At 62.3% G+C, this 57,048-nt stretch carries 51 protein-coding genes and 2 tRNA genes (2 of these 53 cut by a window edge); 14 read left to right on the top strand and 39 right to left on the bottom strand.

Features of this window, described 5'->3' with window-relative positions; genetic code table 11:
• The 13 genes from KI610_RS02235 to KI610_RS02175 form a co-directional block, all read right to left on the bottom strand.
• Nucleotides 1-236: the 5' portion of a hypothetical protein gene (locus tag KI610_RS02235; RefSeq protein WP_226497069.1), read on the bottom strand. It extends 34 nt beyond the left edge of the window; the window shows 236 of its 270 coding nt (coding positions 1-236); its start codon is at nucleotides 234-236; the stop codon falls past the left edge of the window.
• A 71-nt stretch (nucleotides 237-307) separates the two neighbouring features.
• Complete coding sequence (locus tag KI610_RS02230; protein WP_226497068.1) at nucleotides 308-2,779, bottom strand: ATP-binding protein; 2,472 nt, start codon at nucleotides 2,777-2,779, stop codon at nucleotides 308-310.
• Between the two features lie 172 nt (nucleotides 2,780-2,951).
• The gene (locus KI610_RS02225) at nucleotides 2,952-3,620 is read right to left on the bottom strand and encodes a hypothetical protein (RefSeq protein ID WP_226497067.1); all 669 of its coding nucleotides are present in this window, start codon (nucleotides 3,618-3,620) and stop codon (nucleotides 2,952-2,954) included.
• 45 nt (nucleotides 3,621-3,665) lie between these two features.
• Nucleotides 3,666-6,731, bottom strand: a complete 3,066-nt coding sequence (locus tag KI610_RS02220; RefSeq protein WP_404827456.1) for an efflux RND transporter permease subunit — start codon at nucleotides 6,729-6,731, stop codon at nucleotides 3,666-3,668.
• Nucleotides 6,732-6,777: 46 nt separating this feature from the next.
• The gene (locus KI610_RS02215) at nucleotides 6,778-7,917 is read right to left on the bottom strand and encodes an efflux RND transporter periplasmic adaptor subunit (protein ID WP_226497066.1); all 1,140 of its coding nucleotides are present in this window, start codon (nucleotides 7,915-7,917) and stop codon (nucleotides 6,778-6,780) included.
• Nucleotides 7,918-8,000: 83 nt separating this feature from the next.
• Complete coding sequence (locus KI610_RS02210) at nucleotides 8,001-9,983, bottom strand: acyl CoA:acetate/3-ketoacid CoA transferase (RefSeq protein WP_226498496.1); 1,983 nt, start codon at nucleotides 9,981-9,983, stop codon at nucleotides 8,001-8,003.
• Nucleotides 9,984-10,005: 22 nt separating this feature from the next.
• Nucleotides 10,006-10,590: a CBS domain-containing protein gene (locus KI610_RS02205; RefSeq protein WP_226497065.1), complete on the bottom strand. Its 585-nt coding sequence runs from the start codon at nucleotides 10,588-10,590 to the stop codon at nucleotides 10,006-10,008.
• Between the two features lie 173 nt (nucleotides 10,591-10,763).
• Nucleotides 10,764-10,839, bottom strand: a tRNA-Ala gene (locus KI610_RS02200).
• Nucleotides 10,840-10,960: 121 nt separating this feature from the next.
• Nucleotides 10,961-11,947, bottom strand: a complete 987-nt coding sequence (locus KI610_RS02195) for an L-threonylcarbamoyladenylate synthase (RefSeq protein WP_226497064.1) — start codon at nucleotides 11,945-11,947, stop codon at nucleotides 10,961-10,963.
• A gap of 25 nt (nucleotides 11,948-11,972) precedes the next feature.
• On the bottom strand, nucleotides 11,973-12,470 hold the full coding sequence (purE, locus tag KI610_RS02190; protein ID WP_226497063.1) for a 5-(carboxyamino)imidazole ribonucleotide mutase: 498 nt from the start codon (nucleotides 12,468-12,470) through the stop codon (nucleotides 11,973-11,975).
• Between the two features lie 35 nt (nucleotides 12,471-12,505).
• Complete coding sequence (folD, locus tag KI610_RS02185) at nucleotides 12,506-13,366, bottom strand: bifunctional methylenetetrahydrofolate dehydrogenase/methenyltetrahydrofolate cyclohydrolase FolD (protein WP_226497062.1); 861 nt, start codon at nucleotides 13,364-13,366, stop codon at nucleotides 12,506-12,508.
• A gap of 74 nt (nucleotides 13,367-13,440) precedes the next feature.
• Nucleotides 13,441-14,052, bottom strand: a complete 612-nt coding sequence (locus KI610_RS02180) for an indolepyruvate oxidoreductase subunit beta (protein WP_226497061.1) — start codon at nucleotides 14,050-14,052, stop codon at nucleotides 13,441-13,443.
• Nucleotides 14,049-15,926, bottom strand: coding sequence for a thiamine pyrophosphate-dependent enzyme (locus KI610_RS02175; RefSeq protein ID WP_226497060.1), 1,878 nt, complete (start codon nucleotides 15,924-15,926; stop codon nucleotides 14,049-14,051). Before KI610_RS02175 ends, KI610_RS02180 begins: the two co-directional genes overlap by 4 nt.
• Before the next feature lie 179 nt (nucleotides 15,927-16,105).
• Here KI610_RS02175 and KI610_RS02170 point away from each other — a divergent pair, with 179 nt between their 5' ends.
• The 5 genes from KI610_RS02170 (at nucleotide 16,106) to lpdA (ending at nucleotide 23,323) form a co-directional block, all read left to right on the top strand.
• The gene (locus tag KI610_RS02170; RefSeq protein ID WP_226498495.1) at nucleotides 16,106-16,708 is read left to right on the top strand and encodes a cytochrome c oxidase subunit 3 family protein; all 603 of its coding nucleotides are present in this window, start codon (nucleotides 16,106-16,108) and stop codon (nucleotides 16,706-16,708) included.
• Nucleotides 16,709-17,008, top strand: coding sequence for a hypothetical protein (locus KI610_RS02165; RefSeq protein WP_319004200.1), 300 nt, complete (start codon nucleotides 16,709-16,711; stop codon nucleotides 17,006-17,008).
• A gap of 195 nt (nucleotides 17,009-17,203) precedes the next feature.
• Nucleotides 17,204-19,879 (top strand): pyruvate dehydrogenase (acetyl-transferring), homodimeric type, encoded by a 2,676-nt coding sequence (aceE, locus tag KI610_RS02160; protein ID WP_226497059.1) that lies wholly within the window; start codon nucleotides 17,204-17,206, stop codon nucleotides 19,877-19,879.
• Between the two features lie 15 nt (nucleotides 19,880-19,894).
• Nucleotides 19,895-21,526, top strand: coding sequence for a dihydrolipoyllysine-residue acetyltransferase (gene aceF / locus KI610_RS02155; protein WP_226497058.1), 1,632 nt, complete (start codon nucleotides 19,895-19,897; stop codon nucleotides 21,524-21,526).
• Between the two features lie 12 nt (nucleotides 21,527-21,538).
• Nucleotides 21,539-23,323: a dihydrolipoyl dehydrogenase gene (gene lpdA, locus KI610_RS02150; protein WP_226497057.1), complete on the top strand. Its 1,785-nt coding sequence runs from the start codon at nucleotides 21,539-21,541 to the stop codon at nucleotides 23,321-23,323.
• Between the two features lie 103 nt (nucleotides 23,324-23,426).
• On the opposite strand, the gene KI610_RS02145 is transcribed toward lpdA, so the two are convergent.
• Nucleotides 23,427-24,224, bottom strand: a complete 798-nt coding sequence (locus KI610_RS02145; protein ID WP_226497056.1) for a PEP-CTERM sorting domain-containing protein — start codon at nucleotides 24,222-24,224, stop codon at nucleotides 23,427-23,429.
• Nucleotides 24,225-24,431: 207 nt separating this feature from the next.
• Between KI610_RS02145 and KI610_RS02140 the strand changes: the two genes are divergently transcribed.
• The 3 genes from KI610_RS02140 to KI610_RS02130 all read left to right on the top strand — a co-directional run bounded on the left by KI610_RS02140 (nucleotide 24,432) and on the right by KI610_RS02130 (nucleotide 27,238).
• A complete protein-coding gene (locus tag KI610_RS02140) occupies nucleotides 24,432-24,641 on the top strand; it encodes a hypothetical protein (protein WP_226497055.1) in 210 nt (69 codons plus the stop codon).
• A 199-nt stretch (nucleotides 24,642-24,840) separates the two neighbouring features.
• A complete protein-coding gene (locus KI610_RS02135) occupies nucleotides 24,841-26,682 on the top strand; it encodes a putative bifunctional diguanylate cyclase/phosphodiesterase (protein WP_226497054.1) in 1,842 nt (613 codons plus the stop codon).
• Nucleotides 26,683-26,752: 70 nt separating this feature from the next.
• A complete protein-coding gene (locus KI610_RS02130; protein WP_226497053.1) occupies nucleotides 26,753-27,238 on the top strand; it encodes a thioesterase family protein in 486 nt (161 codons plus the stop codon).
• A 192-nt stretch (nucleotides 27,239-27,430) separates the two neighbouring features.
• Here the strand turns inward: KI610_RS02130 and KI610_RS02125 are convergent, their stop codons facing one another.
• Both KI610_RS02125 and KI610_RS02120 read right to left on the bottom strand, forming a co-directional pair.
• On the bottom strand, nucleotides 27,431-28,081 hold the full coding sequence (locus KI610_RS02125) for a PEP-CTERM sorting domain-containing protein (RefSeq protein WP_226497052.1): 651 nt from the start codon (nucleotides 28,079-28,081) through the stop codon (nucleotides 27,431-27,433).
• A gap of 53 nt (nucleotides 28,082-28,134) precedes the next feature.
• The gene (locus tag KI610_RS02120; RefSeq protein WP_226497051.1) at nucleotides 28,135-30,294 is read right to left on the bottom strand and encodes a PhoX family protein; all 2,160 of its coding nucleotides are present in this window, start codon (nucleotides 30,292-30,294) and stop codon (nucleotides 28,135-28,137) included.
• A gap of 59 nt (nucleotides 30,295-30,353) precedes the next feature.
• Between KI610_RS02120 and KI610_RS02115 the strand changes: the two genes are divergently transcribed.
• Complete coding sequence (locus KI610_RS02115) at nucleotides 30,354-30,725, top strand: hypothetical protein (protein ID WP_226497050.1); 372 nt, start codon at nucleotides 30,354-30,356, stop codon at nucleotides 30,723-30,725.
• On the opposite strand, the gene ppk2 is transcribed toward KI610_RS02115, so the two are convergent.
• The 11 genes from ppk2 to KI610_RS02060 all read right to left on the bottom strand — a co-directional run bounded on the left by ppk2 (nucleotide 30,722) and on the right by KI610_RS02060 (nucleotide 40,427).
• A complete protein-coding gene (ppk2, locus tag KI610_RS02110; protein ID WP_226497049.1) occupies nucleotides 30,722-31,846 on the bottom strand; it encodes a polyphosphate kinase 2 in 1,125 nt (374 codons plus the stop codon). The two genes, KI610_RS02115 and ppk2, sit on opposite strands and share 4 nt — an antisense overlap.
• Before the next feature lie 57 nt (nucleotides 31,847-31,903).
• The gene (locus tag KI610_RS02105; protein WP_226497048.1) at nucleotides 31,904-32,359 is read right to left on the bottom strand and encodes a SixA phosphatase family protein; all 456 of its coding nucleotides are present in this window, start codon (nucleotides 32,357-32,359) and stop codon (nucleotides 31,904-31,906) included.
• A 113-nt stretch (nucleotides 32,360-32,472) separates the two neighbouring features.
• Nucleotides 32,473-33,246 (bottom strand): class I SAM-dependent methyltransferase, encoded by a 774-nt coding sequence (locus KI610_RS02100; RefSeq protein WP_226497047.1) that lies wholly within the window; start codon nucleotides 33,244-33,246, stop codon nucleotides 32,473-32,475.
• A 7-nt stretch (nucleotides 33,247-33,253) separates the two neighbouring features.
• Entirely contained in the window at nucleotides 33,254-33,436 is a 183-nt protein-coding gene (locus KI610_RS02095) for a hypothetical protein (RefSeq protein ID WP_226497046.1), read from the bottom strand.
• A gap of 163 nt (nucleotides 33,437-33,599) precedes the next feature.
• A tRNA-Phe gene (locus tag KI610_RS02090) sits at nucleotides 33,600-33,675 on the bottom strand.
• Nucleotides 33,676-33,739: 64 nt separating this feature from the next.
• Nucleotides 33,740-35,221: a sensor histidine kinase gene (locus tag KI610_RS02085; protein WP_226497045.1), complete on the bottom strand. Its 1,482-nt coding sequence runs from the start codon at nucleotides 35,219-35,221 to the stop codon at nucleotides 33,740-33,742.
• Between the two features lies 1 nt (nucleotide 35,222).
• Nucleotides 35,223-35,894 (bottom strand): response regulator transcription factor, encoded by a 672-nt coding sequence (locus KI610_RS02080; protein ID WP_226497044.1) that lies wholly within the window; start codon nucleotides 35,892-35,894, stop codon nucleotides 35,223-35,225.
• Nucleotides 35,895-36,252: 358 nt separating this feature from the next.
• Entirely contained in the window at nucleotides 36,253-37,932 is a 1,680-nt protein-coding gene (locus KI610_RS02075; RefSeq protein WP_226497043.1) for a cation acetate symporter, read from the bottom strand.
• Nucleotide 37,933: 1 nt separating this feature from the next.
• Complete coding sequence (locus KI610_RS02070; RefSeq protein ID WP_226497042.1) at nucleotides 37,934-38,242, bottom strand: DUF485 domain-containing protein; 309 nt, start codon at nucleotides 38,240-38,242, stop codon at nucleotides 37,934-37,936.
• A 201-nt stretch (nucleotides 38,243-38,443) separates the two neighbouring features.
• Nucleotides 38,444-40,096, bottom strand: coding sequence for a chaperonin GroEL (gene groL / locus KI610_RS02065; protein WP_226403592.1), 1,653 nt, complete (start codon nucleotides 40,094-40,096; stop codon nucleotides 38,444-38,446).
• Nucleotides 40,097-40,136: 40 nt separating this feature from the next.
• On the bottom strand, nucleotides 40,137-40,427 hold the full coding sequence (locus KI610_RS02060) for a co-chaperone GroES (RefSeq protein ID WP_226403591.1): 291 nt from the start codon (nucleotides 40,425-40,427) through the stop codon (nucleotides 40,137-40,139).
• Nucleotides 40,428-40,711: 284 nt separating this feature from the next.
• Here KI610_RS02060 and dacB point away from each other — a divergent pair, with 284 nt between their 5' ends.
• From dacB to KI610_RS02045, 3 genes are read left to right on the top strand one after another with little or no spacing between them, the layout of a single operon-like run.
• Nucleotides 40,712-42,151 (top strand): D-alanyl-D-alanine carboxypeptidase/D-alanyl-D-alanine endopeptidase, encoded by a 1,440-nt coding sequence (gene dacB, locus KI610_RS02055; protein ID WP_226497041.1) that lies wholly within the window; start codon nucleotides 40,712-40,714, stop codon nucleotides 42,149-42,151.
• Nucleotides 42,144-42,845 carry a hypothetical protein gene (locus tag KI610_RS02050; protein ID WP_226497040.1) on the top strand — a complete coding sequence of 234 codons (702 nt, stop codon included), beginning with the start codon at nucleotides 42,144-42,146 and terminating at the stop codon, nucleotides 42,843-42,845. The genes dacB and KI610_RS02050 overlap by 8 nt, the downstream gene beginning before the upstream one ends.
• A 20-nt stretch (nucleotides 42,846-42,865) precedes the next feature.
• On the top strand, nucleotides 42,866-43,318 hold the full coding sequence (locus KI610_RS02045) for a CopD family protein (RefSeq protein WP_226497039.1): 453 nt from the start codon (nucleotides 42,866-42,868) through the stop codon (nucleotides 43,316-43,318).
• Nucleotides 43,319-43,321: 3 nt separating this feature from the next.
• On the opposite strand, the gene KI610_RS02040 is transcribed toward KI610_RS02045, so the two are convergent.
• The 9 genes from KI610_RS02040 to KI610_RS20000 all read right to left on the bottom strand — a co-directional run bounded on the left by KI610_RS02040 (nucleotide 43,322) and on the right by KI610_RS20000 (nucleotide 50,398).
• Entirely contained in the window at nucleotides 43,322-43,729 is a 408-nt protein-coding gene (locus KI610_RS02040) for a DUF4870 family protein (protein WP_226497038.1), read from the bottom strand.
• A gap of 3 nt (nucleotides 43,730-43,732) precedes the next feature.
• Entirely contained in the window at nucleotides 43,733-44,224 is a 492-nt protein-coding gene (locus KI610_RS02035) for a GNAT family N-acetyltransferase (RefSeq protein ID WP_226497037.1), read from the bottom strand.
• Nucleotides 44,221-45,684: a 4-hydroxy-3-polyprenylbenzoate decarboxylase gene (gene ubiD, locus KI610_RS02030; RefSeq protein WP_226497036.1), complete on the bottom strand. Its 1,464-nt coding sequence runs from the start codon at nucleotides 45,682-45,684 to the stop codon at nucleotides 44,221-44,223. Before ubiD ends, KI610_RS02035 begins: the two co-directional genes overlap by 4 nt.
• Nucleotides 45,681-46,271 (bottom strand): cytochrome c, encoded by a 591-nt coding sequence (locus tag KI610_RS02025; protein ID WP_226497035.1) that lies wholly within the window; start codon nucleotides 46,269-46,271, stop codon nucleotides 45,681-45,683. Before KI610_RS02025 ends, ubiD begins: the two co-directional genes overlap by 4 nt.
• Nucleotides 46,268-46,690 (bottom strand): cytochrome c, encoded by a 423-nt coding sequence (locus KI610_RS02020; protein ID WP_226497034.1) that lies wholly within the window; start codon nucleotides 46,688-46,690, stop codon nucleotides 46,268-46,270. Before KI610_RS02020 ends, KI610_RS02025 begins: the two co-directional genes overlap by 4 nt.
• Complete coding sequence (gene ubiA / locus KI610_RS02015; protein WP_226497033.1) at nucleotides 46,687-47,577, bottom strand: 4-hydroxybenzoate octaprenyltransferase; 891 nt, start codon at nucleotides 47,575-47,577, stop codon at nucleotides 46,687-46,689. Before ubiA ends, KI610_RS02020 begins: the two co-directional genes overlap by 4 nt.
• A gap of 131 nt (nucleotides 47,578-47,708) precedes the next feature.
• Nucleotides 47,709-48,668, bottom strand: coding sequence for a PEP-CTERM sorting domain-containing protein (locus tag KI610_RS02010; protein ID WP_226497032.1), 960 nt, complete (start codon nucleotides 48,666-48,668; stop codon nucleotides 47,709-47,711).
• 166 nt (nucleotides 48,669-48,834) lie between these two features.
• Nucleotides 48,835-49,608, bottom strand: coding sequence for a hypothetical protein (locus KI610_RS02005; RefSeq protein WP_226497031.1), 774 nt, complete (start codon nucleotides 49,606-49,608; stop codon nucleotides 48,835-48,837).
• Nucleotides 49,609-50,266: 658 nt separating this feature from the next.
• A complete protein-coding gene (locus KI610_RS20000; RefSeq protein ID WP_264179171.1) occupies nucleotides 50,267-50,398 on the bottom strand; it encodes a hypothetical protein in 132 nt (43 codons plus the stop codon).
• A 65-nt stretch (nucleotides 50,399-50,463) separates the two neighbouring features.
• Here KI610_RS20000 and KI610_RS02000 point away from each other — a divergent pair, with 65 nt between their 5' ends.
• The gene (locus tag KI610_RS02000; RefSeq protein WP_226497030.1) at nucleotides 50,464-51,927 is read left to right on the top strand and encodes a hypothetical protein; all 1,464 of its coding nucleotides are present in this window, start codon (nucleotides 50,464-50,466) and stop codon (nucleotides 51,925-51,927) included.
• Between the two features lie 199 nt (nucleotides 51,928-52,126).
• Here the strand turns inward: KI610_RS02000 and KI610_RS01995 are convergent, their stop codons facing one another.
• The 3 genes from KI610_RS01995 to KI610_RS01985 form a co-directional block, all read right to left on the bottom strand.
• Entirely contained in the window at nucleotides 52,127-54,007 is a 1,881-nt protein-coding gene (locus KI610_RS01995; RefSeq protein ID WP_226497029.1) for an MFS transporter, read from the bottom strand.
• A 106-nt stretch (nucleotides 54,008-54,113) separates the two neighbouring features.
• Nucleotides 54,114-56,255: a bifunctional acyl-ACP--phospholipid O-acyltransferase/long-chain-fatty-acid--ACP ligase gene (gene aas, locus KI610_RS01990; protein WP_226497028.1), complete on the bottom strand. Its 2,142-nt coding sequence runs from the start codon at nucleotides 56,253-56,255 to the stop codon at nucleotides 54,114-54,116.
• Nucleotides 56,255-56,566, bottom strand: a complete 312-nt coding sequence (locus KI610_RS01985; RefSeq protein ID WP_226497027.1) for an ArsR/SmtB family transcription factor — start codon at nucleotides 56,564-56,566, stop codon at nucleotides 56,255-56,257. The genes aas and KI610_RS01985 overlap by 1 nt, the downstream gene beginning before the upstream one ends.
• Before the next feature lie 192 nt (nucleotides 56,567-56,758).
• Here KI610_RS01985 and KI610_RS01980 point away from each other — a divergent pair, with 192 nt between their 5' ends.
• On the top strand, nucleotides 56,759-57,048 hold the 5' portion of the coding sequence (locus tag KI610_RS01980; RefSeq protein ID WP_226497026.1) for a hypothetical protein. The gene runs 1,480 nt beyond the window's last position; the window shows 290 of its 1,770 coding nt (coding positions 1-290); the start codon lies at nucleotides 56,759-56,761; its stop codon lies beyond the right edge, outside the window.

Raw genomic sequence — 57,048 nt, 5'->3', positions numbered from 1 at the left:
GCCTTGGCGGCAAGTTGCGTCAGGCGATTGATCTCGGCCTTCAGGGCCACCTGCTGACCGGCCGTGATCATGCGCTGGCCGTTATGCCACTCGTACGCCACATCGTTGCTGGCGATGCCCAGTTCGTGGAGCGCCTTGGCCATTTCGCGCCAGTCATGGCGCTCGACATGTCGCCCATCGCTCAGTTCGGCGACAAATTCACTTTTGAAAAACGCTACGTTTGCAGTAATTGCCATGACTGAATCCTCCATGGCTCCAAGTTAACGCCCTCCCTTTTTTGGGCCAGTGACATATTTCACGCTCGGTATCAATGAGCCCGAAGATGCCCCGTCCACTTGCCGATCATGCCCAGCAATTCGGGATGATTGATCGGCTTGGCGAGGAAATCGTCCATCCCGGACAGCGTGCAGCGTTGCTGATCTTCGGCAAATGCCGCGGCGCTCAACGCGACGATGGGCCGGTGCGGCAAACCCCTTTCACTCTCCCACTCACGAATCAGGCGGGTCGCCTCCAGACCGTCCATGATCGGCATCTGGACGTCCATCAGAATCAGATCCGGACGCAGGCCGCTGGTAATGGCGTTGAGTGCTTCCAGGCCATTCTCGGCGTTGTCGACAGCGAAGCCCTGTTTCTGGAGCATGGCGCTGACCACTTTCCGGTTCACCAGGTTGTCCTCGGCGACCAGCACCCGACACAGCGGGCTGGATGCCGGCTCGGCCAGCGCCTCCGGGCTCTGGCCGCGAGGCGACTGACGGCGCTCCTCGCCGGCCCCGACGATCCCGGCGCGAATCCGGAACCAGAAGCGTGCCCCCAGCCCGGCCTGGCTCTCGACGCCGACTTCGCCGCCCATCATTTCGGCCAACCGGCGGACGATGGACAGGCCGAGGCCGGTGCCGCCAAATTCGCGGGTGGTCGAACTGTCGGCCTGCATAAAGGGCTGGAATAGCTGTGACTGCTGGCCGGACGTAATACCGATGCCGCTGTCACGAACGGAAAATTCGAGGATCGCCCCGCGCTCGTCACGACTGATCTCGGCCGCCTCGACATCGACAAAACCCTGCGCCGTGAATTTGACGGCGTTGCTGACCAGATTCGACAACATCTGGCGCAGCCGGATCGGGTCAGCCCGGTAGCGCGCGCCAGCATCGCCCCGCCAGCTGGCACGAACCTCGAGCGCCTTGTCATGGACCGGCCCGGAAAAAAGCATGACGGTTTCGTCGACGAGCTGTTTCGGGTCGAAGACGGCATCGGACAACGCCAGCTTGCCGGCCTCGATCTTGGAAAGGTCGAGCACATCGTTGAGCAGGGCCATCAGGGTCTGGCCGGAATTGAGGATGGTGCGCGCATAATCATTGCGCTCTTCAATCGCCACCCCAGGCATCAACAGCAGTTGCGCCATGCCCAGGATGCCGTTCATCGGTGTGCGGATTTCATGCGACATCATGGCCAGGAAGCTGCTCTTGGCCTGGTTGGCCGCCTCGGCCGCCTCCTTGGCGGCGTAAAGCTCGGTCACGTCGATACGAAAACCGACCGTGAAACCTTCCGGCGTCCGCCGCTCGAGAATCCGCAGCCAGCGGCCGTCATCAAGCTGCTGAATGATCTCCGTATTGCCGCTGCGATGCGCCGCCAGACGTTCGGCGACCCATTCGTCAACCCGGCCGATGGCTTCCTGGTACTGCCCACGTTCAGCACCTTTCCGGATAATCTCCTCAAACGCTTTGCCGCGAACGAGCAGATCAGCCGAGCTCAGGTAGTACTGGCGATACTGCTCGTTGAAATAGGCCAGACGGTCGTCCTGGTCGTAAATGACGAAGGCCTCGCCGATGGTATCGACGGCCGAAGCGAGCATGGCCTGGCTATCGTGCAGGCGCCTGCCCATGTCAGCCCGCAGAGCCAGCGAACGGAAAAGAAACAGCATGAAGGCGACGAATACGATGCTGACCCCGGCCGCCGAACTCAAGACGACCCGGCGATGGCTGAAGAAGGGTGTCAGCACCTGTTCGACAGCATGCCCGATGACAAAACTCAGGCCGTAGGCCGGCAGCCGGTAAAAGCCGTAGATCCGCTCGACGCCGTCCACCTGGGCCACTCGCTTGAAGCTTCCCGAAAGTGGGGCATCGGCCTGGAGATAGGGCGCCCCGACAATCTTCAAACCCATGGCGCCTGAGAAATCCGGTTCGCGCGCGATGACTTCGCCGCTATCGGCGACGACGGTACTGGTCGCGTCCCGGGCAATTTTTTCGCTATAGGCGGCGACCGAACCGGGACTGACCGAAGCGACCAGAACCCCGCGCAAGCGTCCGTCAATGATGATCGGCCGGGTGAACTGGATCGACCATTTGCCGGATACCTTGCCCTTGACCGGCTTGCTGATGAAAAGCCGGTCGCGGCCATCCAGATGCACGCGAAAATGCTCGCGCTCGCCAAGAAAGACGCGATCCGTGGCGACCGCCAGATTGGAGTACGCCATCCAGCCATCGGCGTCGATGACGGCAACCTGAAAGGCAATGTCGTCCATGTATTGCTGGCGACGTTTTATCTGCTCGGCAAAGCGCTCGGGGTGTCCGTCCCAATGGGTGCGCAGGTCAAGCAGCATCTGATCGAGGCGCTTGATGGCAGAAAACACACTCTCGGCAAAGGCCTGGGACTGAAAGCGGGTCGAATTCTCGACCTCGCGCAGATAACCGGCCCGGCTACGGTCCAGTTCATACCAGACCATCGCCCACACCAGCCCCAGGCCGAACACCAGCATCAGCCAGAGTTGCGGCCGGAGTGACAAAGCAGAGTATTTTTTTCCAGGAATTTCGCTCACCACCGGGTGCAGTCCGTCGCTCTATCTGACCAGGCAGGCAAACCGCGCCGCGCCGGCAGATAAATAAGGAGCGCGATGCTCGCCTCGACCATGACCAAAGTCAATAGTCGACTAGCTCAATCGGCACTGAACAACAGGCTTAGCGATCATCTCCAGGCTGGCGACGCTTGCCGCGCGAATCATCCTTGCGTTCGCCATGTGGGCGCTCCTCGCGCCGCATCTGGCCGGGCTGTGCTGCCGGGGCCGCGGCCGGCGCCATGGCCGGAGCGGGCCGGCTTTCCTGACGCTGGACACTGCCCTGCTCGTGACGGATGCCCGGGTTGACCTCGGGTTGGTGCCCGCCCTCGCGCTGTTCGTAGCGGGAACGATGTTCGCGCTCAGGAGGCGGAGTTGGCCGGGAATCGCCGCCCCACTCGCGACGCGGTGGCGTGTTGTCGCGCTCGTAGCGCGGCGCGGGCTGCACATCGATGCGCGGCGCCGGGCGCGGGCGGTGGTCCTGCTCCCAGCGGCCACCCGACTGGCGCCAGTGATCGCCGTTGCGTTCCCAGCGATGCGGCACCCACACATGGCCGTGGCGTGGTGCTTCCCAACGCCCGGGGAACCACTCATAGCGGGCGCCGCCCCAGCCCCAGTAGCCGGATATCCAGACGTAGTCGGCGTAAGGTGCGTAGCCCGGGTATTCGTGGCGGGGTGGCGGTGGCGCAACGCGCACCGGGCGGTCGTAATAGGGGTCGGGCGTCACGACACAGCCCGTGGTCAATACCGTGGCGGCCAGCAGCGCGGCTGGCAGAAATCTGTTTTTGCTCATCTTTTTACTCCTTGCTGGTTGGGACCCCGCCCGGCGCCGTCCGGTTCAATGCGGCTTGAGGCCGAGGCGCGCCCGCACCAGCACGATGAGGTCGTCGACGTAGGTAAACACCACGGGGATGACGAGCAGGCTCAGGAAGGTCGAGGTGATCAGGCCGCCGATGACGACGATGGCCATCGGGGCGCGGAAGCTCGGGTCGGTGCCGATGCCCAGGGCAATGGGCATCATGCCGGCGCCCATGGCGACGGTGGTCATGACGATGGGCCGGGCCCGCTTGCGGCAGGCGTCGAGCAGCGCATGCCAGCGATCCAGCCCATGCTCGCGACGGGCCAGCACGACGTAATCGATGAGCAGGATGGAGTTCTTGGTGGCGATGCCCATGAGCATGATGAGGCCGATCATCGACGGCATCGACAACGCCGTGTGCGTCACGAACAGGGCCAGGAAAGCGCCCGGCACGGAGAGCACGAGGGCAGCGAGGATGGTCACCGGCTGGACGAAATCCTTGAAGAGCAAAACCAGCACGATGTAGATGCAGAGCACGCCGGTGGCCATGGCCAGGGCGAAGCTGGCGAACAGTTCGCCCATCGCCTCGGCATCGCCGACCGTGGTCTGGATGACGCCGGGCGGCAGCTTGGTCAGGCTCGGCAGCTTGAGCGCATTGGCCTCGACTTCGCCGAGCGGCTGGCCGTTGAGCTCGATTTCGAAATTGATGTTGCGCAGGCGGTCATAGCGGTCGATCTCGGCCGGACCGCCGGCAATGCTCAGCGTGGCCACGTTGGCGAGCATGACCGGGCCGTGCTTGCCGGGCACGGTCAGGCGTTCGAGCAGGGCGAGGTCGGTGCGCGCTTCAGGCGGCAGCTTGACGACGATGGGCACCTGGCGCTGGGTCAGGTTGAGCTTGGCCAGGCCCTGGTCGTAGTCGCCGGCCGTGGCGATGCGCAGCGTGTCGGCGATGGCGGCCGAGGTCACGCCGAGGTCGGCCATGCGGGCGAAATCGGGGCGGATGACCAGTTCCGGACGGACCAGGCTGGCCGTCGTCGTGATGTTGCCGATGCCGGGGATGGTGCGCAGGTCGCGCTCGACGAGGCGGGCGTGTTCGGACAGCAACGGGCCGTTTTCGCTGGCCAGGACGAGGACGTACTTGGCGTTGCCGGAGGCCAGGCCGACCTTGATCTGGGCGCCGGGGATGACTGTCAGCGCCTCGCGCAACTGGTCCTCGATGACCAGTTTACTGGTCCCCGAACGCTCGCTGCGCGGGGTCAGGTTGAGGGTCAGCGTGGACTTGCGGACCTCGGCGGCACCGGCCGCGGCGAACGGATCGCTGCCGGCCTTGCCTCCGCCAACCGCGGTGTAGACGAGCTTGACGTGCTGGTTGGCCTCGGCAATGTGGCGCGCCTGTTCGGCAACGGCGACCGATTCCTTGAGCGTCGCGCCGGGCGGCAGGGAGAGGTAGATCTGCGTTTGCGACACGTCGTCGGCCGGGACGAAGCCGGTCGGCAACAGGGGGACGAGCATGAAGGAGCCGACGAAGAAGACCGCAGTCGCGAGCAGGGTCATGATGCGGTGCTTGAGGCACCACGTCGCCCAGCCTTCGTAGTATTTCAACCAGCGCGGCATCGGTTCGTCGTGCGTGACTGGGCGCAGGATGTAGGCGGCCATCATCGGCGTCAGCATGCGGGCGACGACGAGCGAGAAGAAGACGGCAACGGCAGCGGTCCACCCGAATTGCACAAAAAATTTGCCGGCGATGCCGCCCATGAAGGCGGTCGGCAGGAAGACGGCGATCAGCGTGAAGGTGGTGGCGATGACGGCCAGACCGATTTCGTCAGCCGCTTCCATGGCCGCCTGGTAGGGCGTTTTGCCCATGCGCAGGTGGCGCATGATGTTTTCGATTTCGACGATGGCGTCATCGACCAGGATACCGACCACCAGCGACATCGAGAGCAGGGTCACGACATTGAGCGTGAAGCCCATGAGGTACATCACGGCGAAGGTCGGGATGGCCGACAGCGGCAAGGCCGCGGCCGAAACGAAGGTGGCCCGGCCATCGCGCAGGAAGAGCCAGACGACGAGCACGGCGAGCAGCGCACCTTCGACCAGCAGCTTCATCGAGCCTTCATAGTTTTCGATGACGGGATCGACGAAATTGAAGGCTTCGGTAATTTCGATGTCGGGATGCGCGGCCTTGAGCTTGTCGAGGACGACCTTGACGCTGTCGGCCACCTCGACCTCGCCGGCGCCCTTGCTGCGCGTGATCTCGAAGCCGACGACCGGTTTGCCGTTGAGCAAAGCGGCGGTGCGCTGTTCACCGACGGTATCGCTGATCGTCGCCACCTGGTCGAGGCGTATGCGCCGGCCGTCGGAGAGCACGATATCCATGGCGCCCAGTTCATCGGCGCGCTGCACGGTGGCGATGGTGCGCACCGATTGTTCGATGCCGCCGACGTCGGCCCGGCCGCCCGAGGCGTCCTGCTGGATCTGCTTGAGCTGGCGCGAAATGTCGGCGGCCGTCACGTTGAGCGCCAGCATTTTTGCCGGATCGAGTTCGATGCGGATTTCGCGCGCCACACCGCCGACCCGCGACACGGCACCAACGCCGCGCGCCGAGAGGATGGCCTTGCTGACGGTGTTATCGACGAACCACGACAGCGCCTCGTCGTCCATCCGGCTCGACGCCACGGTGTAGGTCAGGATCGGTGCGCCGGAGACGTTCATCTTGCTGATCACCGGGTCGCGCAGGTCACCCGGCAGGTCGGAGCGGATGCGCGAGACGGCATCGCGCACGTCGTCGACCGCTTCCTGCAGCGGCTTTTCGAGGCGGAACTCGACCGTCACGGTCGCCGTGCCGTCCTGCGCCTTGGTGTAAATGTGCTTGATGCCCTGCAGGGTCGCCACCGAATTCTCGATCTTGCGCGCCACTTCGGTTTCCATCTGGGCTGGCGCCGCGCCGGGCAGGCTGGCGGTGACGATCACCATGGGCAGTTCGATGTCCATGAACTGCTGGATCTTCATGGCCTTGAAGCCCATGATGCCAGCCAGCGTCAGGAGGACGAAAAGCAGGATGGCCGGCGTCGGATTGCGGATCGACCACGACGAAACGTTCAGCACGGCACGCCCTCGCTGGCCATTCCCACGGTCAACCGGAAAAAAAGGCTCATTTTGAAATCCCATCCACCACCTTGACGACGTCGCCATCGGCCAGGAAGCCGGCGCCGGTCGCCACCACGCGCGCCTCGGGGGCCAGCCCGGCAACGATTTCGACGCGCTCGCCGACGCGACGGCCAAGTTCGACCTTGGCCTGCGCCACGCGATCCTCGCCTTCCATGCGGAAGACGTAGGCAAAGCCTTCGCGCAGCACCACCGCCCCTTGCGGCAGGGTCAGCGCCGGGCTTTGCGCCAGCGCGAACTCACCACGCGCGAACATGCCGGCCCGCACCGCCGACGTCGCCGGCAGATCGACATAAACCAGCCCGTTGCGCGTTTGCGGATCGACGCTCGGCGATACGGCGCGCACCGTGCCCTTGACCGTCTCGCCGCCCGGCGCAGTAAGAACCGCCACGACGCCGGCCTTGACCTTGCCGAGATCGGCCGACGGCACTTCGGCCCGCCATTCCAGCCGGCCGCCGCGGATCAGGCGAAACAGCTCCTGCCCGTTCTGGGTCAGCGAACCGACCGTCGCGCTGCGCGCCGAAATCACGCCATCGTCGGGCGCCAGCACGCCGGTCTTGGCCATCTTGAGATCGGCCGCTTGCTGCCGGGCGCGGGCCGCGGCCAGCCTGGCCTGCGCCGTGTTCTGCGCCGTCTGGTACTGGGTGTTCAGTTGCGAGCTGTAGAAGCCCTTTTCCTTGAGCTCCTTCGCCCGCTCGGCATTGCCTTTGGCCTCGGCGGCGCTGGCTTCGAGTTCAGCCACCGACGCCTGCGCCTCTGCCTGTTCGCTGGCCACGGTATCGCTGGCGATGCGCGCCAGCACCTGACCCTTTTTGACCTTGTCGCCAACCTGGACGCGTACTTCTGTAATCCGGTAATTGGCGATCTCGGCGCCGATCACGGCTTCCTGCCAGGCGACGACGTTGCCGTTCGCCGGCAACACCAGCGGCCAGTCGAGTTTCTGCGGGGAGGTCAGGCTGACGGTCAGCGCCGGTCGGCTCGTCGCCTTGGCCGGATCGGCGGCCGGCGCCGGCGTGGCGCCATCCGGACGCGACATGAAATAGGCAGCGCCGACAACGACGGCCGCGATGGGCAGCACCACGCGGAGCTTGCGCCCGGCAAGCGGGCCAGAAGAGTTATTTTTCATGCGAAAACCTGTGTCGACCGCAGCAATCCGGGAATGATACCTTGCCTCGCCGGCATGTCAGCCAATTAATGACCCCAAGGTCATCAAGGCTTTGCCAGCTGCTCCCGAGCCTGTTCTGCGGTGGCGCTGAGGCGGGCGGCGATCTGGCGTTTTTCCAGCGCCTCGCCCAGTTTCATGCGCAGGAAGGTGCTCGAGGTGTAGCGCGTCACGTCGTGGTAATGCCGGTCGACGACGCCCTTGACCATGGCGATGTAGTCGTCGATCAACTCGGGCAGGATGCTGAAACGGTCGTAATTGACGATGGCGTTGACCTTGTGGCCGATGGGCGCCAGGGCGGACTCGACCGCCGTCTCGATGCGCCCGATGTCATCGGCGCTGCGCACGTTGAGCCCTGAGAAATCAAGGAAAAACAGGTTTTGTCCGGCGTCGTAAGTCAGGCGCTCGGCCATCGGCACCTCAAGCATTTCCGGCCGGATGCCCATCGGCTCGTCGCGGAAGATGCGGGCATCCATCAAGGCCGGCTCGCCGTTGATGATCGGGCGAAAAGCCATGCGCGCGAGGATGTCCTTTTGCAGATCGACGCCCGGCGCGATTTCGGTCAGTTCCAGCCCGGCCGCCGTCAGCTTGAAAACGCAGCGCTCGGTGATGTAGATGACTTCCTTGCCACGCCGCGCTGCCTCGGGGCCGCTGAAGGTGCGGTGCTCGACTTCATCGACGAACTTGATGGCCTTGCCGTCTTCCAAAATTCGCAGTTTTTCCCCGTCGACCGTGACATCGAGGTTGCCGGCCGTGAAAGTGCCGACAAAAACGACCTTCTTGGCGCTCTGCGAAATGTTGATGAAACCGCCCGCCCCGGCCAGCCGCGGGCCAAACTTGGAGACGTTGAGATTGCCCTGCTTGTCGGCCTGGGCCAGCCCGAGGAAGGTGATATCCAGCCCGCCGCCGTCGTAGAAATCGAACTGGCTGGGCTGGTCGATGATGGCCTGGGCGTTGGTCGCCGCGCCGAAACTCAGGCCGCCGGCCGGCACGCCGCCGATGACGCCGGGTTCGGCGGTCAGCGTCAGCAGATCGATGATGCGTTCCTCGGTGGCGACGTTGGCAACGCCTTCCGGCATGCCGATGCCGAGATTGACCACGGCGTTGGCCTTGAGCTCCATGGCCGCCCGCCGGGCGATGATCTTGCGCTCGCTCATCGGCATCGGCGCGATGGCCGACATCGGCACCTTGATTTCGCCGGCGAAGGCCGCGCTGTACGGCTCGATGAAGGTCTGCATGTGGTATTCCGGCTTTTCGGCAACCACCACGCAATCGACCAGAATGCCCGGCACCTTGACCTGCCGCGGGTTCAGCGTGCCGCGCTCGGCGATGCGCTCGACCTGGGCAATGACGATGCCCCCCGAATTGCGCGCCGCCATGGCGATTGCCTGCGCCTCCAGCGTCAGCGCCTCGCGCTCCATGGTGATGTTGCCGTCCGGATCAGCCGTCGTGCCACGGATGATGCCGACGTGGATAGGGAAGGCCTTGTAGAACAGGTACTCCTCGCCGTCGATTTCCATGATGCGGACCAGATCGGCCGTCGTTTTGTCGTTGAGCTTGCCGCCGCCGAAACGCGGATCGACGAAGGTGCCCAGCCCGATGCGCGTGATCGTTCCCGGCTTGCCCGCCGCGATGTCGCGGAACAGATGCGTGATGACACCCTGCGGCAGGTTGTAGGCCGCGATGCGATTGCTCACCGCCAGTTCCTGCAGCTTGGGCACCAGCCCCCAGTGGCCGCCGATGACCTTGCCAACCAGGCCGTCATGGCCCAGATGGTTGAGGCCTCTATCCTTGCCATCGCCCTGCCCGGCCGCATAGACCAGGGTCAGGTTGCGCGGGCTGCCTTGGCCATGAATGTCCGCCGCCTGGCTCTCGAGAAAACGCTGCTCGAGCGCCACGGCGATGTTCTCGGCAAAGCCGATGCCGACGAAACCACCCGTCGCCACCGTGTCGCCATCGCGAATCAGGCGCACGGCGTCGCGGGCGGAAACCACCTTGCCGGCGTCACTCGCCCGCAAGGCCGCGGTCATCGGGTGCTGGGGTGCCGTCACCTCAATTGGCCAGCGCGGCTTCGATTTCGGCGAAGGTGCTGGCCAGCTCGAAACCGAGCACCGGCACGCCAAGCTGGCGGCCAATGTTGGTTGCCGAAAATACGCCACGGACGCGCGGCAGACCGGTCGCCGCATCGACGTCCTCGACCAGGATGTGCTGGCGGCCGAGACGTTTCAGGGCATCAAGAATATCCACCACGCGCACGTTGAGGACTTCCTTCAAATACAGCGTATCAACCGCGCTGATCGGCGTCATGAGCTCGGCCACCTTCAATTCGTCGCGCTTGCAGCCGCGCGCTGCCGCCACCTGCATCGGCTTCTCGCCGAGGATGTCGCGGGCGGTAATCAGGCCTTCCAGCCGGTCGTCGGCCGACGTCACCATGAGCAGACGAACGCCGCGCGCGATCATCTGCGCATTGGCCTCGACCACCGAGGCATCGGGGCCGATGACGACCACGCTGACCCGCAGAAAATCGGTCATCGCCTCGATAGCCGGCGAATCGGCAGCAATCACGTTGTATCCGGCAGCACTCAGCGTGATGTTCCTGGAAATCTTGTGCGTTTGCACCTTGGGTACCAAACTCATGTCTCGATCCTCCATCCGTTATTGTTTTGCGACCAAACCTCTGTTGCGTCAGCGATAACCTGACACGCGAAGTATTCGGCGATTCGGATGGCAATACAAGCACCCCGAGGGAAAACCCTAACCCGGGGCACAATTGAAAAAAGCCTGACGAATCAGGCCTTTTCAGGAATCGATGGTGGAGAGGATGAGGATCGAACTCACGACCTCCTGATTGCGAACCAGGCGCTCTCCCAACTGAGCTACCCCCCCAACGTGGGGCGATTCTAGCGCACTCCAATTTTCATATCAAAGTGCTTTGTGGGCGCGGCGAAGCTGCCGGGCGGAATTTCAATTTTGGCCAATTTTTCCGGTTGACCGTGGAAGTGTGCTTTTAAGCCTGTCCAGCCCCCGCCACTGCACGGCGCAAGCGGTCGGCGACGGCGGCCCAGGCTGGTTCGTCGGGCAGGGCTTCGACAGCGATCAGGTCGACGCCGGCGTGGTCCATGTCGCGCAGGGCGGCGTAGAGGTCGTGGGCGTAGCCGACCGGGTCAGCCGGTAGCAGGCGCCAGGCGTGGGGCATGCCGGCATGCGGCGGCTGGTTGGTGCTGATGACGCCGCAGCGGTCGCCTTTGTGGCGCTGGGCGTTGATGAAATCGAGCAGGCGCTCGGACGACACCAGACGCATCGGCGTTTGCGGTGCGTAATGAGCGGCCAGCGAGCCGGAGACGCGTGGCGCGCCGGCGGCGGTTTCGATGGCCGGGCGACGGCCGAGGACGGCTTCGAGGTGGGCCGGGGCGATGTGCCCGGGACGGAGGACGACCGGCTCGCCGCGCGAACAATCGACAATGGTCGATTCGATGCCGACCTTGCACGGGCCGCCATCGAGAATGAGCGTAATCCGGTCACCGAGTTCTTCGCGGACGTGGTCGGCCGTGGTCGGGCTGATGCGCCCGAAGCGGTTGGCCGAGGGAGCGGCAATGCCGGCGTGCTCGCCAGCCGCCGCAGCGAACCGACGAAGCAGTTCGAGCGCCACCGGGTGACCGGGAACGCGCAGGCCGACGGTGTCCTGACCGCCGGTCACGGCATCCGGCACCCAAGCCTTCTTTTTCAGGATCAGCGTCAACGGGCCGGGCCAGAAGGCTTCCATGAGCTCCCAGGCGACAGCAGGAACCTGCTCGGCCCAATGGTCGACGGCGTCATGACCGGCGACATGGACGATCAGCGGGTGATCGGCCGGGCGGCCCTTGGCGGCAAAAATCTTGGCGACGGCGGCCGGGTTGGCGGCATCCGCCCCCAGGCCGTAAACCGTTTCCGTCGGGAAGGCGACCAGCTCGCCGGCGCGCAGCAACTCAACGGCGCGCGCGTAGTCCTGAGTCATCGGCGAAAGCGGGTCGGAGTGGCGGTCAAGGCTGGTCAGGCAGCGTCTTGGACAGCACTTTTTCGGTCTGGCTCTGGCGGAAACCGGCCAGCTTTTGCGCCACGGCGGCATCGCTCAAGGCCAGAATGGAAACAGCGAACAGGGCCGCATTGGTGGCACCGGCTTCGCCGACAGCAAAGGTGGCGACCGGAATGCCGCCGGGCATCTGGACCATGGAGAGCAGGGAGTCGAGACCCATCAGGTGCTTGGACGGCATCGGCACGCCGAGCACCGGCAGTTGCGTCTTGGCGGCGAGAACGCCAGCCAGGTGGGCGGCACCGCCGGCGGCGCCGATCAGCACCTTGATGCCGCGCTCGGCGGCGGTAGAGGCGTAGTCAAGCGCCTGATCGGGCGTGCGATGGGCCGACAGCACCTTGGCTTCGTAGGGAATATCGAGGTTCTTCAGGGCAACGGCGGCGGCGCGCATGATCGGCCAGTCGCTGTCCGAACCCATGACGATGCCAACGAGGGGCTTTGTGCTCATGTTGTAAATCCTTCTAGTAGGGATGGAAAGAGGCCTTAGTCAGCCAGCGCCGCTTTTCGTTCCGCAGCTTCGATGGTATTTGCCAGCAGCATGGTGATGGTCATCGGCCCGACACCGCCCGGCACCGGGGTGATCTGGCCGGCGACTTCGAGGCAGCTGGCAAAATCGACGTCGCCACATAGCTTGCCGTCCGGCAGGCGATTGATGCCGACATCGATGACGACGGCGCCCGGCTTGACCATGTCGCCGGTGACGAATTTCGGCTTGCCGACGGCGGCGACCAGAATATCGGCGCGGCTGGTGTGGAATTTCAGGTCCTTGGTGCGCGAGTTGCAAACGGTGACCGTCGCCCCGGCGTTGATCAACAGCAGCGCCATCGGCTTGCCGACGATGTTCGAACGGCCGATGACGACGGCTTCCTTGCCGGTCAGATCGACATTGCCCTTCTCGAACATCTTCATGACGCCGTAGGGCGTGCAGGGAATGAAGCGCGGATTGCCCTGGGCCAGCGCCCCGACGTTCTCGGCGTGGAAACCATCGACGTCCTTGTCGGCGGCAATCGCTTCGAGCACAGCTTCTTCATCGAAATGCTTCGGCAGCGGCAGTTGGACAAGGATGCCGTGGATGTTCGGATCGGCGTTCAGTTCGGCGATCTTGTCGAGCACCGTCGCCTGATCGACCGTGGCGTCGTAAGTAATCTTTTCGGAGTGCATGCCGATGGCCAGGCAGCCATTGACCTTGTTGCGGACATAGACCTCGGAAGCCGGGTCGGCCCCGACCAGAATGACCACCAGACCGGGTTTGTGCCCCTTGGCGGTGAGCGCCTCGACGCGTGCCTTGAAACCCTGGCGAAGTTCTTCGGCCAGCGCCTTGCCGTCAATAATTTGAGCTGTCATCGTCGCATCCAACTGAAAAGAAAAAGGGGAAAGGCGGAGGCCTTTCCCTTTGAATTGGCGCGTATTTTACCAGATTACGCGGCTGCAGTTTCCGCTTCGCCGACCGCTGCGCGACCAGCTTCAAAAGCCTGGCGATTCAACTTGACCAGTTTTTCACCCTTGCGCTGGAAGCGCTTGAGCACGCAGTCGAGCAAAACCTCGGCGCCAAACGGCAGGTGATCGGCAATAGCGCCAAGCATGACCGTGTTGCCGAGGCGGATGTCGCCGAGATTCTGCGCAATGGTCGTCGCATCGAAGGCGACAACCTTGTTGCCGGATTTCCTGATCTCGGCCAGCGGGTCTTCCGGGTAATCGAACAAGCCGAGTTCGACGACCGGCGGCACCAGTCTGGCCGTGTTCATCAGCGTAATGCCGCCCGGCTTGAGCATGTGCTGCCAGCGCATGGCTTCGGCCGACTCGAAGCCGAGAAGTACATCGGCCGTACCCGGTGTGATCTGTGGCGACAGGACGCGCTGGCCGAAACGCAGGTGCGACGAAACGACGCCACCACGCTGCGCCATGCCAGCGACTTCGGTTTTCTTGGCGTCGTGGCCGAGCGCGATGGCGGCCTCGGCGAGGATTTCGGTCGCCGTCATGACGCCCTGACCGCCGATGCCGACGACCAGAATATTGGTATTTTCGCTCATGCTGCGCAGCCTCCCTTGGTCACCAACTGGATCGGCGAAGTTTGCACATGATGGACGATGGCCTTCGGCGCACAGGGCTGGACGCACAAGCCGCAACCGGTGCACACTGAGGTTTCGATGCGCACGAAGGCCAGATCGACTTCGCGACCGCTCGGTTTGACCTCCTTGCCACGGCGCGTGACGTGGATGGCCGGGCAACCGACATCGATGCAATTGCCGCAGCCCGTGCACTTGTCGTCGATGACCTCGAACGGCTTGAGCTTGTGGTAATCCTTGACCAGCACGCAAGGCTGGTCGGTGATGATGACCGACACCTCGGGCACCTTGACCTCTTCGCGGATGGTTTTGAAGAGCACCGGCAATTCATACGGATTGACGACGTGAATGCGCTCATCCTTGACGCCCAGTGCACTGACCAGCTTGGCGAAATCGACACGCGGCGCTTCTTCGCCGTGGATGCCGTAGCCGTTGCCCGGATTGTTCTGGCCGCCCGTCATGCCGACGGCGCGGTTGTCGAGGAGCAAAACCGTGACGTTGCCCTTGTTGTAAACCATGTCGAGCAGACCCTGCATGCCCATGTGCAGGAAGGTCGAATCGCCGATCACGGCGACGATCCGCTTGTCCTTGTCGGCCTCGCCGCGGCCCTTGTCCATGCCCAGCGCGACGCCCATCGAGGCGCCCATCGAGACGCAGGTGTCGAGGGCGTTCCACGGGTGTCCTGCCCCCAGGGTGTAGCAGCCGATATCACCGGAGATATTGAGGTTGCGCACTTGCGACAGCGTGTAATAGACGCCGAGGTGCGGACAGGCGACGCACATCGTCGGCGGCCGCGGGAAGACCTGCATCGGAGCCAGCGCGGTCGTTTCCGTAACCGGCTCGCCGAGCAACCTGGCGATGGCCGGCTTGAGCACGTTCGGCGACAACTCGCCCTGCAGCGGCAGGATTTCCTTGCCGATAACCTTGATGCCTTGCGCCTTGAGTTCGGTTTCGACGAGCGGCTCGACTTCTTCGACGACGACAACCAGGTCGACCATGGCCGCCAGTTCGCGGCATTTCTCGAACGGCACCGGGCTGGAGAAGCCGAGCTTGAGAACCGGCGCGTTCGGGAAGGATTCCTTGACATGCATGTAGGCGGGGCCGGAGGCGATGAAGCCAACGCGCTTGTCGGAACCCTCTTCGATGAAATTGAGCTCGGAAGTTTCAGCCAGTTCGCGCAATTTGATATCGCGCGCGAACATCAGCGGGATGCGCTTGCCGGCATTGCCCGGCACCATGACGAAGCGGGCTGGTTCCTTCTTGAAACCGGCACCGACGTATTCGTTCCGCTCACCGACGGTGACCAGCGACTTGACGTGGTTGATCCGCGTTGTCATGCGCAGGATGACCGGGACCTGGAATTTTTCGGACAGCTCGTAGGCGTAGAGCGTCATCGCGTAGGCTTCCTGCGAATCGGCTGGTTCGAGCACCGGCACATGGGCGAAGCGGCCCCAGTAGCGGGAATCCTGTTCGTTCTGCGAGGATGACAGGCCGACGTCGTCGGCAATGGCGATGACCAGCCCGCCGACCACACCGGTCAGGGTAAGCGTCATCAGCGCATCGGAGGCGACGTTCATGCCGACATGCTTCATGCAGCAGAAGGAACGCGAGCCGGCGTAAGCGGCGCCGATGGCGACTTCCAGCGAGACCTTTTCATTGACCGACCACTCGGCATAGAGATCCGGGTAGCTCGAAATGACTTCGAGCATTTCGGTGGACGGTGTGCCGGGATAGGCGGCGGCGACCTTGACGCCCGCCTCCCAGACGGCGCGAGCGACTGCTTCGTTACCGGACATCAAAACCCGGCTTGCTGCGGGTACAGGCATGACTGCCGCCATGTCGACTCCTCGATCATTTGCACGAAAGCCACAAATTATAGGAGGGCATTTTTTGGACGACTTGATACAACGCAACTCATCAATTCATTTTTTTCGTGTCGTATCAGAATGCCATTGATGAACATCAAGGCCGGCGCCGCCCACCCGCGGAACAATCGATGCTCGCCAAAACGCCAGCCATGACCACCGCCATCCTCCTCGCCGAACCGCCCCCCGTTGCCGAAAGCCCGTTGCGCATTCCCGGCAACAAGGGCATCTGGGCCGGCATTACCTGCGAGTTCGTCGAATTCGCCGTGCTTTTCGCGGTGTACTTCATCGCCCGCGCCCATTTCCCGCAGGCCTTCCACGACGGCGCCCAACGCCTGTCGGTAGCCGCCGGCACGACCATTACGCTGCTCATGATCACGAGCAGCTACTTCATCGCCTGCTCGGTCAATGCCATCCGCCAGGACAAGCATCGCTCGGCCATCATCTGGCTGGTCGCCGGCCTGGTCGTCGCGCTCGGCTATCCGGTCACCAAGGCGCTCGAAATCGACTGGAATCTCGCGCACGGCATCAATGGTGAATCGGGCATTTTCTTCACCGTCTACTACTACCTGACCTTCACCCACCTCGTGCATGCTACCTGGGGCATCCTCGGCATTCTGTGGGTGCTCGCCCGGCTGAGTTTCCGCGGCTATTCGTCCGCGGACTATGCCGGCCTCGAGGCCCTGGCCTGCTACTGGCACGCTACCGACATCATCTGGCTGATCATCTTCCCGTTGTTCTACGTGCTGGCCTGAATGATGGATTTCAAAAATGACCATTTTTTCCGGTTGACCGTGGCATGGCTCGCGCTGGTCGCCCTGACGCTGGCCAGCCTCGGCCTCAGCGAATGGTTCCGCGAAGCGCGCTGGCTGCCGCTGCTCGTCGCTGCCATCATCTGGTTCAAGGGCGCGCTGGTCGCCCGCTGTTTCATCGAATCGCAGGTCGCCCACCCGTTCATTGCCCGCGTCCTCAAAGTATTCATCGCCGCTTCGCCGCTGGCCCTGATCGCCACCGCCTTCTTTGGCGGCACGCTGGCCCGCTGGGCCACGCTTTAACCCAAACCCCGCCGTTGTAAATCTGCAAAAAAACTCGCGGTACGTGCTCGCACGTATTGCACGATGCGAATATTGTTTTTACAATGCGAAACGCGAATTAGGGAAAGTACCGACTCGCGATCCGAGTCAGAAGCAGTTAAAGTAGTTTTGCTGAACAGGCAAAACAGAATGAAATTCAAACCCAGGAGACAAACCATGGCCGAACAACCGAACAATTTGCCTGACCCTGCCGATCTCGATCCGCAGGAAACCAAAGAATGGACTGACGCCCTCGACAGCGTCATCACCCAGGAAGGCGCCGACCGCGCTCACTTCCTGATCGAGAAGCTGATCGGCCAGGCCCGCGAAGACGGGATCGATCTGCCCTACTCGGCCAACACCGAATACATCAACACCATTCCGGCCGACCAGCAGCCCAAGTACCCGGGCAACCCGGACATGGAAATCAAGCTGCATTCGTATATCCGCTGGAACGCGATGGCCATGGTCGTCCGTGCCAACAAGGACACCAACGTCGGCGGCCACATTGCCTCCTTCGCCTCAGCCGCCGCCCTTTACGACGTCGGCTTTTCGCATTTCTGGCGCAGCATCAATGATCCGTCCGGCGGCGACCTGATCTTTTTCCAGGGCCATTCAGTTCCGGGTGTCTATTCCCGCGCCTTCATGCTCGGTCGCCTGACCGAGGAGCAGATGGACAACTTCCGCCAGGAAACCGGCGGCAAGGGCATTTCGTCCTACCCGCACCCCTGGCTGATGCCCGATTTCTGGCAGTTCCCCACCGTTTCCATGGGCCTCGGCCCGATCCAGGCCATTTATCAGGCCCGCTTCATGAAGTACCTCGACTCGCGCGGACTGGCCAAGGCCGGTGATCGCAAGGTCTGGGCCTTTTTGGGCGACGGCGAGACTGACGAAGTCGAATCCCTCGGCGCCATCGGCATGGCCGGTCGCGAGAAGCTCGACAATCTGATTTTCGTCATCAACTGCAACCTGCAGCGCCTCGACGGCCCGGTGCGTGGCAACGGCAAGATCATCCAGGAACTCGAATCCGAATTCCGCGGTGCTGGCTGGAATGTCATCAAGCTGGTCTGGGGCACCCACTGGGATGCGCTGTTTACCCGCGATAAGAAGGGCATCCTCAAGAAGCGCATGATGGAACTGTGCGACGGCGAGTACCAGACCTTCAAGGCCAAGAACGGCGCCTACGTTCGCGAGAATTTCTTCAACACGCCGGAACTCAAGGAACTGGTCGCCGACTGGACCGATGATGAAATCTGGCAACTGAACCGCGGCGGCCACGACATTTTCAAGATCTTCGCTGCCTACGACCGCGCCATCAAGACCAAGGGCGCCCCGACCCTGATCCTGGCCAAGACCATCAAGGGCTTCGGCATGGGCCAGGCCGGCGAAGCGATGAACACCTCGCACCAGCAGAAGAAGATGGACAAGGAGCAGATCGGCCGCTTCCGCGACCGCTTCAACCTGCCGGTGCCGGACGACCAGCTCTACGAACTGCCTTACCTCAAGTTCGCTGAAGATTCGGAAGAGCACAAGTACATGATGCAGCGTCGCGTCGACCTCGGCGGTTTCCTGCCGCAGCGCCGCCGCAAGGCCGAGCCGCTGGCCATTCCGTCGCTCGACAGCTTTGCCGCCCTGCTCAAGGCATCCGGCGAAGGCCGCGAGTTGTCCACGACGATGGCCATTGTCCGCATCATGAACATGATGTTGAAGGACAAGAACGTCGGCAAGAACGTCGTGCCCATCGTGCCGGACGAGTCGCGCACCTTCGGCATGGAAGGCATGTTCCGCTCGGTTGGCATCTGGAATCAGCAAGGCCAGAACTACGTTCCGGAAGACCATGACCAGCTCATGTTCTACAAGGAGTCGAAGACCGGCCAGGTGCTGCAGGAAGGCATCAACGAATCGGGCGCGATGAGCGACTGGATTGCTGCCGCCACCTCGTATTCCGTGCATAACGTCCAGACCATTCCGTTCTACATCTGCTACTCGATGTTCGGCATGCAGCGCGTTCTCGACCTCTGCTGGGCGGCTGGCGACCAGCGCGCCCGTGGCTTCCTGATCGGCGGCACGGCCGGTCGCACCACGCTGAACGGCGAAGGCCTGCAGCACGAAGACGGCCACAGCCTGATCCTCTCCAACCTGATCCCGAACTGCATTTCCTACGACCCGACCTTCCAGTACGAAGTCGCCGTCGTGACCCAGGACGGCATGCGCCGCATGTTCCAGGAACAGGAAGACGTCTTCTATTACCTGACGGTAATGAACGAGAACTACGAGCACCCGGAAATGCCGGTCGGCGCCGAAGCCGACATCATCAAGGGCATGTACGCCTTCAAGAAGGGCGCCGAGTCGGCTGGTCCGCGCGTTCAACTGCTCGGTTCCGGCACCATCTTCCGCGAAGTCATCGCTGCCGCCGACCTGCTCAAGGCCGACTGGGGTGTCGAGGCGGACCTTTGGGGTTGCCCGAGCATGAATGAACTGGCGCGCAACGGTATCGATACCCAGCGCTGGAACATGCTGCATCCGCTCGAAGAGCCGAAACTGTCGCACGTCGAAGAAAAGCTGGCAGGCGCCAAGGGCCCGGTCATTGCCGCCACCGACTACATCAAGCTGTTCTCCGAGCAGATCCGTCCCTTCGTCAAGGCACCGTACGTCACGCTGGGCACCGATGGTTTCGGCCGTTCGGATACCCGCGAGAAGCTGCGTCATTTCTTCGAAGTCGATCGTCACTGGGTGACGCTGGCTGCCCTCAAGGCGCTGGCCGACAACGGCGAGATCAAGCGCGAAGTCGTCGCTGCCGCTCTGGTCAAGTACAACCTTGACCCGAACAAACCCAACCCGATGTCGGTTTAATCAGGGAGAGACAACATGAGCCAAATCATTGAAGTCAAAGTCCCCGATATCGGCGATTTCGCCGAAGTGCCGGTGATCGAGTTGTACGTCAAGGTCGGCGACAGCATCAAGGTCGACGACGCCATTGCCACGCTGGAATCGGACAAGGCGACGATGGATGTGCCTTCCACGGTCGACGGCGTGATCAAGGAAGTTTTGGTGCAACTCGGTTCCAAGGTCGGCGAAGGTTCCGTGCTGATCAAGGTTGAAACGGGTGGCGCCGCTACCGCTGCGCCAGCCCCGGCCGCCCAGGCTGCTGCACCGGCGCCGGCCCCCGCGGCTGCTCCGGTTGCCGCTGCCCCTGCCGCTGGCGGTGGCGTGGTTGAAGTCAAGGTGCCGGATATCGGCGATTTCGCCGAAGTCCCGGTCATCGAGCTCTACGTCAAGGTCGGCGACAGCATCAAGGTGGACGATGCGATCGCCACGCTGGAATCCGACAAGGCGACGATGGATGTTCCATCCACCGTCGCTGGTACGGTCAAGGAAGTGCTCGTTCAACTCGGCTCCAAGGTCGGCGAAGGCACGGTTCTGATCAAGGTGGAAACCGGCGCTTCGGCTCCGGCAGCCGCACCGCAAGCTGCTGCACCGGCACCTGCCGCTGTGGCCGCCCCGGTTGCTGCGCCAGCCGCCGCGCCTGTCGCTGCTGCCCCGGCTGCACTGGCCCCGGCTCTGGCTGTTGGCGCCAAGGTTCACGCCTCGCCGTCGGTCCGCGCCTATGCCCGCGAACTCGGTGTCGACCTGAACAAAGTGCCGGCTACCGGCCCGAAGAACCGCATCGTCAAGGAAGACCTGACCAAGTACGTCAAGGGCGTCATGTCCGGCGCCGTTGCCGGCCCGGCTGCTGCCGCTGGCGGCGCCAGCCTTGGCGGCGGGCTCGACCTGCTGCCGTGGCCGAAGGTCGATTTCGCCAAGTTCGGCGAGATCGAGGTCAAGCCGCTGTCGCGCATCAAGAAGATTTCCGGCCAGAACCTGTCGCGCAACTGGGTGATGATCCCGGCCGTGACGTATCACGAAGATGCCGACATCACCGACATCGAAGCCTTCCGCGTACTGCTCAACAAGGAAAACGAAAAGGGTGGCGGCGCCAAGCTGACCATGCTGGCGTTCCTCATGAAGGCTTGCGTCAAGGGCCTGCAGAAATTCCCGGAATTCAATTCCTCGCTCGATGGCGACAATCTGGTGCTGAAGAAATATTTCAACATCGGTTTCGCTGCGGACACGCCGAACGGTCTGGTCGTCCCGGTAGTCAAGAACGTCGACAAGAAGTCGGTCTTCGAACTGGCGCAGGAATCGGGCGATCTGGCCAAACAAGCGCGTGACGGGAAGCTCAAGCCGGCCGACATGTCCGGCGCCTGCTTCACGATTTCCAGCCTGGGCGGCATCGGTGGCACCTACTTCGCGCCTATCGTCAATGCGCCGGAAGTCGCCATCCTCGGCGTCAACAAGTCGGCCATGAAGCCGGTCTGGGACGGCAAGGCTTTCGTGCCGCGCCTCGTCCTGCCTCTGTCGCTGACCGCCGATCACCGCGTTATCGACGGTGCGCTGGCGACCCGCTTCAATGTCTATATCGCGCAGCTGCTGGCCGACTTCCGTCGCGTCGCGCTGTAAGGGGAGAACACCATGAGCAATCTGGTAGAAGTCAAAGTCCCCGATATCGGCGATTTCGCCGAAGTGCCGATCATCGACCTGTTCGTCAAGGTCGGCGACAGCATCAAGGTTGACGACGCGATCTGCACGCTGGAATCCGACAAGGCAACGATGGATGTACCGTCGCCGGTCGCCGGTGTGGTCAAGGAAGTGCTCGTTCAACTCGGCGCCAAGGTGGGTGAAGGCGCGTTGCTGATCAAGGTTGAAAGTGGCGCTGCTGCCACGGTCAACCCGGAAAAAGCAGCAAAAACGGAAACCCCGGCCGCGGCGCCAGCCGCCGCCCCGGTGGCCGCCCCGGTCGCCGGCAGCCATGCCGGCGGTGCCGACATCGAGTGCGAGATGCTCGTCCTCGGCGCCGGTCCCGGCGGTTACTCGGCGGCTTTCCGCTCGGCCGACCTCGGCATGAAGACGGTCATCGTCGAGCGCTACGCCACCCTCGGCGGCGTCTGCCTCAACGTCGGCTGCATCCCGTCCAAGGCCCTGCTCCACGTTGCCGCGGTCATGGAAGAAGCCCAGCACGCGGCCGATCTCGGCGTCACCTTCGCCGCCCCCACGGTCGATATCGACAAGCTGCGCGCCCACAAGGACAAGGTTGTCGGCAAGCTGACCGGCGGTCTGGCCGGCATGGCCAAGGGCCGCAAGGTCGACATCGTGCGCGGCTTCGGCACCTTCCTCGACCCGCATCACATCGAGGTGCAGGAAACCACCGGCAGCGGCCAGGACACCACGGGCAGCAAGAAGATCGTGAAGTTCCAGAAGTGCATCATCGCCGCCGGTTCGGCTGCCGTGCATCTGCCCTTCATCCCGAAGGATCCACGCATCGTCGATTCGACCGGGGCGCTCGAACTTCGCTTCGTGCCGGAGAAGATGCTGGTCATCGGCGGCGGCATCATCGGTCTCGAAATGGCCACCGTCTATTCGACGCTGGGCGCCAAGGTCGATGTCGTCGAAATGCTCGACGCGCTGATGCAAGGCCCCGACCGCGACGCGGTCAAAGTCTGGGAAAAGCAGAACACGCACCGCTTCGACAAGATCATGCTGAAGACCAAGACGGTTGCTGTTGATGCCAAGGAAGATGGCCTCTACATCACCTTCGAAGGCGAAGGCGTGTCGCCGGAACCGGTCAAGTACGACATGATCCTGCAAGCCGCCGGCCGCTCGCCGAACGGCAAGAAGATCGGTGCCGACAAGGCGGGCGTCGCGGTCACCGACCGTGGCTTCATCAACGTCGATGCCCAGATGCGGACCAACGTGCCGCACATCTTCGCCATCGGCGACGTCGTCGGCAATCCCATGCTGGCTCACAAGGCCGTCCATGAAGCCCACGTCGCGGCGGAAGTCGCCGCCGGCCACAAGGCCGCCTTCGACGCCACGGTGATTCCGGGCGTTGCCTATACCCACCCGGAAGTCGCGTGGGTCGGCTACACCGAGGATCAGGCGAAGAAGGAAGGCCGCAAGGTCGAGGCCGCCAAGTTCCCGTGGGCGGCATCCGGTCGCGCCATCGCCAACGGTGCCGAGTACGGCTTCACCAAGCTGATTTTCGATGCCGAAACGCATCGCGTCATCGGCGGTGCGATTGTCGGCCCGAACGCTGGCGACATGATCGGTGAAGTCTGCCTGGCCATCGAGATGGGCTGCGATGCGGTCGATATCGGCAAAACCATCCACCCGCACCCGACGCTCGGCGAAACGGTGGGCATGGCGGCCGAAGTGGCGCACGGTACCTGTACCGACGTGCCGGCACCGCGCAAGAAGTAGCCAGACGAACCGGCTGCGGATTTATGCTTCAGCCCGAACGAATCGGGCAATTCCGGAATAAAAAAGGGGCCATCAAGGCCCCTTTTTCAATGCGCGCAAGGTTTCAACGGCGGCTACGCACTTTCCAGCCGAGCATGGCCAAGCCGGCCAGCAGCATGGCGTAGGTTTCGGGTTCAGGTACAGGCGCGGCGGCTATCGTGACACTGTCGATGCTGCCACGAAGACTGTAGATGGCTTCGCCTGTACCGGACCCGCTCCAGCGGCCGGCATCTATGGCAAATTCCTTGTAAACGGTATTGGAAAAGTTGGGCGAGGTGTTGAGCAGGTCGGGCAATTCGCTGTTCGGGATGGCGCTGAGGTCGTCCCAGACATGGTCGCCCCAAATCCACAACTCTTCCCGGACTTGGGTCTGGCTATCCCAATCGCATGGGCCGCCCTGGCAACCAACAAAATGCCCTGTTTCCATCATGAGTCCGTCGAATTCCTTGCCGGCAACCACCCCCGGCGGCAAGTCCGGCAGCGTGCTGGGAACGAACTGATTGTTCATGGTGGAGATCTGGTTTTTGTTGAGATCCGAGCCTGAGAACACCGTGACACCGCCAATGTCGAGCTGGGTATTGCTCGGACTAAACGCCCACCAGTGGTCCACATTGCCATCCACTTCGTCCCATGAGTAAGTCCCAGAGCCAGTCGCATTAGCCAGGTCGTTGTCGAAAATAAAACGCATGGAATACGACTTGCCCTGCCAGCTGCTCAGGTCGTAGCCAAAGGTGCTATCGAATGTGCCGGTAAAACCACTTTCCAACGTACCGCTGACAGTGACCTGATATTGAACGGCGGATGCAGTTAGCGGCAGGCAAACGCAGGCGAGCAGGGCAGCCAGCAAGGCGGTTTTTTTCATGCTTTTTTTCCTTTTTTCTTAATTACAAACAATGAATGACTGCTGATGCGTCCGGATGGAGTTGAAATATGAAAACGGATTATGAAATTGTAATCAAAATTCAAGCCAAAAGCGCTGTCGTGAGGCCTACGGCAAGTAGCGCGCTCTGAGGCAACAGGACTTTCATTAACTTAATCAATCGCTTGAAGTTTCGTTCGCTCTGAGTTGATGTTTGACTTTGCGCTGCTTCGAAAGGCTCATTTCGATGCCGAAACGCATCGCGTCATCGGCGGGGCGATTGTCGGCCCGAACGCCGGCGACAAACCGGTATGGAAAAGCAACAGCCACGGCAACCTCTTCCGCCCGCCTCTGAACGCGAAGCTGCCCCCCGACCCCGGCATCCGCTGGCCGAAAATGCCAAACCAATCATGCTGTTAACATGCCAGGATGACGCGAGGTTTCCCGGGGTTTTCCCGAGCTTGACCGTTGCCTGAAGAGGAAGAGATACTGCGGCAAAACATTCCGGCGCGAGTTGCCAAACGCCCTGCCAGGAAACTAGAAACGCCCCGGAGACATCCCGATTCATACCCTGCACCAACTACTCCCCGGCCTGGGCAATCGCGGCATTCTGGCGCGCATGGCGCTGCTCGCACTGCTTGGCATACTCTTCCCGCTACTCTGGTGGTGGGAATCGTCGTTCGTCCTACGCGGCGGTCTGGCCCTGCTCATCCTCTTTGGCGGCTACGTCGTCCAGGCTCAGTTGCGCCAGCTGTGGGCCACGCAGCGCGCCTATAGCCTGGCCATGGCGGCGGCGCACGACGGCTTCTGGGCATGGGATCCGGTCAGCAAGCGCCTCGATGTCGGCAAGCGATTGCTGGAAATCCTTGGTTATCGCGACAATTTCCTGCCCGACACGCATGCCTGGCTGGAACTGGTCCATCCGGACGACCGCTGCCATTACAACCGGACCGTCGCCGAGCACCTGAAGGGCCGCACCCCCTACTTTTACTGCGAGTACCGGGTCCGCGCCAGCAGCGGCCAGTACCGCTGGATCGCCTCACGCGGCATCGCGGTGCGCGACCGTCACGGCGTCGCCTACCAGATGGCCGGCTCGGTCACCGACATCACCGAACGCAAGCAGCACGACGAGCAACTCGCCTTCATGGCCCAGCACGACCCGCTGACCGGCCTGCCCAACCGCTTGCTGCTCGCCGAGAAACTGGGCGAGGCACTGCACCAGGCGACGGCCCGGCAAGAACGTGTCGCCCTGCTGTTCATCGACCTTGACCGCTTCAAGGACATCAACGACTCGCTCGGCCACCGGCTGGGCGACAGCCTGCTCCAGGATGTCGCCGGGCGCCTGCGCGGTGCGCTCGGCCCGACCGACACCCTGGTCCGCCAGGGCGGCGACGAATTCATCGTGCTGCTCACCGGCATCGCCAATGGCGCGACGGCCGAAGCCCGCGCCCGCGATTTCCTCGAACGCCTGAACCAGCCCTTCGTCACCGATGGCAACCAGCTGCACGTCGGCGCCAGCATCGGGCTCAGCCTGTACCCGGACGACGCCGCCGATGCCGAGCAACTATTGCGCGATGCCGATACCGCGATGTACGTGGCCAAGCGCCATGGCGGTGGCCAGGTTGCCCGCCACACGCCGGAAATGAAGGAGCGCGTGCAGCAGCGCGCCTCGATCGAATTGCGCCTGCACCGGGCCATCGAGCAACAGGCTTTCTCCCTGCACTACCAGCCCAAATTCGACACCGCCAGCGGCCGCCTGCTCGGCGCCGAGGCCCTGCTGCGCTGGCAGGATGGCGACCAGTGGATTCCGCCCGACCGCTTCATCCCGGTAGCGGAGGAAACCGGCCTGATCATCCCCATCGGCCACTGGGTACTGACCGAGGCAATCGCCTGCCTGGCCCGCTGGAACCGCCTGTCGCCGACACCGCTGCACATGGCCATCAATCTCTCGGCCCGCCAGTTCTGGCCCGGCGACCTGACCGAGACGGTCGCCGCGCTGTGTGCGGAGCACGGCGTCGCCTGCGAGCAAATCGAGCTGGAAGTCACCGAGTCGATGCTGCTGATGGCCGAGGGCAACCACGTCGACATGCTCCACGCCATGCGCGCCCGCGGCTTCCGCCTGGCTCTCGATGATTTCGGTACCGGCTATTCCTCGCTCTCCTACCTGCACCGCCTGCCCTTCAGTAGCCTGAAGATCGACCGCAGCTTCGTCACCGCCCTGATCGACGATGCCGGCGGTAGCGCACTGGTCCCGGCGATCATCACCATGGCCCACAACCTCGGCCTCGAAGTCGTCGCCGAAGGGGTCGAAACGGCAGCGCAACTGGTGCTTTTGCGCGACCTGCACTGCGATATCCACCAGGGCTACCTGAGCGGCCGGCCGATGCCGGAAGCCGACTTCCGCCAGCGCTTCCTTGATGCGCCGACCGGCACCGACGTACCAGCAGCGCACAAAAAGTAAGCTGCGTTAAAATTGCGTTCGACCTGGGCGAGGGCAATCCCATCGCCCTATTCAAGACCTATCGGACCCAATGACCCCCACCCTGCCCCGCCGTTCCGCCGACGAGCAAACCCGCCTCGAAGCCACTCTGCGCGATGTTTTCGAGCACAAGCTTTGTTTCAACGAATTGCTCGGCTTCAAGGTCGAGTCGCTCAACCCAGCCGCGCCGCAAATCAGTTTCGCCATGCGCCCCGACCTCATCGGCCATTTTCTGCATGGCCGCCTGCATGGCGGCGTGATCGCCACCGTGCTCGATACCGTCGGCGGCCTGGCCGCGACCGTGGCCATTGCCGAGAAATTCAACAGCGAAACGACCGAGCAGGTCGGCCATCGCTTCGGCCGCATCGGCACCATCGACTTGCGCACCGATTACCTGCATCAGGGCATCGGCAAAAAATTCACGGCCACCGGACGGATAACCCGTCTCGGCGGCCGCATCGCCTCGGTGCAGATGACGCTGGAGAACGAAACCGGCCTGCTCATCGCCACCGGCGGGGCGTCTTACGTCATCAGTTAAGCCGACAGAGCGACTTCCACGGTCAACCGGGTTTACTACGTGAAACGTAAAAAAGGGCCAAAATTGAAATGCCCCGACGGCGTTTGAAAGCCAAAGAATCGGCCGGCGCGGCCACTCAATGACAAAGGCCGGAAGTTTCCGGCCTTTGTTGATTGTGCAGGGCAAGCCCTGCCGCTTCGAAAGCGTCCGTTTTCAGACGCGCTGGCTGCGACGACGGGCGACAACGCCCATCAATCCGAGACCGGCGAGCAGCATGGCGTAGCTTTCCGGCTCGGGAACGGCGGCCGTGAAGGTCAGGTTGTCGAGCACGACACCGTCGCCGGAAATGCTGACGCGGGCGATATTGGCGGCGTCGCTGACATAACCGAAGCTCTGGAACTGGTCGTAGCTATTGGCACCAAACGGCGAAAAGATGAACTTGGCGGTTTTCAGCAGGCTGTCGTTGGCATCGTAATAACGCGCCGTCAGCATGGCAGAGCCGTCGGCATTCTCTTCGTAGATGCTGTAATCGAAGGCAACACCCTTGGTCGGCGCGGCAAAGCTGATGTTCATGGTCATCTGACCGATGGTGTCGAACGAGACGAAGTGGTTGCCGGCACCCCACAGGCCGTTTTCGCCAAGGTCGGCGATGTACTGGCCGACGGTATAGCTGTCGGTGGCCGTGATCGAGCCGCCGGCAAAGTTGTAGGTGTCACCACCCAACAGGTTGAGGCCATCTTCGCTTTCGAAGTCGATGACGGTCTGCGAGACCGGCACGTCGGCACGGTCGACGATCACGGCGGCGTGCGAGGCGGCGGAAGAAATCGCCAGCACCAGGCCGGCAATCAGGTTGAACTTGTTCATTGATTTTCCTTTATCGAATTAACCCCGGCTGACGCCGGGGCTGGTTCAAAAACTCAGGCGCCGACGATGCCGCCGTCGTCCTTGGTGATGACCACCACGCCGCTGCGCGGACGGCCGCCCGGCAACGGGGTGCCGTCGGCACGGGTGGCCCACTGGCTGGCCGGCCAGTTGGACAGCGCGGTCGGGTTGGCGGCAACGGCGTCTTCGCCCGGGTGCTGGATGCCGACGAACAGGGTTTTGCCATCCGGCGTCATGGTGATGCCGGTGACTTCGCACTTGTTCGGTCCGGTCAGGAAGCGACGGAACTCCTTGCTCACCGGGTCGGCACAGGACAGGCTGTTGGCGCCGATGTGAATCCAGTCGCCGGAGCCGTTGCCGGCCTGGTCGGTCTGCACCCAGAGGCGGCCGAACCAGTCGAACCACAGGCCGTCCGGCGCGCCGATATCGGCCGAGCCGTCCGGATCGTCGTTGATGTTGCCCTTGTAGTCGTTGGTCGGCTTGACCGTCTTGATCGTCGCGGTATCGCCACACTGAACGAAGATGTCCCAGTTGAACTCGGTGGCGAGCACCGACTGGCCGGCTTCGCGCCAGCGGATGATGTGGCCGTAGCGATTGTCTTCACGCGGGTTGGCCGTATCGACCGGCGGCCGGGCGGAAGCTGCCGTCGTCGAACCGTCGGCCTTGTTGACCGAGGCGGTCGTCGTGCCTCGACGATCATTGTTGGTCAGCGTGCAGTAGATCTCGATCTCGTCGTTGCCGTTAAGACGCGGACGGGCGCCGGTCCATTCCGGACGATCCATCATCGTGGCGCCCACAGCATCGGCCGCCATGCGGGTCTTGATCAGGATCTTGGCCTGGACTTCGGCATCGTCGGCCCCGGCAAAGTTCGGGTTGTCGCGCAGGGCAACGCCATCGAGGCCGATGCTGTCCGGCGTCAGCGGCAGCCAGGTACCGCTCAGGTCGGCGTCGAAACGGGCGACGTAGAGCGTGCCGTGGTCGAGCAAATCGCGGTTGGCAGCACGGTTACCCGGGTTGTACTTGTCGGCACAGACGAACTTGTAGATGTACTCGTTCTTTTCGTCATCACCCATGTAGAAGGCGAGGTTCTGGGCACGGTCAACGACGTATTGGGCGCTCTCGTGCTTGATGCGGCCGAGCGCGGTGCGCTTGACCGGCACGCTCTTCGGATCGAGCGGATCGACTTCGACAACCCAGCCGAAGTGGTTGGTCTCGTTCGGATTGACCGCCAGATCGAAGCGCGGATCGGCGGTGTGCCAGCGATAACCGAAACCGGCGGCGGTGACGCCGTAACGGTTATAGAGCTTGCCGGCCTCGGTGGTAACCGCCGGCAGGGGTGCGTTGGCGCCGAAGTTGCCGTTCCAGTTTTCTTCGCAGGTCAGGTAGGTGCCCCAGGGGGTGATGCCATGCGCACAGTTGTTGATGGTGCCGAAAGCCTTGAAACCATCGGTGCTGTTGCCGGTGGCGACTGAACCGGTCGGCGCGATGTTGAATTCCCTGGTCTTCATCAGGGCGTGTCCGGCGGCCGGGCCGGCGATGCGCATCGGCGTGTTGGCCGTCAGGCGACGGCCGTAGATGGAGCCCTTGACGACACTCCAGTTGCCGTTGATGCGACGGATTTCGGTGATCGAAACGCCGTGCGCGGCCTGCGACTTGCGGCACTTCTCGATGCTGTAGCCGGCGCCGACCTGGCCGTCCGGGAAGAGGATTTCTTCGTGGGTGTATTCGTTGTTGGCGCACAGGATGCCACGGTCGTTGAGAACCTGGCCACGGCTCGGGAAGGGGAAGAAATGCATGCCGTCGGTGTGCATGCCGTACTGCATCGCCTGCTCGGCGGCGGTATTGCTGGCATCGGCCTTGTAGGCAACAGCCCCCGGCATGATCGGATCACCCCAGGAAACCAGGGACTTGACGGTATGACCGGCCGGCACGGTGACCTTGTCGGCAACCGGCGCCAGGCTGGGCGGGATGCTTTCGAAACCGATACCCACCACTGGGGCGGGCACGGCGGCCTCAACGGTACCAACGATACCGGACAGGGTCAGGCCGCCGGCTGCTGCCAGCGCGCCGGCGCTGGCCGAACCTTGAATAAAGCGGCGACGGCTGACTTCGACGCGGCCGATGACATCGATGATCGATTCGTTGCCTGACGGATTGATCGTCAGATCGTTCCTTGGATGCTTGCTGCCTTTCATGACATTCCTCTCAAAATTGTGACGCGACCATCTTTCATCGTCGGGTGGGGGGCGGGACCATGGCCTCACCAATGCGCCGATTCAAACCGGGCATATCCATTGGGGGTGACCATACAATTTTGATTCTGGTCAACAATTATTACCTGGTCATTGCACCAATATTGTCGCTTGATGATCCTTTCGGACTACGCAACAACCTCCCGGATGACGCTTGTTGTCACGTTGGAATGGGCCGGGTAGCAGTGTCGTCGCACCAATTGAACGAAAAAAATACGGCCACCGGACGGAATCCGTCCGGTGGCCGTATTGCCTTGATGCAGATGACACTCAAAAACCAAATCCGCCGGCTCAATGATGCCGGCGGCGAGAATTCCACGGTCAACCGGAAAAATCGGCCAAAATTGAAATTGATTGACCGCAGCGAAGCCTAAAGAATCGGCACACCCTGCTGCTCGCCCCGCTCGTAAACCACGTTGGCGCGGCCGACGATGAGCGGGTCGAGATTGCCGATGCGATCGGTATCCTTGTTGTTGTACGGCAACTTGTGAAGCACGTAGCGCATGGCATTGAGCCGCGCCCGCTTCTTGCAGTTCGACTTGATCACCGTCCATGGCGCATCGGCGGTATCGGTGTGGAAGAACATCGCCTCCTTGGCCTTGGTGTAGTCGCCCCATTTGTCGAGCGACGCCATGTCGATCGGTGACAGTTTCCACTGCTTGAGCGGATGCACCTTGCGTTCGCCAAACCGGCGGCGCTGCTCCTCCTGACTGACCGAGAACCAGAATTTGATCAGATGCGTGCCGTTGCGCGCCAGCATGCGCTCGAACTCCGGCGCCTGACGGACGAATTCGGCGTACTCCTGATCGCTACAAAAACCCATGACCCGCTCGACGCCGGCCCGGTTGTACCACGAGCGGTCGAACATGACGATCTCGCCATTGGTCGGCAGATGCTGCACATAACGCTGGAAATACCACTGGCCGCGCTCCATTTCGCTCGGCTTTTCCAGCGCCACGACGCGAGCGCCCCGCGGATTCAAATGTTCCATGAACCGCTTGATAGTGCCACCCTTGCCCGCCGCGTCGCGGCCCTCGAAGAGGATCACCACCTTCTGCCCGGTTTCCTTGACCCAGGCCTGCAGCTTGAGCAACTCGACCTGCAGGCGATACTTCTGCCGCTCATAATTGCGGCGCTGCATGAGATTCTTGTACGGGTAGCCGCCGTCGCGCCAATCCTTGGCCAACTCGTCATCCGGGCTGGCCGGCAATTCCTCGACGACCACGCCCTGCTGCTTGAGCAGACCACGGAGCAAGGCAACCGACTCGTCGGCCGGCATGCCGGCGATCACATCGCGCATCGCCCCCATTTTTGACGCCTGGGCAGCGTCGACCGCAGCCCGCACGGTGAACCCCTCAATGCCCTGCTCGGTCAGCACCGGCGGTACATCGCCACTCACCACCTGACGCCGGCGAACGGCACGGGGGGCCGGCTTGGCTCCAGCAGCGGCGATCTTTTTCGGCGGTGTTACCGTCGTCTTTTTTCTGGTGACCATCTCTCTCTCCATCAATCGATGTAAAGAGTTTATTTCACGGCAAAGGCAGCGCCTTGTCTAGTCCAGCATTTCAACGGGAATGACCGCCCGCAGCACGGTCTGCGTTTCGCCTCGACGAACGCGGTTGCTCAGCCACCACAAGGCGCCCTTCTTGATGCTCCACTCGGACTCATGCCCGGCCAGCAACAAGGACGCCATGCGCCCGAGCGAAGGCTGATGGCCGACGATCAGCACCGAACCCGGGGCCGAGGGCCAGCCGGATGCGGCGATCAGTTCGGAAACACAAGCCTCCGGCCCGATCTTGCGTATCGTTTCGAAAGGCAGCTTCAAGGCCTCGACCGTTTGCTGGGTGCGCACCGACGGGCTGGCGATAATGCGCAGATCCTTGGGCTGATGCGCCAGAATCCAGGCCGCCATCGTCCGCGCCTGTTTTTCACCGCGCGAAGTCAGACGCCGCTTCAAATCATCGTCGCCGTCTTCCGCCTCAGCGTGGCGCCACAGCAGCAATTCCATGATCGCCCCTCCTCAAAAGCCCGCAGTATGCCCATGAACTGTTACCACCTGATTTCAATATAGCGAGTTTTTGAGGCTCCTGGCCAGCGACAAAACAAATCGCCGAACCGCCGCTACCTGACCTTCAAGGCCTTCTTGGGATAAATGTCATAGCGGCTCGATTTTCCCTCCAGCACATAGCCCGGTGGCTGGCCATCAACGCTCGGCGCCTTGCGCGGCCGCTTGACGACGACGCGATGTGTCGCCAGCCCGAGCGCCGCCTGCAGCAGTTGCGCCGCATCGTCGTCGCCCCCGACCAACGGACGAAAGACGCGCATCTCTTTCTTGACCAGCGAACTCTTGTCGCGATGCGGAAACATCGGATCGAGATAAATGACCTGCGGCGGCTCAGCGGACCAATCCCTGATCAGCTCGATGGCATTGCCGAGGCGCAAATCCATGCGCTCAATGATCGGCGCCACTTCCGGATCGACCAGCGCCCGCCCCAGACCATCAGCCAGCAAGGCACCGATCAGCGGATGGCGCTCGATCAGCGTGACAGAACAACCCAGTTGGGCCAGCAGAAAGGCATCGCGCCCCAAACCGGCCGTCGCATCAAGAACTATCGGCCGAACCCCGGACTGGATGCCGACCGCCTTGGCGATCATCTGGCCATTGCCACCGCCATGCTGACGACGATGCGCCACGGCCCCCTCGAGGAAATCGACCCGCACCGGGCCCGCCGCATCCGGCCCCAGCTCCTGCAACTGCAGGCCATCGGCCCCCAGTTGCAAGGCAAATTCAGCCTCCCCCGCCTGCGGCAAACCCAGCGCCTCGGCCAGCGCGCCAACCCGGTCGACAAACTCCGGTGCCAGCGCCTCGATGCGAACGTTTACCGCCGTACTCAAGCTGTCCTCAGACCTGGGGAAGCTCACTGTCAGAAGTCGACAAGCCAGCCTCGGACGGGCTCAACGCCGCATCCTCGCCGGCAGCATTGTCAGCCTTGTCGGCCAGCTTCTGACGACGTTTTTCCTCCTGCTTGGCTTTCTTGGCGAGATCTCGTTGGCGCTTTTCGAACTGGTAGTTTGGTTTGGCCAAGAGGCCTCCTCTAGTCGCCAAAAATGGCATGGAATGCGGGTTGAAAAACGGGAGAAAAAAGAAGTCAGCACCGCGATAATAACCGGCGCATGAACACATTCCACAATGCAAAACGCCAACCGATGAGGGTTGGCGTTTTTTCCTTGAGACCCAAGGATGAATTTGGTGGCCAATCGCGGAATCGAACCACGGACACGCGGATTTTCAATCCGCTGCTCTACCAACTGAGCTAATTGGCCAAACGAGGGCGCATTATAGCGATGTCACCGCTCCTCCGCAACCAGCACAGGCGTTTTTGAGGACTCAGGTACCGATCGGCGGGGATTGGCGGTAGAGCTCGGAAAAATCGTCTGGCGGCGGCATTGGTGGAACCGGCGGATGCCAGGCGGCGAAAGCCACCCGCGCCACGGCACCACGGCGGTTGGGATTGGGTCGCAGACTGGCCCGCGAATCGTGCTGCATGGCGATTTCCTGAACGATGGCGAGGCCGAGGCCACTGCCTTCAGTAGTGGCGTCATCCACTCGATAGAAGCGCTCGAAGACGAGTTCGGCCTGCTCTTCACTGATGCCGACCCCGTTGTCCTCGACCTCCAGCAGGACGGTCGCCTGATTGACCAGAATGCGGCAGGTGACATGTCCGCCGCTGGGGGTGTAGCGCAGGGCGTTGTCGAGCAGGTTCTTGGCGAGTTCCTGCAACAGGAATGAGTTGCCGACAATCATCGCGGGTTTGTCGGATTCAAAGCCGAGATCGATGTTTTTTTCGATAGCGACCGGCACCCAGTCGGTAACGACATCGCGGATCAACTCTGCCAGGTCGAGCGGCTCATGCTTTTGCTGGGTTACTTCGCCGCCTTCGGTGCGGGCCAGCGTCAACAACTGATTGATCAAGCGGCCAGCCCGGTCCACGCCGGTGGCGATCTGGCGCAGGGCATGGCGCAGCGCCTCCGGATCGGTTTCCCGGATGGCGAACTGGGCTTGCGTCTTGAGGCCGGTGAGCGGCGTGCGCATCTGGTGGGCGGCATCGGCAACGAAGCGTTGCTGGGCCGAAACGCTGCGCTTCATGCGCTCAAGCATTTCGTTGAAGGCTTCGACCAGCGGTTCCAGCTCTTCGGGTACGCGCCGGGTGGCAATCGGCGAAAGGTCATCGGGCTCTCGCGCCTCGATCGTCTGGCGCAAGCGGGTCAGCGGTCGCAGGCCACGCGACAGGCCGAACCAGACGAGCATGACGGCGAGCGGAATGATGATGAATTGCGGCAGGATGACGCTGGCGACGATCTTGTTGGCGAGCTGGCTGCGTTTCTCGGTCGTCTCGCCAACCTCGATGAGCACCCACTGTGCCTTGGCCATTTGCGGCTCAGCCAGGTAGGTGTAGGCCATACGCAACTCCTGCCCCTTGAAATCGGCGTCGCGCATATAGACTTCGCCGGGCACGATCGAGTCATCCGGTGCCGATGTCGACTCCGGCAAATCCTTGTCACCGGCCAGCAGTTTTCCACCACCGGCCAGCACATGAAAATAGACGCTGTCGGTTTCGTCGGCCCGCAACATGGCCCGGGCCGAGGCCGGCAAGGATAGCAAGGGTTTGCCGTTGACCAGTTTTACCTGTCGCGCAATGGCCGTGACATGCTCGCGCAGCGCCTGGTCGTAGGGGTAATTGGCGACGTTGTTGGCGAAGTAATGGGTGAAGGCAATGCTGAGCGGCCAGACGAAGAGCAGGGGTGCCAGCATCCAGTCCAGTATCTCGCCAAACAGCGAGCGCTCGGTTTCGGATCCCGGCGAGGGCATGCTACTCGCTCTGGGGTCGCTCAAGGCAGTAACCCAGGCCGCGCACGGTAGCGATCTTCACGCCCCCGGTTTCAATTTTCTTGCGCAGCCGATGGACGTAGACCTCGATGGCGTTGTGACTGACTTCCTCGCCCCAGCCGCAAAGGTGATCGACCAACTGATCCTTGCTGACCAGGCGGCCCATGCGACTGAGCAGGACTTCGAGCAGCCCCACTTCGCGGGCCGAAAGATCAAGCGCCTCACCATTGATCTGGGCCACCCGGCCGACTTGATCGTAGGTCAGCGCGCCGCACTGGATGGTCGGAGACGTTCCGGCCGAGCGACGGGTCAAGGCACGGACCCGTGCCTCGAGTTCAGGCAGCTCGAAGGGTTTGACCATGTAGTCGTCGGCGCCGAGATCGAGGCCCTTGACGCGGTCGCCCGTACCGTCGAGGGCGGTAAGGATCAGCACCGGCAGTTGGGAATTGCGCGAGCGAATTCGCTTGAGCAGGTCGAGCCCGGAAAGCTTGGGCAAGCCGAGATCGAGAATGAGCAAGTCATAGGAGACCGTGAGCAGAGCTGCATCTGCCTCCAACCCATTGGGAGCCCAGTCTACGGCATAACCGCCCTGACGTAGCGAGCGGGAAAGACCATCAGCGATGATGGTGTCGTCTTCAGCAATAAGGATGCGCATGGTTCTGTTGGGCCTATGCCGACGTAAGATTTCTGTAAGCCTGTCGCATTATTCTGTTCGGGCTGTTCTCCTTTTATGGTCTTTGGAGTACGCGGTGCATACCGCTACTCAGGGGGTTGCCCGACCTGCACTGGGCGGCCCCCTACCGTTTTTTTTCCTCGCCCCAAGCTTCACAGTCTATCAAATAAACTGCCCTGCGAATTCCGCAGTGCACAAGCACGTCCGCGTTTTCACGATGGCGGCTTCGACTGGTCGCGAATTATCGTTCGCTACGGTCAACCGGAAAAATCACCCAAAATTGAAGACGAAAAAAAAGCCCGGGCAAGCCCGGGCTTTTTGCTGACGATGACTCGTCTGATTAGTGACCGCTGGCGCCGGAAGCACCCAGACCGGTTTCCGAACGCAGTTGCTGCGACGGATACAGGGCACGTTCCTTTTGGGCCTGAGCGGAGTTGTCCAGAATGGACACCAGCCAGATCGTGAAGAACGCGGCAGACATCGAGAAGATGGCAGCAGAGTTGTACGGGAACCAGGCAGAGCCCTTCGGGTTGTGCATGACGGCTTCCCAGACGCTGGCCGAGCCGATGGTCAGGACCACAGCAGAAGCCAGACCGACGAAGCCACCGACCACAGCACCACGGGTGGTGCAGTTCTTCCACAACACGGACATGAAGAGCACCGGGAAGTTGGAGGAGCAGGCGATAACGAAGGCCAGCATCACCATGTAGGCAACGTTTTCCTTTTCGAAGGCGATACCCAGAACCACAGCCAGAACGCCGAGGCAAACGGTGGTGATCTTGGAAACGCGCAGTTCGGCTTCGGAAGAGCAGCCCTTGGCGAAGACGGAAGCGTACAGGTCATGCGACACGGCAGAAGCACCGGACAGCGTCAGACCAGCCACAACAGCCAGGATGGTTGCGAAGGCCACGGCCGAGATGAAGCCGAGGAACAGGTCGCCACCAACAGCCTTGGCCAGATGCACAGCAGCCATGTTGCCGCCGCCCTTCAGACCCTTGGCCAGTTCGCCGCCGACGTAGAAGTCGCCCGGATTCTGGATCAGGTTGGTGATAGCGCCGAAACCGATGATGAAGGTCAGGATGTAGAAGTAACCGATCCAGGTGGTTGCCCAGGCAACCGACTTGCGGGCTTCCTTGGCGTTCGGCACGGTGAAGAAGCGCATCAGGATGTGCGGCAGACCAGCGGTACCGAACATCAGGGCCATACCGACGGAGATCGCGGAGACCGGATCCTTGATCAGGGCGCCCGGCGACATCAGTGCGTCATGCTTGGAGTGAACTTCGACAGCCTTGGTGAACAGTGCTTCCGGCGAGAAGCCGAATTGCAGCAGAACCGAGACAGCCATGAAGGTGGCACCGCCGAGGAGCATACAAGCCTTGATGATCTGCACCCAGGTGGTTGCAGTCATACCGCCGAACAGCACGTACATCATCATGACGGAACCGACCAGGATTTCAGCGTAGAGGTATTCCATGCCGAAGAGCACCTTGATCAGCTGACCGGCACCGACCATCTGCGCAATCATGTAGAAGGCGACGATAACCAGGGAAGCCGAAGCAGCAAAGATGCGGACCGGGGTCTGGGCGAAACGGTAGGAAGCCACGTCAGCGAACGTGAACTTGCCAAGGTTGCGCAGACGCTCAGCCATCAGGAAGGTGATGACCGGCCAGCCGACCAGCCAGCCGATCGAGAAGATCAGGCCGTCAAAGCCGTTGGCGAACACGAGACCGGAAATACCCAGGAAGGACGCGGCAGACATGTAGTCGCCGGCGATCGCCAGGCCGTTCTGGAAACCGGTGATACCGCCACCGCCGGTGTAGAAGTCAGCTGCCGACTTGGTCTTGGAGGCAGCCCACTTGGTGATGTAGAGCGTGCCGCCGACAAAGATGGCGAACATGACGATGGCCGTCCAGTTGGTGGCCTGCTTTTGGGTTTCGCCGAGGTCGGCACCGGCGGCGATGGCGCCACCGGCAACGGCCAGGGCCAGAAGGCCGGCGAGAATTTGAGTGAATTTATTCATCTTACTTCTGTGCCTCCTTGATGAGGGCTTCGTTGATCGCGTCGAACTCGGTGTTGGCGCGGCGAACGTAGATCCAGGTCAGGACGATGGTGAAGGCGATAACGGCAACGCCGATCGGCACGCCGATACTCATCGTGTAACCCTCACCGATTTTCTGGGCGAGGAATTCCTTGTTGAAAGCGACCAGCAGGATGAAGCCGTAGTAAGCGGCGGCACTGACAATAGCCATGATGATGGAGTAAGTGCTGCGCATGGCAACAAACTCCAGAAATTTCGGGTTGGCTGTCACCCGATCAAGTACGTCTTGCATTGATTTGCTCCTCAGATTTTGTTTGTAGAGGCATTGCTGCGGAGCGTAATTTAGGCTTAGCGTCTTACAGCTAACTTACAGACAGTTACAAAACTTATAACAAAGATCAAAGCAATTTCCGGCCACCAGCCAAGCCCGGAAAGCAAAAAGCCCCGCACAAGGCGGGGCTCTTCACAGCGGTGAAGCTGGCTTGGCGGAGGATTACATCCCCATGCCGCCCATGCCACCCATACCGCCCATGCCGCTCATGTCAGGCATACCGCCGGCCGGCTTGTCTTCAGCCAGTTCAGCAACCATGCACTCGGTGGTCAGCATCAGGCCGGCCACGGAAGCCGCGTTCTGCAGTGCAGTGCGGGTCACCTTGGTCGGGTCGAGAACGCCCATTTCAACCATGTCGCCGTACTCGCCGGTGGAAGCGTTGTAACCGTAGTTACCCTTGCCACGCTGCACCTTGTCGACGACAACTGACGGCTCGTCGCCGGCGTTGGCGACGATTTCGCGCAACGGCTGTTCCATGGCGCGCAGGACGATCTTGATACCGGCGTCCTGATCGTGGTTGTCACCCTTGAGCTTGCCAACGGCAGCGCGGGCGCGGATCAGGGCGACGCCGCCGCCGGCGACGATACCTTCTTCCACGGCAGCGCGGGTAGCGTGCAGGGCATCTTCAACGCGGGCCTTCTTTTCCTTCATTTCGACTTCGGTCGCGGCACCAACCTTGATGACTGCAACGCCGCCAGCCAGCTTGGCAACACGTTCCTGGAGCTTTTCCTTGTCGTAATCGGAAGTCGCTTCGTCGATCTGGATACGGATCTGCTTGACGCGGGCTTCGATGGAAGCGGCTTCGCCAGCACCGTCGATGATGATGGTGTTTTCCTTGGAAACTTCGATGCGCTTGGCCTGGCCCAGATCCTTGAGGACAGCCTTTTCCAGCGACAGACCGGTTTCTTCGGCGATGACGGTACCGCCGGTCAGGATGGCGATGTCTTCGAGCATGGCCTTGCGACGGTCGCCAAAGCCCGGGGCCTTGACGGCAACGGTCTTCAGGATGCCACGGATGTTGTTCACAACCAGGGTTGCCAGCGCTTCGCCATCGACATCTTCAGCGATGATGAGCAGCGGACGGCCGGCCTTGGCAACTTGTTCGAGGATCGGCAGCAGGTCGCGGATGTTGGAAATCTTCTTGTCGTAAAGCAGGACAAACGGGTTTTCCATCAGCGCTTGCTGCTTGTCGCCGTTGTTGATGAAGTACGGCGACAGGTAGCCGCGGTCGAACTGCATGCCTTCGACGACGTCGAGTTCGTTGGCCAGGGACTTGCCATCTTCAACGGTGATGACGCCTTCCTTGCCGACCTTTTCCATGGCATTGGCGATGATTTCGCCGATGTCAGCATCGGAGTTGGCGGAAATGGAACCAACCTGGGCGATTTCCTTGGTCGTCGTACAGGGCTTGGAGAAAGCCTTCAGTTCGGCCAGGGTAGCGACCACAGCCTTGTCGATACCGCGCTTGAGGTCCATCGGGTTCATGCCGGCGGCAACGTACTTCATGCCTTCGCGGACGATGGCCTGGGCCAGAACGGTCGCGGTCGTGGTGCCGTCACCAGCGATGTCGGAGGTCTTGGAAGCAACTTCCTTGACCATCTGGGCGCCCATGTTGGCGAACTTGTCTTTCAGTTCGATTTCCTTGGCGACGGAAACACCGTCCTTGGTGACCGTCGGGCCGCCGTAGGAACGCTCGAGCACGACATTGCGGCCCTTGGGACCAAGGGTGACCTTGACTGCGTCAGCCAGGACATTGATGCCTTCGACCATGCGTGCGCGGGCGGAATCACCGAATTTGACTTCTTTAGCTGCCATTTAATAGCTCCTGAATTTTTTAGGTTAAGTGACGTGGCGCTTAAGCGACCAGAACGCCCATGATGTCTTCTTCGCGCATGACCAGGACTTCCTGACCATCAACCTTGACGCCTTGGCCGGCATACTTGCCGAACAGAACGCGGTCACCAACCTTGACGTCGAGTGCGATCTGCTTGCCGTTGTCGTCGCGCTTGCCCGGGCCGACGGCCAGAACTTCGCCCTGATCCGGCTTTTCACCAGCGGAATCGGGAATGACGATGCCGGATGCAGTGGTGCGCTCGGCTTCAACGCGCTTGACGATCACTCGGTCGTGCAAAGGACGGATATTCATAAATCTGACTCCTGAAATTGAATTGCAACACACGGAAAATTGGCCGACCGCACCGAAGCGCGGATTCGGGACCGGAGCGGGCGGGTTATTAGCACTCGTCTCCGGTGAGTGCTAATAATAGGGGCGAGGAACCGGTATTTCAAGGGCAGACAAAAGAGATGAACTAAAAAAATTCCGCAAAAAAACGATAAGCGCATGAATACATTAATAAAATCAATCAACCACCCCCCAGCGTACGGCGCCGGCTAAAATGAACGCTTACGCCATTTCGTCGCCAAATCCCAATGATTCTTAGAATTTTCGCGGCACTTGCCTGCTCGGCTTTCAGTCTGTCCACGCTAGCCGATGGCCTGCCTCCAAGTGTTTTGCAGGCCCTGAAGGCGGCGCAGATTCCGGCCGCCAGCGTTGCCGTTGTCGTCCACCCGGTCGATACCGGCGCGCCGCTGGTTGCCCACAACGCCAGCCGCGCGATGAACCCGGCTTCGGTCATGAAGCTGGTCACCACCTACGCCGCCCTCGACCTGCTCGGCCCGGCCTACACGTGGAAAACCACGGCGTGGACCGAGAATGCTACGGTCGACGGGAATTTGAGCGGAAATTTGTACATCCGCGGCAGCGGCGACCCGCGCTTCGCCATCGAACACCTGACCGCCCTGCTCCGCCAGATTCAGGTCCGCGGCATTCGCCGGATCGATGGCGACATCGTCCTCGACCGCAGCGTCTTCAACATCCCGGCCATCGACCCCGGCGCCTTCGACGACAAGCCGATGCGGCCCTACAACGTCGGACCGGACGGCTTTCTGCTCAATTTCCGCGCCCTGCGCCTCACGCTGCAACCGGACAACGGCAAGCCGCGGGTGCTCATGGAAACGCCGAGCGAGGGCCTGCGCGTCGATAACCAGTTGCGCGCCGGCGAAGGCGCCTGCGGCAGCAACTGGAAGGATCTGATCAGCATCCGGCTGATTCCCGAAAGCAACGGCAACCGGCTGGAGTTCACCGGCAGCTACGCCGCGCTGTGTGGCGAAAAGCCACTCAGCCTGTCGCCCCTGCCGGCCGACGCGCAGACCAGCGGCCTGATCCGCGCCCTGTGGAAGGAACTCGGCGGCACCTTGATCGGCCAGGTCCGCCCCGGCAGCGTGCCAGTCGGCGCCAAACTGCTCACCCAGCACGAATCGGCGCCGCTGGCCGATGCCGTGCGCGACATCAACAAGTTCAGCAACAACGTCATGGCCCGCCAGGTCTTCCTGACCATCGGCAACGATTCTGCGCCAGCCACCGCCGAACGCGCCCGCCAGCGCATCACCGACTGGCTGGCGGCACGCAACCTGCATTTTGGCGAACTGGTTCTCGACAACGGTTCAGGCCTATCGCGCATCGAGCGGATCAGCGCCGACAGCCTCAACCGCCTGCTGCTCGACGCCTGGAAGAGCCCGGTGATGCCGGAATTTGTGGCTAGCATGCCCATCGTCGGCATCGACGGCACGATGAAGAAACGCCTCAACGGCTCCGACGCCACCGGCCGCGCCCACATCAAGACGGGCACGCTCGACGGCGTCAAGACCGCCGCCGGCTATGCCCTCGACGGCCAGGGCCGGCGCCATGCCGTCACCTTCCTGATCAATCACCCGCGAGCCCAGGCCGGCAGTGCGGCCATCGACGCCCTGCTCGTCTGGGTCGCCCAGCGCCGCGTCGGCGAGAAAATGCCGGTCCTTGAAAATGAGTGAGCGCCCACCTTTTCCGGGGGAAGCGCTGGCCGAGGCCGGTCTCAACCGGCAATTCGTCTTCGATCTGGACTGGCTACCCGAGGAAACGCGAAAAACCCTGGGTGATACGACCGGCTTCCGCCAGCTCATCCTGCTCGGCCACGGCGGCCGGCGGCTCTGGGAACGCGTGCAGGCTAGCGGCATGGTCAGCGAGCACCCGATTGACGACTACACCGTACGGACCGTCGAAGCCTGGCTGGTCGAACACCTGCCCAGCCCGGCCTACCGCATCCTTTATCCGGGCCAGCAGCCGGTCGGTTTACAGGCGCTCGGCAAGCTCGCCGGCTGGCACCATGCCTCACCCTTCATGGTCGGCATCGACGCCGAGTGGGGTAGCTGGTACGCCTACCGGGCGGCGGTACTCATCGACTTTCAATTTCAGCCGTTTTTTCCGGTTGACCGTGGGAACCCGTGCCTCGACTGCCGGTCGACGCCTTGCATCACGGCCTGCCCGGCCGATGCACTGGCCGGCGGCCAGTTCAGCCTGCAAGTCTGCAGCGGCTTCCGCCTGCAGGCCGAATCCCGCTGCGCCGAAGGCTGCCTGGCCCGCCAGGCCTGCCCGGTCGGCGCCGAACATCGCTACGAGGCGGCACAGATCGCCCACAGCTACCGCCGGTCGCTAGCCATGCTCCGGCAATACCTCAATCAACCCTGACCACCCCACTGGAAAACACCATGCGCTCGACACTTCTCTTTCTGCACCTGGCCGGCGTCATCGTCTGGATCGGCGGCATGTTCTTCGCCCATTTCTGCCTGCGCCCGGTGGCTGCCGAACAGTTCCCGCCGCCCCAGCGCCTGCCGCTGCTGGCCGGGGTCCTTGGCCGATTCTTCCGGATCGTCGCCGTCGCCATCGCCCTGATCCTGCTCTCCGGCATCGCGCGCATGCTCAACGTCGGCTTTGCCAACGCCCCGCTGCACTGGCACGTCATGCTGAGTAGCGGCCTGGTCATGACCATCATCTTCGTCGACATCGCGTTGCGCCATTTCGCCAGGCTGCAGGCCGGCGTCGCGGCACAGGACTGGCCGGCGGCCGGGACGGCGATGAACACCATCCGCCAGCGGGTCGCCCTCAATCTCGGGCTGGGCGTGCTGACCGTGGCCGTTGCCTGTTTCGGCGTCGGTTTTTAAGTCTTAGTTGTCGACGGGCTTGACGCCAAACAGCGCAATCCAGCCACGCACGACACGATAGGCCACCCACAGGCCGAGCACGGCGATTAATATCCAGGCCAGTGGAATGCCGATGATGGTGATGACCAGCAGGCCGTAGAAAACCAGCCCAAGGAAGGTGAACCAGAAAGTGCGGATCTGCCAGCGGAAATGGCTTTCCAGCCAGGTGCCGTTAACGTCGCTGCGCTTGAGGTAGTTGAGAAAGACGGCGCACAGCGACGGCAGGCCGAAGACGAAACCGCCGGCCACCGTCGCCGCCGAGGTGATGCCGACCAGCACTGCAATGGCGTGCAGGCCGTAGATGAAATGGGTGAGCTGAACGAGCGATGGGCGAACGCCCTGCAAGTCGGGCTGGGGAACGGGTTCCTGCATGGTTTACGCCTCCGGAAGGATTTTCTGCATGAGCAGCGCGTTGCCGGCTGCCGGGTCGAGGACATACGGCGCGTAGCCGGCCTGCTGGTAGGAGGCCATCGCCCGCGTGTTGTTGGACAGCACTTCGAGGGTCAGCTTGCAGCAACCGAGCTGGCGGGCGCGTTGTTCGGCCCAGGCGAGCAGGGCCTGACCGATGCCCTGGCCGCGCCGGCCTTTGAGCACGACGATGTCGTGAACGTTGAGCAGCGGCAGCGCAGCGAAGGTGGAAAAGCCGGCGAAGCAGTCGATCAGGCCGACCGCCTGACCATCGAGCCAGGCCAGCGCACCGTGGAAGCCGGGCACTTCGCGGATGGTGCGTACGAGATTGAGCTTGGCGTAGTCGGACAGGCCGTCGCCGCCGCCCATCGGGTCCTGCGCGTAGTGGTCCAGCAGGCCGAGCCAGATTTCAGCTTGGGCCAGGTCGTGCAGATCGAGCGGAACGACTTTGACGGTCATAAGCCAAGCTCCTGCCACATCGCATCGACGCGCTTCTTCACGCCGTCATCCATGACAATCGGCCGCCCCCATTCGCGCGTCGTTTCTCCCGGCCACTTGTTGGTCGCATCGAGCCCCATCTTGGAACCGAGGCCGGCCACTGGCGAAGCGAAATCGAGGTAATCGATCGGCGTGTTGTCGACCAGCGTCGTGTCGCGCGTCGCGTCCATGCGCGTCGTCATCGCCCAGACCACTTCCTTCCAGTCGCGGATGTCGATGTCGTCGTCGACGACGATGATCGTCTTGGTGTACATGAACTGGCGCAGGAAACTCCAGATGCCGAACATGATGCGCTTGGCGTGGCCGGGGTAGGCTTTCTTGATGCTGACGATGGCCATCCGGTACGAGCAGCCTTCCGGCGGCAGGTAGAAATCGACGATTTCGGGATACTGCTTCTGGAGCAACGGCACAAAGACTTCATTGAGCGCCACGCCGAGCACCGCCGGTTCGTCGGGCGGCTTGCCGGTGTAGGTGCTGTGGTAGATCGGGTTCTTGCGCATGGTCATGCGCTCGATGGTGAATACAGGGAATTCGGCCTGCTCGTTGTAGTAACCGGTGTGATCGCCGTACGGCCCTTCGAGCGCCATTTCGCCGGGGTGAATGACGCCTTCCAGCACGATTTCGGCCGAAGCCGGCACTTGCAAAGCGGAGCCGAGGCATTTGATCAGCTCGGTCTTGCCGCCGCGCAGCAAGCCGGCGAACTGGTATTCGGACAGCGAATCGGGCACTGGCGTCACGGCGCCGAGGATGGTCGCCGGATCGCAGCCGAGCACGACGGCGACCGGGAACGGTTGCCCCGGATTGGCCAGTTGAAACTCGCGAAAATCCAGCGCCCCGCCGCGATGGGCCAGCCAGCGCATGATCACCTTGTTCGGGCCGAGCACCTGCTGGCGGTAGATGCCGAGGTTCTGCCGGTTCTTGTGCGGCCCCTTGGTGACGACCAGGCCCCAGGTAATCAGCGGCGCGACGTCGCCCGGCCAGCAATGCTGGATCGGAAACTTGGCCAGATCGACATCCTTGCCCTCCCAGACAACTTCCTGACAAGGTGCGCTCGACACCGTTTTCGGCGCCATGTTCATGACTTGCTTCAGGATCGGCAGCTTGTCCCAGGCGTCCTTGAGGCCCTTCGGCGGCTCCGGTTCCTTCAAATACGCCAGCAGCTTGCCGACTTCGCGCAGGGCCTGCACCGACTCCTCGCCCATGCCAAGCGCAACGCGTTTTGGCGTGCCGAACAGGTTGGCCAGCACGGGAATCGTGTGGCCTTTCGGCTTCTCGAACAGAATGGCCGGACCCTCCGCGCGCAGCACGCGGTCGCAGATTTCGGTCATTTCGAGGCGGGTATCGACCTCGATGCCGACGCGCTTGAGTTCGCCGGTCTTTTCCAGTTGCGACATGAAGTCGCGCAGATCGTGATATTTCATCGGATTCGGTAAGCCTGGTGACATTGGGCACAACTGCCGGTCAATTGCGGCAGCATGGCGGTGGCGGTTTGTTGGTCGCCGGTCAGCGCGACAGTGGCGAAATCGCTGGCGGCCATGTAGCCATCGAGCGCCAGATCCTGCATTTTTTGCGGCATGTACTGCTCTGGTTGTGTGTTCGCCGGCAGCTTGGTGTGATTCCACCATACAGCAACGCCAAGGCGAAACTGGGCTATCTGCCCGGCCTCTACAACCCGACCTTCGTTCAAGCGTTGCAGAACGGTGTCGAGAGCAGCCATCCGGTCACGCATTTCGGCGCGCAAGGCCAACCGGGCTGGCGACGGCATCCTGATCAGCTCGCGTTCGTCGTTGAAATTGTCGGGCGCGGCCGGCAGGGCAACCGGCGCGGGCTGAACCATCTTGGCTGGCGTCGTCTTTTTTGCGGCAACTGTTTTTTTGACCACCGGCTTCTTTTTTGCTGCAACCGCCTTTTTCACTACCACCGCCTTCCCGGTCGCCTGCGTAGTACCGAGCGCCCCCGGCGCCAGCACGACGCAGGCCAGCCCAAGGAAGACGGCGGCAGGTTTCATCGCGTGCGATACGAAAAGTGGCAGCCGACGCAGGCTGCCGTCAGGTTGGGCAGCAGAGCCAGCGCCTTGTCGCGGTCACCGGTCTTGGCGACGGCAGCGAATTCGCTGACTGCCTTGTGGCCATCCATGCCAATGCCGTGCATGGCCGGCGGCATGTGCGGACCGGGCCGGGCGTCAAAAGGCTTGCTGCGATGCTTGCCCATAGCCGACATACCCAGCTTGGCCTCGGCCGCCTCGCCGGCTTCCCTGACCTTGCCGGCCGCCATCAAGGACAGCACTTCATTGACCGCCACGAGATTGTCGAGCATCTCCTGCCGCAGCGATTCCTGCGCCGGTTCGGGCAATTTGGCCAGTTGGCGGGTGTCTTCGGCCAATGCCACGGTCGACACGAAAAACAGGGCAAAAATGAAAGCCTTCATCCGAAGCCCCTTCCGGAAACCACAAAGTCGACGACGATGCCGATGAAAATCACCAGGCCAACCCAGTTGTTGTGCAGGAAGGCCTTGAAGCAGCGCATCCGTTCGCGGCCGCGAATCCAGGTGTAATGCACGCCCATGATGTTGGCGGCGACAACCAGTCCGGCGTAGAAGGCCCAGCCGAGATTCAGGCTGTAGCCGATCCCACCGATGATCGCCAGCGTCGCCGCATAACAAGCCATGACCGCCGCGACGTCGAAGCGGCCGAAGGTAATGGCCGAAGTCTTGATGCCGATTTTGAGGTCGTCCTCGCGGTCGACCATGGCGTATTCGGTGTCGTAGGCGACGGCCCAGAAAACGTTGGCGAGCAGCAGCCACCAGGCCTCGGCCGGCACGCCGCCGACCTGCGCCGCGTAGGCCATCGGGATGCCGAAGCCGAAGGCGATGCCGAGGTAAGCCTGCGGAATGGCCAGAAAGCGTTTGGTAAATGGATAGCTGGCCGCCAGAAAAAGCGCAGGCACCGACAGCCAGATGACCAGCGTGTTGCCGAGCAGCAGGACCAGCGCGAAGGAGAGCAGCGACAGACCTGCGAAAAGCGCCAATGCTTCCTTCGTCGTCACCTTGCCGGCGGTCAGCGGGCGCTCTTTGGTCCGTTCGACGTGCTTGTCAAAATCGCGGTCGGCGTAGTCGTTGATGACGCAGCCGGCCGAGCGCATCAGTACGGTGCCCAGAACGAAAACCCAGACCACCCACCAGTTCGGCCGCCCCAGCGCCGACAGCCACAACGCCCACAGCGTCGGCCAGAGCAGCAGCAGGATGCCGATGGGCTTATCCAGCCGCATGAGCTTTTCGTAGAGATCGAGTTTTTCCTTGAGGGCTGGCCAGTTCATGGGCGCCATTTTACCTTGCCGACTCGGTCCTGACGTCGTTCGCCGGGGTGGGTTGCCGCAATGAATCAGCGAAAAACCGGCAATAAAAACGGGAACCGCAGTTCCCGTTTTTATTGCCGAAAATAGCCGATTCAGCGCGGGTAGCGTGAGCGGCGCCGGGCAACCAGGGTGATGAGGCCGAGGCCGGCGCTCAGCATGGCGTATGACTCAGGCTCGGGAACGGCGGCCGCCATGCCGAGATACTGATAGCCGCTGGCCGAGGCATAGGTGCCACCATCGACCTTGAGACCGAGGTAGTCGGAATGCAGGGCATTGCTTTCCAGGGCGCAGCTGGCGAGGTGAAAACAGGCGCTGTAATTGAAGCCGAAGTAGGTCATCGTGATATCGGTTTCGGTCGGCACCGTGGCGGTCAAGGTGACGACGCCCGAATAATGGCCGTTGTCGGCATCGCCATTGGTATAAATGCCATTCGGGCCGCCCAGCGCCACTTCCTTGAACAGCGTCTCGCCGGCATATTCGCTCACCGTGTTGAACGGCTGGGCCTCCGGCGGGCAGCCCATCTCGCCGCCCGAACAAGTTGCAGTCGGATCGTAGGTCGGGTTGGCCACTTGATACGTCAGGTTCACGCTGCGGTCGGACCAAGCCTGCATGAAATGGCTCAGCTGGCCGACTCGTTGAAACGGCGCCATGCCCAGGCCGGAAAAAGTGGTGTCGTAGTTCATCGTGAAGGTGACATCGACCGTGCTGCCCGGGCCGGAAAAGCGGAGGGTATCAGTCACGTCGAGGCGCACGGAGGCCGTGGCAATATTCGTCGCCTGCGCACCACTCATGTTGATGCTGGTATAAGACTTGAACAAGCCGCTCACCGGATCGGCCCAGGCATTCAGAGAGGCAGAAACAGCGCCGGCGGTGGCCGTCTGCAGGCCGCCGGTAGTGAATGGGCCACTGGTCATCAGGCCCGGATCGAGATAATTGGAAAGCCCGGTGAAGTGCTCCTCGGCGGTGGCCAAGTAGTGGAAAGTCGTTTCGGCCTGCGCGGCACCGGCCGCAACGGCTACCAAGGCGGCAGCCAGAAGTTTTTTGCCCAACATGGAAACCCTCTGGGAAGTTAGCTGATTGACGTCGCGCCCCGCAGCGCATGCGGCCGGCATTATGCCATAAGGCTACGCATTGAGCATCAGCCGCCTGCCCGTGCAGGCAATGGAACGGTCTTGGCCTGAAACCGGGACGGTTGTCAGCCGCCCCCAAACTTCACGCTCAGTGGCGCTGTTCAGTCCCGTTGACGCGCACGGCCTGCTGCCACGCCACCACCGCCTGCCCGGCGTGGGCGAGGATGGCCTGGTAGCGTTCGGCGGGCAAGGCGTGGCGCAGCGAGGCGAATAGCTGCTGCGTGCCGTCCTGGGCGAGCGGCGATTTCGGCGCCAGATCGGAGAGCAGCGAAATCTGGATATTGGCCAGCGCATCGGCCAGCAGGCGCCAGCCGAGTTCCGGCATCTGTTCGTTGAGGGCGACCATCATGCTGCCCAGCGGCAGGACGATACCCTGCACCTGCTCAGCCGTTTCGCAAGCGGCCATGGCGTGCCACAGGGCAAGGTGAATGCCGCGGCGCAGATCGACCTTGAAGTCGATGGCATCGGACTCAACATCGTTGATCTGCTCGAAATACTGCTGAAAAAGCGTGTCGTCGCGGGCACTCAAACGCGTGCGCAAGCCGCCAATGAGCGCCGTCAACGAATGGATGGCATCGAGATTGAACGCCTGCGTGTAAGCCAGCCCCCATTGATCGAGACCGCTGATCAGCATGGCCAGACGCAGCGCCCGCGCCTCGTCGCTGGCTGCGGCCTGACACCAGTCGAAACAGTGCGCCGCCACCTCGCCAAGCACCGCCACATTCGGCGCCGCATCGACCGTCGCCGCCTGACGGAAGGCCCCGGCAAAAACGTCCTGCGCCATACGCGCCGCCAGCCGCTGGATATCGGCGCTGGCCAGCTTGGCAAGTTGATCGGCGGGAATCTGGGCGGCTGTCGTCATGGCGAATGGAATCGATGGGAAAACGCTATTTTAACGGGAGGCCACGGCCCTGAAGCCGAATGCCACGGTCAACCGGAAAAATTGGCCCAAATTGAAAGGGTAATCAAGGGCTCGGCCAAATCGCCACCAGCGCCACCGAGTCGAATGGAACACCATGGCATCGTTGCAGGCGGCATGATTCTGACCACATAATCAGTGCATGACTATCAACTCACCTGCTGATCTTGGCGTCTGCGAAAACTCGGCCGCGACCGAGAGCGCGCTCGCCAAGTCAGCTACCGACCCAGCTTGGCGCGCTCCGCTCCGGCGGACAGCCCGCCGCTCGCCCCGCGCCCGGACCACGATGGCGGGGTGCGCTTGAGTTCGACAACGCCCGACGCCGCGCCGGAACCGCCCTCCTCCCCGCGTCAGGCGCCGGACAGCTATCCTGCCCACTCAGGCCCGCAGCGTGCCCGGCGCCAGATTCGGAATGATCGGCAACTCTATCTGCCGATGCTGCTTTCGCTGCTGTTCCATGCGATGCTGCTGAGCCTGACCTTTGGCGGTGACGAATTCGGGCTGCCCGGCTTCGCCTTTCCCTGGCAAGCTCGACGGATCGAAGTACCTGATCTGCGCGTCGTACTCGCACCTACACCGGTCGCTGTAGCGAAGCCAGCCATTACGCCGCCCCCTGCTCCTGCTCCTGCTCCTGCTCCTGCTCCTGCTCCTGCTCCTGCTCCTGCTCCTGCTCCTGCTCCTGCTCCTGCTCCTGCTCCTGCTCCTGCTCCTGCTCCTGCTCCTGCTCCGTCACCCTCCGGAGTAATCGAGCCCACCATCGCAGCCGAGCCGGTGGCACTCAAAGCTCCCGAGCCGCCCGTGGCACAAGCCGCCACTGCAATCCTGCCGCCGAGCCCGCCGACGGCGAATGTCAGCCCGCCAACAAACGACGCTGCCCCGGCCAAGATACCGACCGTTTCCCCCCCCCCGGCCAAGCCATTTCCAACCGTAATCGCCATGGAGCACGCCAAGGAACCCGAGTTCACCGTGCCTCCCGCGCCATTCGAGCCAACCCCGGCTGCCGAAAATGCAGCGCGCGAAGAAGCTAGCCGGCAGGAAGCTGCGCAGCGGGAAGCCGCACGACTGGAAAGCGAGCGACTTGAGGCCGAACGCCTCGAGAATGCGCGACAGGCAGCCGCCCGGCAAGAATTGGCCCACCTGGAAACGGCCCGACTGGAAGCCGCGCAGCAGGAAACAACACGAGCAAACGCAGAACGCCTCGCCGCCGAGCGCCTAGAGAACGAACGACAAGCCGCCGCCCGCCGGGAAGCAGCGCGCCGTGAGGCTGCGCGGCAGGAAGCTGCCCGGGCCGAGGCCGAGCGCCTGGCCGCCGAACGTCAGGAAAACGAACGGCAAGCCGCCGCCCGACAGGAAGCAGCGCAACGTGAAGCGGCACGGCAGGAAGCCGCCCGGGCCGAGGCCGAGCGCCTAGCCGCCGAACGACAGGAGAACGAACGACAAGCTGCAGCCAGCCAGGAAGAAGCGCGCCGAGAGGCCGCACGTCAAGAAGCCGCCCGGGCAGAAACCGAGCGACTGGCCGCCGAACGCCAGGAGAATGAACGGCAAGCTGCCGCCCGCCAGGAAGCTGCGCGCCGAGAGGCCGCCCGTCAGGAAGCCGCCCGTGCAGAGTCTGAGCGCGTGGCGGCCGAGCGTCAGGAGAACGAACGGCAAGCTGCCGCCCGCCAGGAAGCTGCACGCCGAGAGGCCGCTCGTCAGGAAGCCGCCCGTGCAGAGTCTGAGCGCGTGGCGGCCGAGCGTCAGGAGAATGAACGACAAGCAGCCGCACGACAGGAAGCGGCACAGCGTGAGGCGCGCGAGCAGGCTGCCAGACGGGACGCCAAGCTGCGGGCGATTGGACGACAACTCAACGAGGAAGCCGACCGCCGCAAGGCGGCGGAGGCAACAAACCGCCTTTCACCGTCGGCCAGCTCCCTGCGCCGGGGCCGGCTCTTCGGGCGAGCCGACCCCAACGCCGAACTCATCCTGTACGCCGAAGCCTGGAGCCGGAAGATTCATTTCAGCCCGGCCTTCGAATCGATACGCGAGCTGGTCAGGCAGCCGCACACCAAGCCGCTGGTCACGGTAGCCATTCGCAGCGACGGCTCGGTCGAATCCGTGACGTTTGTGCTGTCCAGCGGTGTGCCCGCCATCGACAACGCGATACGGGAGATCGTGCACAGTCTTGCGCCCTATCAGACCTTCTCGCCTGCCCTTGGCCGCGATTACGACGTTGTCGAGATTCGCCGGACCTGGTATTTCGACTCGGCGATTCGGCTGTATTGACGGCAGGGCAGGCCTTAGAGGCTGTCCAATATCTTTTGAAAACCGAGAAGCCATTTCAATTGAAAAGACCGAAACCCCTCCCGGCCTCCCCTTGTCAGGGGAGGAGTACCCCAAATCGCGCGAGATCAGGCTCCCTCCCCTGACAAGGGGAGGGCTGGGGAGGGGTTTGCATGACAAGCAATAGATCGCGAACAGCTTCTTACAGCCGCCCTCCCCGCAACGCCTCCACCACCTTTTGCAAGTGCGCCGGACTGGCTTCTTCCGGCAATATCGGCGCCCCGACATGCAGGCTGATCGACGAAAACACGCCGCGCCGGAACGGCGTTTTCATCGCCTCGCCGTCGATGCGCGAAAAATAGCTGCCCCACAGGCCGCTGAGCGCCATCGGCACGACCGGCACCGGATTGGCCGCGAGGATGCGGCTGATGCCCGGGCGGAAGGTCTGCAACTGGCCGTCACGCGTGATGTGTCCTTCGGGGAAGATGCCGACCAGATCGCCGTTGGCCAGCGCCTTGCCGACTTCGGCGAAAGCCGCTTCCATCATCGCCGGGTCGTCCTTGGCCGAAGCAATGGGGATGGCACCGCAATGGCGGAAGATGAAGCCGAGCAGCGGCGTCTTGAAAATGCGATGGTCCATGACGAAGCGCACCGGCCGGGGCGAAGCGCCCATGATCACCACCGCATCGACGAAGCTGACATGGTTAGCGACGAGTACGGCGGCGCCTTCCTGCGGGATGTGCTCGATGCCCTCGGTGCGCAACCGGTACACCGCCTTGACCAGCAGCCAGGCGACGAAACGCAGCAAAAATTCCGGCACCAGCCCGTAGATATAAACCGCCACCAGCGCATTGAGCAGCGCCGCCAGGCCGAACAGCGCCGGCATCGACAGCCCGGCGCCAAGCAGGCTGGCCGCCCCGAGCGCCCCGACGACCATGAACAGGGCATTGAGAATGTTGTTGGCGGCGATGATGCGCGCCCGGTGTTCGGGCGAACTGCGCAGTTGGACCAGCGCGTAGAGCGGCACGATGAAGAAGCCGCCGAAGGCGCCGAGCATCATGAGGTCGAACAGCACACGCCAGATGGCCGGGATGCTGAGCAGCGCGAGCAGTTCGTGCGGCGTCGTGCCGGGCAGGCCGACCGGCGAGGCGAAGTACAGATCGAGGCCAAACAGCGTCAGGCCGATCGAACCGAAAGGCACCAGGCCGATTTCGACATGCTTGCCCGACATCCGCTCGCAAAGCATCGAGCCGATGCCGATGCCGACCGTGAAGGTGGCCAGCAGCATCGTCACCGCTGACTCGCCGCCACCGAGCACGAACTTGGCGTAGGCCGGGAACTGGGCGAGGAAGAGCGCGCCGTAGAGCCAGAACCACGAAATGCCGAGGATGGACAGGAAAACCGTGCGATTCTGCCGGGCAAAAGCGATGTTGCGCCAGGTTTCGGACAGCGGGTTGAGGTTGATCGTCAGTTCCGGCGCCGGCGGCGGCGCGGTCGGAATGCCCCGGCTGGTCAGGTAACCGGCCAGGGCCACGACAAAACCACCGACCGCAATCCAGGCCGGATACTCGACCGAACCGGCCAACAGGCCGCCCGCCAGCGTGCCGATCAAGATGGCGACGAAAGTCCCGGCCTCGATCAGCGCATTGCCGCCGACCAGCTCATCCTCGTGCAGATGCTGCGGCATGATCGCGTACTTGACCGGCCCGAACAGCGTCGAATGGCAACCGAGCAGGAACAACGCGCCCATCAGCACGGGCAGGCTGTGCATGAAAAAGCCGGCCGCCGCGACACCCATGATGACCATTTCGAGCACCTTGACGAGGCGGGCGAGCATCGCCTTGTCGAACTTGTCGGCCAGCTGCCCGGCCGTCGCCGAGAACAGGAAAAAGGGCAGGATGAACACACCCGCCGCCATGTTGGCGAGCAGTTCCGGCTTGAGCGTCGTCCATTGCGCCGCCTGGAAAGTCAGCAGGACGACCAGCGCGTTCTTGAACAGGTTGTCGTTGAAGGCGCCAAGAAATTGCGTGACGAAGAAAGGCGCAAAACGCCGGGTTTTCAGAAGTCCGAATTGACCGCTCATGCGTGGCTCGCAGCAAGAATATGACTGACCAGAACAGCCGTAGAAGGAAAGGATTTCATTTTTGGGCAAAAATTCCGGTTGACCGTGGAAATGCAATTATTCGAGTTCATACCGCCTCCGCCAGCCGTTTCAGCGTGACGTAATCGACCTTGCCGGCGCCGAGCAGCGGCAGCGACTCGACCTTGTGGATCTTGCGCGGCACAGCAAGTTCAGGGACGCCTGTTTCGCGGGCCTTGGCGGCGAGCAGTTCGCGGGTCAGTTCGCCGTCGGTGGTGAACAACACCAGCGCCTCGCCCTTGGCCGGATCGGGCTGGCTCGAGGCGGCGTGGGGCAGCGCCGGCGAAGTGGCGGTGGCGAGTTTTTCGACGACTTCGAGGCTGACCATTTCGCCGGCGATCTTGGCGAAGCGTTTGACGCGGCCGACGATTTTCACGAAGCCGTCTTCGTCCACTTCAACCACGTCGCCGGTTTCGTACCAGCCGTCACCGATGTCCGACACCGGCGGTTGCAGCACGCCAGGGTTGTCGGCCTTGAGGTAGCCGGCCATGACGTTCGGGCCACGCACATGCAGGATGCCGCCGCCAGCAATGCCGGGGACCGGCACCAGCTTGTGTTCGACGCCCGGCAGCAGGTTGCCGACGGTGCCCGTGCGGTAGGCCATCGGCGTATTGACGGCGAGCACCGGCGCCGTTTCGGTCGCGCCGTAGCCTTCGAAAATGCGCAGGCCGAATTTCTCGAACCACTGGCTGCGCACCGATTCCGACAGCTTCTCGGCTCCGGCCACGACGTAGCGCAGGCGGTAGAAATCGTAGGGATTGGCAAACTTGGCGTAGTTGGCGAGGAAGGTCGAGGTGCCGAAAAGCACCGTGCAGCCACGGTCGTAGGCCAATTCCGGAATCACCCGGTAATGCAGCGGCGACGGGTAGAGGAAGAGGCTGGCGCCGCTCAGCACCGGCAGCAGCGCGCCGGCGGTCAGGCCGAAGGAATGGAAGATGGGCAGCGCATTGAGCACCTTGTCATGAACCGAGAAGTCGATGACCGAGCAGATCTGCGCGACGTTGGCGAGGATGGCGCGGTGCGGCAGCACGACGCCTTTCGGCTTGCCTTCCGAACCCGATGTGAAGAGCACGACGGCAGCATCTTCCGGCGAGGCCGGCAGCTCGAAGGCGCGCGGAAAATGCAGCGCGTAGGCCATCAGCCAGAGCTTGTCGCCCAGACCAATCTTTTCGCGGACGTCTTCGAGATAGACGAGTTGCACGCCCTTCAGCCCGGCCAGCTTATCGCCCAGCTTGGCCTGCTCGACGAAGGCGCGCGAGGTGACCACCGTGCGGATTTGCGCCGCATCGACGGCCGCCTGCATGGCGTCGGTGCCGGCCGAATAGTTGAGCATGGCCGGGATGCGCTTTCTTGCGGTCAACCCGAAAATCAGGCCAATTGTCGGCACAAGGTTGGGCAGCAACAGGCCGACCTTCTCGCCGGGCTGCGAAATGCGCTCGATCTGGCGACCGAGCATGAGCGCCATCTTGAACAGGTCGTTGTACGAATACTCGATCTGCTTGACGTCTTCGAGCAGGCGACGGCCGCGGCCGTAGATGTCGGCGGCGTCGCACAGCGCCGAGAACAGCGTCTGCTGCGGACGCGAGGCGAAGATCATTTCCTGCATCAATCGGCGCATCGCTTCGCCCGACTTGCGGCGACGCAGCTTGGCGGTGGCGCCTTCCGGCATCGGAAAATGGCGCTCGGCCAGAATGCTCAGGCGGATTTTCGGGAACAGCGTCCGCGGATGCTTGCCCGACAGGCGCGAGAAATAGCTGCGCGAAGCGCCATCGAGACGCACCGGCACCACTGTCGCCCCGGTCTTGGCGGCGACGAAGGCCGGGCCGTCATAGACCTTCATGAGCGAGCCGGTCAGCGTGATCCGCCCTTCCGGGAAGATGACCACCGGCCGCCCGGATTCGATCAGGCGGATGACCTTCTTCATGGCCATCGGGCTGGTCGGATCGACGGCCAGATAATCGACCTGCGAGAGCAGGATGCGGAAGAAGAAGCTCTCGGCGATGGTCGTATGGACAACGAAAACCGGGTCGACGGGGAGAAAGAGCCCGATCAGCAGACCATCGAGAAAGGACTGGTGATTGGCGACAATGAGCAGTCGCTCATGATTGAAATTGGCCTGTTGCGCCGAAACTTCGACGCGAAAAAACAACCGGGCCAAGCCGCGCAACAGCGGCCGCAACAATGTGCGCATCAGGAATTTTCCTTGAGGTAATTCAGGACGTTGGTGAACGTCGTTTCCAGCGAATCGCGGTTGATCCAGAACCAGACTTCCTTGCCGATCTTCTCGGAAGCCAGCACGCCGGACTCGTGGAGGATTTTCAGATGGTGCGAGACGGTCGACCGGGCCAGCGTCGACACCTCGGCAATGTGCCCGACATTGAGCCGCTCACCCGGCTCAAAAAGCAGCAGGATGCGCTGCCGATGCTCATCGCCGAGCGCCACGAAAATCCGGGACATCGCCTGCCATTCGGCCGGGATGGATTGGGTGTAGTCGTTTTTCATATCGACGATCTTAGTTACGTCGATATGTTCTGTCAATATTTTTATCGAAAATCTCTCGTCCGCAACTTATGTTGAGACTTTCGCAATTCAAGTCGAGATAGAAACGCCTTGTGCCCCAGTATCCAGAAAATCTGGGGATGCTAGATACTGATAGCATCTGCAACCAACTAAACACAGACAGAGTGGATTGACATGATCGATCTTCACAACTATTGGCCCAAGGCGGTAGAGCATTTACGAGAGCCATACGACAACGGGGCATCAGATCATGTTGTCATCGCAGAATTCAATGAGGCTCCTCAGAATGGCTACAAGGGGCTCCGTCTTATTCGCACTGCTCTGATTCCGCTGGAGGTTGTTGATGAGGTACTTCATTCTCCCGGCGGCATCGGTTACGAGGTCCGATCATGGGGGCCACGCCCTTGTGTAGATGAAGGCCAAATCTACGACACAAGCTTCTGGATCGATGGACGCAAGGGCAA

Origin of the sequence: Ferribacterium limneticum (assembly GCF_020510565.1) — a bacterium.
Lineage (GTDB): Bacteria > Pseudomonadota > Gammaproteobacteria > Burkholderiales > Rhodocyclaceae > Azonexus > Azonexus limneticus_B.
The sequence above is the reverse complement of the archived record's forward strand: the minus strand, read 5'-3'. Positions and strand labels throughout refer to the sequence as shown.

Excerpts from the sequence above, each read along its gene's own strand:
- KI610_RS02225 (WP_226497067.1), bottom strand. The coding sequence starts at position 3,620 with ATGAGCAAAAACAGATTTCTGCCAGCCGCGCTGCTGGCCGCCACGGTA.
- KI610_RS02215 (WP_226497066.1), bottom strand. The coding sequence starts at position 7,917 with ATGAAAAATAACTCTTCTGGCCCGCTTGCCGGGCGCAAGCTCCGCGTG.
- KI610_RS02210 (WP_226498496.1), bottom strand. The coding sequence starts at position 9,983 with ATGACCGCGGCCTTGCGGGCGAGTGACGCCGGCAAGGTGGTTTCCGCC.
- KI610_RS02205 (WP_226497065.1), bottom strand. The coding sequence starts at position 10,590 with ATGAGTTTGGTACCCAAGGTGCAAACGCACAAGATTTCCAGGAACATC.
- KI610_RS02195 (WP_226497064.1), bottom strand. The coding sequence starts at position 11,947 with ATGACTCAGGACTACGCGCGCGCCGTTGAGTTGCTGCGCGCCGGCGAG.
- purE (WP_226497063.1), bottom strand. The coding sequence starts at position 12,470 with ATGAGCACAAAGCCCCTCGTTGGCATCGTCATGGGTTCGGACAGCGAC.
- folD (WP_226497062.1), bottom strand. The coding sequence starts at position 13,366 with ATGACAGCTCAAATTATTGACGGCAAGGCGCTGGCCGAAGAACTTCGC.
- KI610_RS02180 (WP_226497061.1), bottom strand. The coding sequence starts at position 14,052 with ATGAGCGAAAATACCAATATTCTGGTCGTCGGCATCGGCGGTCAGGGC.
- KI610_RS02175 (WP_226497060.1), bottom strand. The coding sequence starts at position 15,926 with ATGGCGGCAGTCATGCCTGTACCCGCAGCAAGCCGGGTTTTGATGTCC.
- KI610_RS02170 (WP_226498495.1), top strand. The coding sequence starts at position 16,106 with ATGACCACCGCCATCCTCCTCGCCGAACCGCCCCCCGTTGCCGAAAGC.
- KI610_RS02165 (WP_319004200.1), top strand. The coding sequence starts at position 16,709 with ATGATGGATTTCAAAAATGACCATTTTTTCCGGTTGACCGTGGCATGG.
- aceE (WP_226497059.1), top strand. The coding sequence starts at position 17,204 with ATGGCCGAACAACCGAACAATTTGCCTGACCCTGCCGATCTCGATCCG.
- aceF (WP_226497058.1), top strand. The coding sequence starts at position 19,895 with ATGAGCCAAATCATTGAAGTCAAAGTCCCCGATATCGGCGATTTCGCC.
- lpdA (WP_226497057.1), top strand. The coding sequence starts at position 21,539 with ATGAGCAATCTGGTAGAAGTCAAAGTCCCCGATATCGGCGATTTCGCC.
- KI610_RS02145 (WP_226497056.1), bottom strand. The coding sequence starts at position 24,224 with ATGAAAAAAACCGCCTTGCTGGCTGCCCTGCTCGCCTGCGTTTGCCTG.
- KI610_RS02140 (WP_226497055.1), top strand. The coding sequence starts at position 24,432 with ATGTTTGACTTTGCGCTGCTTCGAAAGGCTCATTTCGATGCCGAAACG.
- KI610_RS02135 (WP_226497054.1), top strand. The coding sequence starts at position 24,841 with ATGGCGCTGCTCGCACTGCTTGGCATACTCTTCCCGCTACTCTGGTGG.
- KI610_RS02130 (WP_226497053.1), top strand. The coding sequence starts at position 26,753 with ATGACCCCCACCCTGCCCCGCCGTTCCGCCGACGAGCAAACCCGCCTC.
- KI610_RS02125 (WP_226497052.1), bottom strand. The coding sequence starts at position 28,081 with ATGAACAAGTTCAACCTGATTGCCGGCCTGGTGCTGGCGATTTCTTCC.
- KI610_RS02120 (WP_226497051.1), bottom strand. The coding sequence starts at position 30,294 with ATGAAAGGCAGCAAGCATCCAAGGAACGATCTGACGATCAATCCGTCA.
- KI610_RS02115 (WP_226497050.1), top strand. The coding sequence starts at position 30,354 with ATGGCCTCACCAATGCGCCGATTCAAACCGGGCATATCCATTGGGGGT.
- ppk2 (WP_226497049.1), bottom strand. The coding sequence starts at position 31,846 with ATGGTCACCAGAAAAAAGACGACGGTAACACCGCCGAAAAAGATCGCC.
- KI610_RS02105 (WP_226497048.1), bottom strand. The coding sequence starts at position 32,359 with ATGGAATTGCTGCTGTGGCGCCACGCTGAGGCGGAAGACGGCGACGAT.
- KI610_RS02085 (WP_226497045.1), bottom strand. The coding sequence starts at position 35,221 with ATGCCCTCGCCGGGATCCGAAACCGAGCGCTCGCTGTTTGGCGAGATA.
- KI610_RS02080 (WP_226497044.1), bottom strand. The coding sequence starts at position 35,894 with ATGCGCATCCTTATTGCTGAAGACGACACCATCATCGCTGATGGTCTT.
- KI610_RS02075 (WP_226497043.1), bottom strand. The coding sequence starts at position 37,932 with ATGAATAAATTCACTCAAATTCTCGCCGGCCTTCTGGCCCTGGCCGTT.
- KI610_RS02070 (WP_226497042.1), bottom strand. The coding sequence starts at position 38,242 with ATGCAAGACGTACTTGATCGGGTGACAGCCAACCCGAAATTTCTGGAG.
- groL (WP_226403592.1), bottom strand. The coding sequence starts at position 40,096 with ATGGCAGCTAAAGAAGTCAAATTCGGTGATTCCGCCCGCGCACGCATG.
- KI610_RS02060 (WP_226403591.1), bottom strand. The coding sequence starts at position 40,427 with ATGAATATCCGTCCTTTGCACGACCGAGTGATCGTCAAGCGCGTTGAA.
- dacB (WP_226497041.1), top strand. The coding sequence starts at position 40,712 with ATGATTCTTAGAATTTTCGCGGCACTTGCCTGCTCGGCTTTCAGTCTG.
- KI610_RS02050 (WP_226497040.1), top strand. The coding sequence starts at position 42,144 with ATGAGTGAGCGCCCACCTTTTCCGGGGGAAGCGCTGGCCGAGGCCGGT.
- KI610_RS02045 (WP_226497039.1), top strand. The coding sequence starts at position 42,866 with ATGCGCTCGACACTTCTCTTTCTGCACCTGGCCGGCGTCATCGTCTGG.
- KI610_RS02040 (WP_226497038.1), bottom strand. The coding sequence starts at position 43,729 with ATGCAGGAACCCGTTCCCCAGCCCGACTTGCAGGGCGTTCGCCCATCG.
- KI610_RS02035 (WP_226497037.1), bottom strand. The coding sequence starts at position 44,224 with ATGACCGTCAAAGTCGTTCCGCTCGATCTGCACGACCTGGCCCAAGCT.
- ubiD (WP_226497036.1), bottom strand. The coding sequence starts at position 45,684 with ATGAAATATCACGATCTGCGCGACTTCATGTCGCAACTGGAAAAGACC.
- KI610_RS02025 (WP_226497035.1), bottom strand. The coding sequence starts at position 46,271 with ATGAAACCTGCCGCCGTCTTCCTTGGGCTGGCCTGCGTCGTGCTGGCG.
- KI610_RS02020 (WP_226497034.1), bottom strand. The coding sequence starts at position 46,690 with ATGAAGGCTTTCATTTTTGCCCTGTTTTTCGTGTCGACCGTGGCATTG.
- ubiA (WP_226497033.1), bottom strand. The coding sequence starts at position 47,577 with ATGAACTGGCCAGCCCTCAAGGAAAAACTCGATCTCTACGAAAAGCTC.
- KI610_RS02010 (WP_226497032.1), bottom strand. The coding sequence starts at position 48,668 with ATGTTGGGCAAAAAACTTCTGGCTGCCGCCTTGGTAGCCGTTGCGGCC.
- KI610_RS02005 (WP_226497031.1), bottom strand. The coding sequence starts at position 49,608 with ATGACGACAGCCGCCCAGATTCCCGCCGATCAACTTGCCAAGCTGGCC.
- KI610_RS01995 (WP_226497029.1), bottom strand. The coding sequence starts at position 54,007 with ATGAGCGGTCAATTCGGACTTCTGAAAACCCGGCGTTTTGCGCCTTTC.
- aas (WP_226497028.1), bottom strand. The coding sequence starts at position 56,255 with ATGCGCACATTGTTGCGGCCGCTGTTGCGCGGCTTGGCCCGGTTGTTT.
- KI610_RS01985 (WP_226497027.1), bottom strand. The coding sequence starts at position 56,566 with ATGAAAAACGACTACACCCAATCCATCCCGGCCGAATGGCAGGCGATG.